This window comes from Butyrivibrio sp. INlla16 (genome assembly GCF_900104155.1).
GTDB lineage: Bacteria > Bacillota > Clostridia > Lachnospirales > Lachnospiraceae > Butyrivibrio.
Map to the genome: position 1 here is coordinate 57672 of NZ_FMYB01000011.1, position 47819 is coordinate 105490.

A 47819-nucleotide genomic window follows, 5' to 3' on the forward strand; every position below is an offset into this window, starting at 1 on the left:
GAAATGTACGCCATAACGTTTGATAAATCACCAAATTCCATCTGGATATCATACTCATCGCGAAGAAGATCGTATACCTCAATTCCGGTAAGGCCCACACCTCTTGTATTTACAACAAGTTTAGTCTCATCGAAGTCATAAATGCTACCACCATTTATAAGCTCATGTCCGTAGGCATAATATCCCGGAATCTCGTTTATCTCTTCCCTCGCATACTTAGCCATTCCTGTTACTTTTTCGAAACTGTCCCGGCCATGAAGCGCCAGATTCCTTCTTGAAATATCAAGGCTTGCAATCAAAAGATAGCTTGCACTGGTAGTCTGAGTCAGATTAACAATTCTGCTTATATATCCTATATTAGCATTTTTTCCACAGAGAAGTATCGAACTTTGCGTAAGACTTCCTCCGGATTTATGCATACTTATTGCTGCCATATCCGCGCCTGCCTTCATGCCGCACAGAGGGAGATTTGGTCCAAAATACAGATGTGTTCCGTGAGCCTCATCCACAAGGGCCTTCATCCCTTTTGCATGCGCAAGGTCAACTATTGCCTGCAAATTAGAACAAATACCATAATACGAAGGATTATTTATTAAAATCGCTTTCGCATCAGGATTATCCCTTACTGCAGCCTCAACATCTGCAAGTTCCATGCCGAGCGGAATTCCAAGCTTGGTATCAACCTTGGGATCAATATATACAGGAACTGCGCCACACAAAATAAGTGCATTTATGGCACTCTTATGCACATTTCTTGGCATAATGATCTTCTCACCATGCTTAACTGAAGACAAAACCATAGCCTGAACAGCACTTGTGGTTCCATTTACCATCAAAAATGCATGTTCGGCTCCAAATGCATCCGCAGTAAGTTCCTCCGCATCCTTTATTACGGAAACAGGATGGCACAAATTATCGAGAGGCTTCATGGAATTAACGTCAATGCCCACGCATTGCTCACCAAGAAAACGCACGAGTTCTGCGTTTCCACGACCTCTCTTATGTCCGGGCACGTCAAAGGGTACCACTCTCTGCTTTCTAAATCTCTCAAGTGCCTCATAAACAGGCGCTTTTCTCTGACGATCCAGATCCAACTTTTCATCCTCCAAATCAACTATATCATGAGAAAAAAAGAGCGGTATGTCTTTTTGACATACAGCCCTCTTTTAAATTGCATTATTCAGGCAAAATCATCTTAACATTAATGAAATCAAAGTCAAGGAATTACCTATATAATTAAGCAACTTTTAAGTTTTATATCGCATGTATAAACAAACCGCTAAGCAGCTTTGGTTCAAACCAGGTTGATTTAGGCGGCATAAGGCGTCCTGCATCTGCTACAGCAAACAACTCATGAATATCTGTAGGATACATGGAAAAAGCAAGAACGCAGTCGTTTTTGCATCTCTTCTCAAGCTCGGATAGTCCTCTGATTCCACCAACAAAATCAATTCTTGGATCATTCTTAGGGTCACTGATATCAAGAAGAGGCGTCAGTACCTGATTTTGAAGCACACTGACATCCAGCCCGTCAACAGCATCAGAGCTCTTTATTTCATCATGAGTATAAAGTCTGTACCACTTTCCTCCAAGAAGCATGCCAACTTCATATTTCCTTGAAGGTTTAACAGCTTCAGCCTCTTCCTTTACATCAAATTTTTCCGATATTTTGGAAAGGAACTCACTCTCGCTCATACCGTTTAAGTCTTTTATTACTCTGTTGTAATCCATGATCATGAGCTCGCTGTCAGGGAAAAGAACCGATAAAAAGAAATCATATTCTTTATTGCCTGTGGGATTCGGATCTGCTTCTCTTCTTTTTTTAGCGACTTTTACCGCGGAAGCACATCTGTGGTGACCGTCAGCAATATATATGCTGTCCATTCCCTCAAAGGCTGTCTTTATGGTGTCTATCTCATTTTCATTATCCACGATAAAGACTCTGCTTTTTATTCCATCAGCGGTAACAAAATCATATACAGGCTTATCTTCTCCTTTTACTCTGTTAATGACACCTCTGATTGCTTCGTTTTCCCTGTAGCACAAAAAGATTGGTCCGGTCTGAGCATCACAGGTATCCACATGGTGAATTCTGTCGGCTTCCTTTTTTGCAAGAGTATTCTCATGCTTTTTAATTATATTATTGTCGTAGTCTCTTACTGAGCTGCAGGCAACAATCCCAGTCTGAACCCTTCCGTTCATAGTCTGCTCGTAGAGGTAATAGCATGGTTTACTCTCGTGAACAAAAGTGCCGTCCTCGATTTCCCCCCACAGCATATCATGAGCCTTCCTGTATACTTCCTCAGAATACATATCGTAATCTTCGGGAAACTGAGTCTCAGGTCTGTCTATCGCAAGAAATGACATGGGCTCCCTGACAACCTCTGCTCTTGCTTCTTCTCTGTTGTACACATCATAGGGAAGAGCCGCAACCCTGTCAGCTATATCTTCTCTTGGTCTGTAAGCCGCAAATGCTCTAATATCTGCCATTTAAATAAAGGTCCTTTCGATTATGTTTCAGACATCTTTTCTGACAACACGAACTCTGATAACGCCTTCGATATTCTTGAGTTTATCAGTAATTTCATCAGAAATGGTGCTCTCTACATCGATGATGGTATAAGCGTAATCACCACGGGATTTATTGGTCATATTTGAAATATTGAATCCATCATTACCAAGAACCTGTGTAAATTTACCGATCATACCTGCAACATTCTTATGAATGATTGCAAATCTGGGACTTGTGCAGATACCCTGCTCACAGCGAGGCATATTTACTGAATTTACAATGTTACCGTTCTCTAGGTAATCTTTCATCTGAAGAACAGCTTTCACTGCGCAGTTATCCTCTGATTCCTCTGTTGAAGCGCCAAGGTGAGGAATAACAATACAGCCATCATGACCTGCGGTAACAGTATTCGGGAAGTCAGTAACATACTTTCTGATTTTTCCTGAATTGATTCCTGAAAGAACATCTGTCTCGTTGCAAAGAATATCTCTTGCGAGGTTGATGAGGATAACACCCTTCTTCATCTTAGCTATAGCTTCGGCGTTAACCATGCCTTTTGTATTTTCAAGTGCAGGAACATGAATTGTTATAATATCGCACTTTGAATAAATATCATCGACGTTAGTAACATGCTTAACATCAGAGGAAAGGCTCCATGCAGCATCAACAGAAAGATACGGATCATAACCATAAACATCCATACCTAAATTTCTGGCAGCATTTGCCACTCTTACACCAATAGCTCCGAGGCCTATAATTCCGAGCTTCTTACCGGCAATCTCAGTACCTGCAAACTTTTTCTTTGTCTTCTCTGTAAGTTTTGCTATTTCAGGGTCACCCGCATTTGCACTTACCCACTGAACTCCACCGATGATATCACGGGAAGCGATGAGCATAGCTGCAATTACCATTTCCTTTACACCGTTAGCATTTGCTCCGGGTGTATTGAATACAACAATGCCTTCCTCAGCGCAGCGATCTACGGGAATATTGTTGACTCCGGCACCTGCTCTTGCGATAGCAAGGAGATTCTCGGAAAACTCCATCTCGTTCATATTGGCACTTCTTACAAGTACACCATCTGCATCATCGATATTATCTACTACTTCATACTGATCTGTGAAATTGTTTAATCCAACCTTTGCAATAGGATTAAGGCACTTATATTTAAACATTTTATTCTCCTTTATCTATGATCCGATCAACCATTATTTTTCTCAAATGCTTCCATGAAGTCTACTAGCTTCTGTACGCCTTCCTTTGGCATAGCATTGTAGATACTTGCGCGCATTCCGCCTACGCTTCTGTGTCCCTTAAGACTTACAAGGCCGTTAGCTGTAGCCTCTGCGATGAATTTTGCATTGAGATCATCAGAATCTGTAACGAAAGGAACATTCATAAGTGATCTGTCTTCAGGCCTTACAGTACCCTTGAACATCTTGCTGTTATCAAGGAAATCATAGAGAATTGCAGCCTTCTCCTCATTTCTCTTCTTCATCTCTACAAGGCCGCCCTGAGACTTAAGCCACTTGAATACCAGTCCGCACATATAAATTGCCCAGCAGTTGGGAGTATTGTAAAGAGAACCGTTGTCTGCCTGTGTCTTCCACTTAAGCATCGTAGGAACGAAATCAGGAACATCATCTCTAATGAGGTCTTCTCTGATAATACTAATTACAAGACCGGCAGGACCTACATTCTTTTGAACACCGCCATAGATAACCCCGTAATCATTTACATTTACAGGCTCAGAAAGGAAGCATGAAGATACATCCGAAACAAGGATATGTCCCTTAGTATTGGGAAGCTTCTTAAACTTTGTGCCGTAAATTGTGTTATTTTCACAGATATATACATAATCTGCATCTTCTGGAATATCCAGATCGGAGCAATCCGGAATGTATGAGAAAGTCTTGTCTGCACTTGATGCAACCTCTACAGCATCGCCGTACTTTTTAGCCTCAGCAAGGGCCTTCTTAGCCCACTGACCAGTAACAATATATGCCGCCTTTTTGTTCTGCATAAGGTTCATCGGAACAGCTGCAAACTGCTGGCTAGCACCTCCCTGGAGGAATAAAACCTTATAGTTGTCCGGAATATTCATAAGATCTCTGATATCCTGTTCAGCTGTCTGAATAACCTGATCAAACGTTTTTGATCTGTGACTCATCTCATTGATGGACATACCGCAACCGTTATAATCAAGCATTTCTGCCGCTGCCTGCTTCAAAACCTCTTCCGGAAGTACTGCCGGACCTGCACTAAAATTGTAAACTCGTGACACTGTTTCTTTCCTCCTGTTTTTTCCAAAAATACAAAAATTTTTTTCACACTTTTACACTTTACTTTTTCAAAGTGTTAATACTATTCTATATAGAAATATTTTTTTGTCAACTATATATTCAATAATTAATGTTATTTAATAATTCTAAAATAAAAAATGATGTCACACGGACATCATTTTTATCTCTTAAAAACAAATCTTCTATTAAACTGATAAGCAATAAAAAAGCGGAATATCTTCGCTGCTTCTTTGCGAATTATTATAAGCTTTAATTCTTTATCAATAATATAAAAGGACCGGCACACCAACATCTACGAGCTCATAAAGTCTTTCCATGAGATCCAGAGGAGAATTGATACATCCGTGTGAGCCTGAATGTTTATATATCTCACCGCCGAATTCGCTTCTCCAGGTAGCATCATGAATTCCAATTCCTTTATTAACTCCAAGCCAATAATTCACGTAGGACGCATAATCCACTCCGCGAAGAATCGTATGATATCTTTTATTATATATATGAAAAAGCCCTACCGGGGTACCACGCCCAAGCGCAGTATTACCGGTAACTATATCATATTGAATGGTTAGTTTTCCGTTCTTATAATATCTTAATCTCTGATTGCCCATATCAACTAGAATATATTCATCCCCGAGCTCTTTTGCATCTATTGCAAAGGATTTGTTCGGAAATGTTATTTCGGTTTCAGCAGGCCCCATGCCCTCCACAGAGTTTACAAAATCCTCGAATTCCTGCTTTTCATCATAAAGTTTTCCGTTCTTGTTACCACTTACATAAATAGTACTTTTCTGGCCTTTCTGGTATCTTTCTATACAATTGTTGGTGTCATATTTCCTTAGCCCCTCGCAAACAAAATCATAGATTTTTGAGCAGCTAAGAAGAAGATTTCCTTCCTTATCGGTTATGAATTCCTCTTCTACCTTGTAGTCCTCATCCGGGAATTCAATCATCTTATCGCCGGCAAGGAAGAATCCTTTTCCGGGATTTTCCTCATCAAAATCTTCGTCCCGGGCCTCTTCAAGTTCATCAATTTTAACAATCCAGTCCGCTAAATCGGATGAATCTGCCTTCATCAAATTTTCGCCGATTTTGATTGAAGCTTTAATATTCTGAACGCTCTCGATCTTATCATAAAGTGCCTTTAATTCTTTATCATTTTCGGTTATTGTTCTTACATCGTACAACTCTTTATTACTACTAAGATCCAATTCATAGACTTTATTGTAAAATCCCTCTTTTACACTTTCGTAGAACTTGTCGAAATTAGGTGTCTTCTGATCACACACTTCAAGATAGAAACCTTCATCATTGCTTTTTAATTCGTAAGAATCCGATCTTTCCACATCAAAAATAGCCCAGGTAGACAATAAGTCCATAAGTTTATTCTCATCAAACGTCGGATTTCCCGGTATTTTTTTACTTCTGGAAGTTAACAGATTGATTCCCCACGCAAAAGGATTCTGGTCATCTAGCATTTTTTTGAGTTCATCGTAATAATCAACCTTGAAATCAATTGCATTTGCATCAATAAAGAATTTCTCACCCTCAGCGGAAGATATAATCATTCCGCTGTAGTATGAGTTATTTATAAGATCGGTATTGGCTTCTTCCGCTGTTTTTCCGGTGCAATAAATATTATTTATCCATGTTCCGTATGCGTAGGTGTCATTATAGTAGAACCCAAGCATCAGATAGACCGCTATCAGCGATAACACGGAAAAAGCCAATAATGTGTATAAGATTCCCCGCTTATTCATACCTTACCCTGAACAGAATTATGCTCTGTCCTTATCCTCTAAGTCTTTCTCATCAAAAGCTTCACTGATAGAACCGCCAGGTGAAACCATAGGAAATACCTTCTCATCAGGGTCAACCGCTATATCGATGAGAACAGGTCCCTTCGCTGCAAGAGCTTTTTTAAGAGCAGCTTCAACTTCATCCTTCTTCTTTACTCTTATAGCCATGCACCCAAGGCCTTCTGCAACCTTACAGTAATCAACCTTATCTGTAAGAACAGTATTTGAATAATGCTGATTGTAATAAAGATTCTGCCATTGTCTTACCATACCAAGAACCTGATTGTTTATAACAACTTCTATTACATGAATATCATATCTGCTTGCTGTCGCAAGTTCGTTCATATTCATTCGAAAACATCCGTCACCGGCTATATTAACAACAGTCTTGTCAGGCATTCCGACCTTAGCACCTATAGCCGCTCCCAGTCCGTAACCCATAGTTCCAAGGCCGCCTGAGGTAAGGAAGGTTCTCGGATGCTTAAACTTGTAAAACTGGGCAGTCCACATCTGGTGCTGACCTACATCGGTTGAAACGATTGCTTCACCATCAGTAAGTTTATCAAGAGTTTCTATAACATAAGGACATGTAAGTCCCTTCTTGTCATAACGAAGAGGAAACTGCTTTTCGTACTCTTTTATATGCGATATCCATTCAGCATGATTTTGCTGAGTAAGCTTATCATTAATTTTACTGAGTACCTCTTTTAAATCACCAACGATGGAGAAGTCTGTCCTGATGTTCTTGTTTATTTCTGCAGCATCAATATCAATCTGAAGTATCTTAGCCTTTTTGGCGAAGGTCTTTGCATTACCGATTACTCTGTCAGAGAATCTTGCTCCCAGGGTAATGAGGAGATCACATTCACTTACACCAAAATTTGAGGTTTTGGTCCCATGCATACCTATCATACCCGTATAAAGGCTATTATGTCCGCTAAAAGCACCTTTTCCCATAAGGGTATCACATACCGGTGCCTGAATCCTTTCAGCCAGAGTAAGAAGCTCTTTATCAGCTCCGGAGATAACCGCACCGCCGCCCACATATATAAAAGGCTTCTTGGCGTGCTCAATCATCTTTACAGCCGTTTTAATATCATCTTCGGTATATTTAAGAGGTTTTTCTTTATGAACAGGCTTTTGGGGCTTATAATCGCATTTATTTGCGGTTACATCCTTTGTAATGTCCACAATAACAGGGCCGGGTCTGCCGCTTCTTGCGATATCAAAAGCCTTTCTTATGGTTTCTGCAAGCTTTTTAACATCTTTTACAATATATCCGTGCTTTGTTATGGGCATTGTAATCCCGGTAATATCAACCTCCTGGAAAGTATCCTTTCCAAGCAGCGGAAGATTTACATTACAGGTAATAGCAACCATTGGAACAGAATCCATGTAAGCGGTAGCAATACCGGTAACAAGATTTGTTGAACCGGGGCCACTGGTTGCAAGACAAACACCGACTTTTCCCGTTGACCTTGCATAACCGTCGGCAGCATGTGATGCTCCCTGCTCATGAGAAGTCAGAATATGTTTTATCTTATCCTGCTGTTTGTAAAGCTCATCATATACATTAAGAATTGTTCCGCCCGGATAGCCGAAAACAGTATCTACTCCCTGTTCCTTAAGGCATTCCAGGACAATTTGTGCTCCCGTAAGCTGCATTATACTTATGCTCCTTTTACTTTATTTCTAAGATAGCGCCTCTGTTACCACTGGTAACCATCTTTTCATAGCGTGAAAGATATCCTGTTGTTACCTTGGGCTGTCTCGGCTTCCACTGTGCCTTTCTCTTTGCAAGTTCCTCATCGGATATTTTAACATCGAGCTTATTATTATTAATATCAATGGAAATAATATCGCCTTCCTGAACAAGCGCTATAGGTCCTCCGACAGCTGCCTCCGGTGAAACATGTCCAATGGAAGCGCCTCTGCTTGCTCCTGAGAATCTTCCATCTGTTATAAGGGCAACGGAAGAGCCAAGTCCCATACCTGCAATTGCGGATGTAGGATTAAGCATTTCTCTCATTCCGGGGCCACCCTTAGGTCCTTCATATCTGATAACAACTACATCTCCAGCTACAATCTTACCACCAAGAATAGCAGCAATTGCATCTTCTTCGCAGTCAAATACTCTTGCAGGTCCTTCATGAGCCATCATCTCCGGAACTACAGCAGATCTCTTTACGATACCGGTATCAGGCGCAAGATTTCCTTTAAGGACTGCTATTCCACCATTTGGCATATAGGGATTCTCAATAGGTCTGATAACCTCCGGATCAAGATTTCTTACATTGGCAATATTTTCTCCTACAGTCTTTCCTGTGCAGGTAATAAGATCGGTGTGAAGAAGGTTCTTCTTGTTAAGCTCAGCCATAACAGCATAAATACCGCCTGCCTCGTTAAGATCCTCCATATATGTAGGACCTGCAGGTGCAAGGTGACAAAGATTGGGAGTGCGATCTGAAATCTCGTTCGCCATCTCCATATCAATATCAATTCCTGCTTCATGCGCAATTGCGGGAATATGAAGCATGGTGTTCGTAGAGCATCCAAGAGCCATATCCATAGCAAGTGCATTTTCAAAAGCTTCCTTGGTCATAATATCTCTTGGACGGATATTGTTTTTAACAAGCTCCATTATCTGGTAGCCTGCCTTCTTAGCAAGTCTGATACGTGCCGAATATACAGCAGGAATTGTTCCATTACCACGAAGCCCCATTCCGATTGCTTCGGTAAGACAATTCATGGAGTTTGCGGTGTACATTCCTGAACAAGATCCGCAGGTAGGGCAAACCTTTTCTTCAAATTCGGAAAGCTCGTCTTCTGTCATATTACCGGCAGAATAGGTTCCGACTGCCTCGAACATGGAACTTAAGGATCTCTTTTTTCCTCCTACCCTTCCTGCCATCATCGGTCCGCCGGAACAGAAAATAGTAGGTATATTCACTCTTGCAGCAGCCATAAGAAGTCCGGGAACGTTCTTGTCACAGTTGGGTATCATTACCATACCATCAAAAGCGTGTGCCATAGCAAGGCACTCGGTGCTGTCCGCAACAAGATCTCTTGTAACAAGTGAGTATTTCATTCCGATATGTCCCATTGCAATACCGTCACATACTGCTATTGCAGGTACAATAACAGGCATTCCGCCGGCTTCCGCAACGCCAAGCTTTACCGCCTGGGCAATTCGGTCAAGTTCCATATGTCCGGGAATAATATCACTCTGAGAACTGACAATACCGATAAGAGGCTTTTTCCTCTCCTCAGCAGTAAAACCAAGTGCATTAAACAGACTTCTGTGAGGTGCCTGTTGAAGTCCTTCCATTACGCGATCACTGTTCATAATAACCTCCTATCTTTTGTAAAGAACAAAGTCTTCATTTTCATAAAAAATAAAATAATTGGCATTTATATAGTCCCAGGGTAAAGATTCATAATTCGCATAAAACTTCCAGCTATCCTCCCCAGTATACCCTTCTGTCATCATATCTCTGTCAACAAGAATATAATCACAGTCTGTAACATCTGAATTTTCACATTCAATATTCCAACCAAACTTAAGCAAGTATTGCTGATCACAATCAAGGACGCAGATATTCTTTTTTTGAGACGGATGAGCTATATACAAAGCATTATAACAATTCGTCTCACGAATGCCATATTGGCTGTGATATTCCGGTTTCAGCATAAGAACCACGCAGAAAACTATCATAGCTATTACCGGCACCCATTTGATCATAGCTCTTAGAGACCCGGCATTCTCGTTTTTTCTTAAAAAATATCTCAGCATTGTGCTCTGATGTTCAAGTACAAACGCATATGCAATTGCAGTAAGAACACCCACATAGGAAAACACCCTGTAATAAGGGAGTTTAGCCTGAATGATCAGTATAATGGGATAGCCCATTATATTAAAAATCATCAAAAGATTAAATATAGTTCTGCTGTTTTCAAAATGTCTGACACACTCGGCAATCAGTATTATCAGTGCACATATTGAAATCAAAAGAGTCACTATGCCGAATCCCGGAAACATAAGTCCGCTTAAGGATTTAGTCCAGCTGGCAAAACTGGTGAAGTATCCGGTTCTGCTCACACTCTGAATATATGGCTGAGAAAGCATATAATTAAGGCCTTCCCGCACCGTAGCAAAAGGATGTGACAATATAAGCTTAGTATGAGACATCCCAAAGAATTGCCCCGCTTCATCCTTTACCAGAAGATTTGAACCGACAGCAAGCCATATTATCAGGTACAGACAAAATACAATTACAGCTGAAATAAGGCCTGTAATAATACAGTTTTTCAGTCTTTTAAAGTATCTTGTCTTCCATATAGAATCACGATAATCATAAGTCCTGTATCCATTTACCAAAAGAAATATTCCGGCAGCAAGGCAGGATGGTATCACCCAGTAAATACTACTCGGTAATGTATATAAACCAAGTATTAATGCAAAACCAAAGACAATGTAATCGGGAAGTTTAAATTCCTCCGATCTGCATATAATCGTAAGTTGTCGCAGAGTAATCAAAAAGCATGTACAGGCCAGAGTATACCCTCTCCCCTGTATTGACAGGTCATTAACCAGCATGCAGGAAAAGAAAAGAAGCATTGCGCCATACGCATAGCAATCTTCCAAAAACCTTCTGCTCAGTCTGTATACAAGATACGGATTAAAAACAGCGCAAAGAAATGATATTCCCCTCAGCCCTATATATGAGTTGCCAAATGTATTGAGCAGTGATGACAGAACAGAATATCCAACATGATTGTTGGGAAGTGGCCAGTGGATAGCGGAATATACCGGCCCTCTGCTTATAAAATAATAATATGTATAGAGCTCATCATACCAGGGGGTTAGATAAGTGGCCCTCCAAATATAGTAAAAAGCCATTGCTATTATAGAGAGAACCACAACCATATCTATCGGTTCCTGGGGCAGATAATCGTATAAAGTTTTATCTTCAGGTTCAGTTGATTCTCGAAGCAATTATATCTCCCATCTTCCTGCATCCGCACTTTTTATCTTCACTTATATTTTCGCCGGCGCGAATAAGATCAGAAGTACGATAGCCCTCTTCAAGAGCTTTTTTTACAGCATTTTCGATGCTGTCCGCTTCTTTCTCAAGTTTAAATGTATATCTAAGCATCATGGCAGCTGAAAGAATGGTTGCAATAGGATTTGCAATATCCATTCCGGCAATATCAGGTGCACTTCCATGACTTGGCTCATATAATCCAAAGCTCGTCTCATTAAGTGAAGCACTTGGTAACATTCCTATGGATCCGGTAACCATGCTGGCTTCATCAGAAAGAATATCTCCAAACATATTCTCTGTAAGTACAACATCAAATTGAGAAGGATCCTTAACCAGCTGCATAGCACAGTTGTCTACAAGCATATGTGAGAGTTCCACTTCCGGATAATCCTTCGCAACCTCCTCGACAACCTTTCTCCAAAGCCTCGAGGAATCAAGAACATTAGCCTTATCAACACTGATTACCTTTTTGGAGCGCAGCATCGCAACATCAAAGGCTTTAATAGCTATTCTTCTAATCTCGCTCTCAGTGTAAACGAGAGTATCGGTTGCAACCATCTCACCATCTACTTCCTTTGTGTATCTTTCACCAAAATACAGTCCGCCAGTAAGTTCGCGCATTATTAAAAGATCAAAGCCTTTTTCAGAAGTCTCTGATTTAAGAGGACATGCATCCTTTAACTCTGGATACAAGAAAGCAGGTCTTAAATTTGCAAAAAGATTCAAGGATTTACGAAGCCTAAGAAGTCCGGCTTCAGGTCTGAGAGATGGCTCAAGCTTATACCAGGGTGAAGTGGAAGTATTTCCACCGATTGAACCCATGAGAACAGCATCAGCCTGTTTACAAGTTTCGATAGTTTCATCTGTAAGTGGTGATCCGTATGCATCAATCGATGCTCCGCCCATCAGAACGTCCGTAAAAACAAACTCATGTCCATAAGCTTCAGCGACTTTATTAAGTACTTTCTTGGCTTCTGCTACGATTTCCGGACCGATTCCGTCACCAGGAATACATGTTATCCCCATTTTCATAATCATTTCTCCCCATATTATAATGATAGCCGGCAAAAATTTTTGTTCCGCCGGCTGCCACTTTATAATGCAGACTTAAAAACAAGTCTTCTTTTTACTTGGATTTTTCTTCTTTTGAATTATCCTTTACAGCATCCTCAGGCTTTTCAACCTCTACAATAGCATCTTTAACCATGGGAATGCGGCAATTCTTGTTGTTACCAAACTCAACGATAACTGTTGATGACTCATCATCAATATCGATAACAGTTCCGATAAATCCTCCTGTAGTACGTACGCTGTCTCCTACAGCGAGCTGTGAAAGGAGCTGTGCTTTCTGCTTCTGTTCCTTTCTCTGAGGACGGTACATAATAAAATACAGAACCGCAAAAATAGCAACATAAACAAGTATGATCAACATACCGCCGGCTCCGCCTGCTGCACCGGTACTTTCGAGAGCCATAGTGTTAACAAAACTCATATCAACCTCCAAATATCCTTTTTACTAGCTTTGTAAGCATATGAATAATCTTACAATTAATACCACTTTAAAACAAGTATACTTTTTAACCCTTTTTCCAACCTTTTGCTATATCATACCTTTCTATTGGTTCATCCTTATCGAATTCCTTCATGGCATCAAGGGTTTCTTCTTTAAACTTTTTATATCTTCCCTCATCAAGGGCACTTCTGATATCCTCCATAAGATGATTATAGAAATACAGATTATGAAGAACACACAGTCTCATTCCCAGCATCTCGCCGGATTTAAGAAGGTGTCTTATATAACTTCTTGAATATCTTCTGCAGGCAGGACAATTACATCCCTCTTCAATCGGTCTGTCATCCAATTCATATTGAGCATTAAGAAGATTAATATGGCCTCTCTTTGTGTAAAGATGTCCATGTCTTCCGTTTCGACTGGGATAAACACAGTCAAAGAAATCAATTCCTCTGTCAACTGCCTCCAGGATATTGGCCGGAGTACCGACTCCCATAAGATATGTAGGCTTATTCTTAGGTAAATGATCTGTTACAATATCAAGAACATGGTACATCTCCTCATGCGTCTCACCTACCGCAAGGCCACCTACAGCATAACCATCGAGCTCCATCTCTGAGATTCTCTTAGCATGTTCAATTCTGAGGTCATCAAATATGGCACCCTGATTTATTCCGAACAAAAGCTGATCCTTATTTATTGTATCCGGAAGAGAATTAAGTCTCTTCATCTCATTCTGACAACGCTTAAGCCATCTGGTGGTTCTGTCCACGGAAAACTTTACATAGTCATGATCAGCACGTGCTGAGGGACACTCATCAAACGCCATCGCAATAGTAGAAGCTATATGTGACTGTATCCTCATACTCTCTTCCGGTCCCATAAAAAGCTTATGTCCGTCAATATGCGATCTGAAGTATACTCCCTCTTCCTTAATTCTTCTGTTCTCAGAAAGAGAAAAAACCTGAAATCCTCCTGAATCGGTCAAGATAGGCTTATTGCAGCTCATAAATTTATGCAGTCCACCCATCTTATAGATAACATCATCACCCGGACGCAGATGAAGATGATAGGTGTTGGACAAAACTACCTGTGTATCAATCTGCTCAAGATCTTCTGTGGATACTGCTCCTTTAATGGCAGCAACGGTCGCAACGTTCATAAAAACCGGCGTTTCGATTTTGCCGTGAACTGTTTCGAAGCTGGCTCTCTTAGCCATTCCTTCCTGTTTTAAAATCTTATACATTCATTACCCTTCCGCTTCATGAAATAACATCTTTTTATATAAAAATGGAAGCTGTTGCATTATATTGCAACAGCCCCAAAAAATCAATCATACAAATACATATCCCAAAATTCTTCCAGACAAAGGTCCTGCTCATGCATTATCGTAGCAGCATCGACACCAACATATCTGAAATGCCATGGCTCGTATTCGATACCTGTAATGTTTTCCTTGCCTTTAAGATATCTTACGATAAAGCCATACTTATAACTGTTATCCGCAAGCCATTTACCTGCAGCAGTATCGCCAAATCCTTCATCCAGACTGTAGTAAGTCCCACAAACAATGTCAAATGCAAGCCCTATCTGGTGCTCAGAGGCTCCGGGTACGGTAACTGCCTGCGATGTTACATTATAAGCATCCTTGTATGAAAGCCCTGCCTCAAGGTAATTATTTATTTTCCTGGAAAACAGCCCCTCCTGACGATCATTGTCTCTGAAAGGAGAACAAATTGCCAGGTTTATTCCTGTATTTGCAGCATCTTTAATCATCGCCATAAGGGGTGAAATAACCCTCTTATCACAATGCATTGATTCATTTATATCACCAAAGGGGAATTCGTAACCCTCCGGTATAGGATGCTGTTTATTTACAAGAATCAATTTCCAGTCTGTTTTGTCAAACGATACTTCCGAAGAATCCTCTGTCTCTTTAAAATCATCCTCAGAATCATCTAAATCATCTATCTGATTAGCAAGTACAAATCCCTGTGCAAGCTCCTGATCCTCGGAGAGTCCGTTATCCTCTTCCTCAATGATCTTATCCTTATCAACAGGCGTATTCGAAGCAAGCTCTGCTTCTGATTCTGAAGAAACAGCCTCGAGTGAATCCAAAGTATAATACTCTTTCTGCTCCGCCTCTTTATCAAAATCCGAAATAAAGCTGACGTTAAGACTAATTGCATCCGGATAAGTAAAACTACTGCTGGCGATAAAGAAAAACAAAATGCTTGCAAGGCATGTATACCTTTTAACATTGTGGCAAAAATGAAGCCCAATGTTATAAAAAAGTAATACTACCATCGCGTAAAACATCCCAAAAAATTTTAATTTCTTGTGCTTTCGGTTAAACGAGCGAACCTGTTCCATTAACTTATCCCGGAACGTCGGTCCCATCTGTAAACTATTTGCACGCATTACATACCAACCTCATAAAAAAATATTCATTTCTATTTTAGCACTTTTGCATAATATTTAAACAAAAAGTTAAGAATATTTTAAGAAATACCACATTTTCATCATAAAATCAAGGTTTTTTGTTTGTTTTGTTTCAAAATATGTGTAAAATAAAGAAAAATAATTTCAAAAAAAGAGAAGAAGGACATAATTTATGAGCGGATCTACATTCGGTAAAAACATTTCAATGACAACCTGGGGGGAATCTCACGGAGCCGCACTGGGTGTCGTTTTAGACGGTTTTCCTGCCGGTCTTGAACTTTCCGAAAGCGATATACAGTCATTTCTTGACAGAAGGAAGCCCGGATCTTCGAAAGTCACTACCCCAAGAAAAGAAAATGATTCAGTAAAAATCCTTTCAGGAATATTTGAAGGAAAAACCACCGGAACACCGATTTCTTTGATGGTTGAGAATACATCACAGATATCTGCGGATTATTCCGAGATTGCCGGATACTACAGACCGGGTCACGCAGATTATGGTTTTGATAAAAAATATGGTTTCAGAGACTACAGAGGTGGCGGCAGAAGTTCGGGACGTGAAACTATCGGCCGTGTTGCTGCAGGGGCAATATGTCATAAGCTACTTTCGCAGTTGGGAATAGATGTATATGCTTATACCAGATCCATCGGTAATGTTGCTATCGATGATTCTAAATTCGACCGAGCTCAAATTTTAAATTCCATAACAGCTATGCCTGATGCCGAAGCTGATAAAAAAGCGACCGATCTTATTGTTAACTGTCGGGAAAAAGGTGATTCCGTAGGCGGAGTAATTGAATGCAAAATCACAGGGATGCCGGCCGGTATCGGTGAGCCCGTCTTTGATAAGCTTGATGCTCTCCTTTCTCAGGCTGTTATGAGCATAGGCGCTGTAAAAGCTGTCGAAATCGGAGATGGTGTACTTGTATCCTCAGCTTTCGGTTCCGGTAATAATGATGTCTTTTGCATGAATGGGGATAAGGTCTCAAAAAAAACTAACCATTCCGGCGGAATACTTGGCGGAATGAGCGATGGGACAGATATTCTCCTCCGTGCACATATAAAACCCACACCCAGTATTTCTTCTACTCAGCAAACTATAAATAAAGAAAATGAAGAAATAGAAATTAATATAAAAGGTCGCCATGACCCTGTTATTGTCCCCCGTGCGGTTGTAGTGGTTGAATGCATGTGTGCCTTTACCATCCTGGATCTTCTCATGTCCAACATGCACTCAAGAGTTTCCTACCTGACCGACTTTTACACGCGCTAAAAAACAGCCGGTATACTATGTATACCGGCTGCTTTTGGATTACAAATAATTAATTATCCCTAACCTTTACTCTCTCCCCAAGTTTATGGAAAACAATACAGTTGGGACGGTCAACTTTCATTTCGGGACCGTTCATAACAAGTGTATTCTTATCAAAATTTATATTGAAGAAAGTCATTGTACTTGATTCCTGATTAAGTGATACCAAATGCTTGTTATCAGGGAACAGACATGCATCCTTTGGATACTCTCCGGAAATAGGAAGTTCGATCTTCTTTGTTAATAGACCGGTTTCCTTATCAACCTTATAAACAATTACATTGTTTTCGCCCGCAACAGAGCTTACAAGATAATTGTAATCATCGGAGAATTTAAGAGCACTGCTGGCAACACCGATTGTATCCTGTTCTTCCGAATTCTGTACTGACTGAATCTCTTCAAAGGAAGGAAGTCCCTTCTCCTCTGTGTACTGATAAACATTGATGCTGCACTGCTGCTCAAATACGACGTAAAGGAATTTACCATCCTGTGAAAACTGCATATGTCTGGGTGATGATTCCTGATCGCAGTGAATAACATCGATATCGGAAATCTTACCGTTTTCAGTATCGAATCTGTATACATTGACACGGTCCATACCAAGATCAGCAGCAAGAAGATATTTATTATCCTTGGTCACTTTTATGCATTGAACATGTGGTGTATGGTTTCTACCTGCTATTGTGCCAAGCCCCTTATGGAATTTCTCATCGGTAATCTTCCCGATACTTCCATCTTCCTTAAGCTCCAGAATAGTAACCTTACCATCATGGTATCCTGCGCATACAAGAAACTTATCATGCTGATCCATATTGATATAACAGCCACGCATACCATTAATTGATGCCTTGTTGAGAATTGTAAGGCTACCGTCATCCTCAATGTGATAAGCCTCAACACCGGCATCTGTAATCGAATATAGTGTCTCTCTGCTGTGTGACAGAACAATGTAAGAAGAATTGGTGATTTTTACCTTCTCCTTCTCTGTCAATCTTCCGTTCTTCATATCTACATCATAGATACGAATACCGTAGTTTTCCTTAGAACCTGAAGTATAACTCGCAACGTAAGCTACGTACGAATCTTTTTTTGTTTCCTTCGCCATAACCTGTCACCTCATAAATTTTTTTGTATATAAATATAATACATGCTATTTTACTGAATTTGCAAGAATACTATAATTCTTTATATAGTTTCTGTTCATCTTTTTACAGTCGAATAAAGATATAAATCTTCCCTCTCCGAATCTTGTTGCACTAATATGAGCAAGGCATCCTTTATCAAGCACAAGAGCCGCAGATTTCGCGTTTTCTTCGGTATCTCCGAGACAATAAGCTCCGTCATTATATGCAAAAACGGCATTAATATTTTTCTTAACCACAAGGGGAGCACCCTCTGCAGTCGGAATTCGGACACTTATTCCAATTATCTGAGCGAAGTCATCAAGAAGGGGTCTCATGTGATTTACTCTTCTTGATATTGTCATAACAGCTTCGGACTTGTTATGGAAAACGTAGTGTACATCAGGCCTTTTGGAATATATTGTCTGATGAATCAGTTTAATTCTCTCAGGAGTATCATTCCTTAGGTAAACTATTTTACCGTCTTCCAGTTTACTGCTAAATCCTTCAATTATTTCATTTGGAATTTCAGTTTTACATATACTGTATATATATTTTTTTGATGCCATTTCAAGCTTTATTGCTTCATTGACAGCGTCTCTGGCGTTATGTCCGAAACATACGGCGCCGTGATTAGCCATTATAATGCTTCTGGTTTCATTATTTTTGATTGCTGCATCCTTAACGTTATCCGCCAGAGTTTTAGTTCCGGGAAGTGCATATTCGGCAACAGGAAAAACAATTTTGCGTTCCTTATGTTCTGCCTTAAGCCTCTTTTTCCCAAGAGCCCCGACACAGGTTGCATATACCTGATGCGTATGAACAATAAATTCCGCATCATTCCTTGAACTGTATATTGCAGTATGTACCAGATATTCACTTGAGGGTTTGTATTCTCCTTCATAAGAACCATCCTCAATTGAAACAACAGGCAGCATCTGCGGTTCCAAATCCTCATATCTTATACCGCTTGGCGTTATGAGATAATGTTTTTCATCAATCCTGGCGCTTATATTTCCCCAGGTTCTTACAATAAGTCCCTGTTCAAGGAGAGAAAGAGACACATCGATTATCTCTTCTCTCAATCTCTGAATTTCTTCTTTTGTCTTCATCCTGCTTTTTCTTTCTGCTTTTATTCTCTGATCTGGCCATCACCTGTAATGGCGTATTTGTAGGAGGTAAGTTCCTTAAGCCCCATAGGCCCTCTGGCATGGAGCTTTTGTGTACTTATTCCGATTTCGGCGCCAAAGCCAAACTGAAATCCGTCGGTAAACCTTGTTGAAGCATTTACATACACACAAGCCGCATCAACACCGTTCAAAAACAACTCGGCGCTTTCCTTATCTTCAGTAATTATGCTCTCGGAATGACCTGTATTATATTTATTTATATGCTCTATGGCTTCCTTGGTACTCTTAACAGTTTTTACGGATAAAATATAATCAAGATACTCAGTGGCAAAATCTTCCTCAGTAGCTTTTTTAGCTCCAGGCAAAAGCTGAATCGAAGCATCATCAGCTCTGAATTCAACATTATGCTCCTGCATAGCGGCATTCAGCCTCGGCAGCAGGTCATTCTTAATATCCTCGTGAACCACAAGTGATTCGGCCGCATTACAAACACCTATTCTCTGAGTTTTAGCATTTATTATTATCGGAATAGCTTTATCAATATCTGCTGTTTTATCAATGTATATATGACAGTTACCGCTGCCGGTTTCTATCACAGGAATCTTACTGTTCTCACACACCATCTTTATCAGGCCTGCACTTCCTCTCGGAATAACGACATCTATATATTCTCTAAGAGAAAGCATTTCACCCACCGCACTCCTATCAGTAAAAGGAATAAGCTGTATGAAATCAGGATTATAACCTTTTGCTTCAATAGCTTTCCTGATGATATCGGTAATTATCATATTGGAGTTTATCGCATCAGATCCCCCCTTTAAAATAACAGCATTTCCTGCTTTAAAAGTAAGACTGAATGCATCAGCGGTTACATTTGGTCTTGATTCATATATAATACCGATAACACCTAGCGGAACACTTACTTTTTTAATCTTCAGTCCATTCTCGAGTTCCCAGCTGTCTATAATATTACCGATAGGATCAGGAAGCTCGGCTACCTGCCTGATTCCCTCGGCCATATCCTCAATTCTGCTTTCAGTTAGGCGAAGTCTGTCAAGGAGTCCCTGATGCATTCCTTTCTCCTCACCGTTTTTTATATCAATACCATTCGCCTTAAGAATATCTTCGGTACTGTCTGTCAGAGCATTTGCTACGCTTAAAAGCACCTCGTTTTTTTCGCTCTCCGTGAGATTTTGAAGCTCAAATTTCGCACTATGAGCCTTTTGTCCCATTGTCTTTATAGTCTCGCTAATGTTATCTTTTTGGATACTCATATACTTATCTTCTCCTTATCGGTGATTACCATTGATGTCTTGAAATCGAAACTACCCATATATTCTGTAAGATCATCAGATACAAGCTGAAAATTATATCCAATTGCTATAGGTTTCATAGTATCATCACTGATCACATTTTTAAAGCGCATTATATATTTGTCGTAGAATCCGCCTCCGTAGCCTATTCTGTTTCCTTTTCTGTCAAATAATAATCCCGGCAGAATAATAAGTGTCTTGCCTTCATGTCCTTTATACAAAACGGAATCATTGTTTATCTGAGGCTCGTTTATTCCAAATTTCCCGGGTATTAAATCACTAAGGGCTTCTATTCTCACAAATTCCATAGCTCTGCCTTTATTATCTGTTATCACGGGGCAGAAAACATTTTTATTATCACTTAAAGCTCTGCAAATTATGCTATGAGTATCAGCTTCACTCCCCATACTGCAATAAACCAGAATGTTATCCGCATCTGTATACTCTTTTGAATCTATTAGTTTCCTGAATATGCTGCTATCTAGCTCAGCTTTTTCTTTTTCAGAAAGCAAATTACGCTTATCGGACATCTGCTTTCTAAGTTCTGCCTTCGGGCTTCTATAATGAATTGCAATCTGCTCTGCAACTCTTATTCCATCCATAGCAGCAGACGTTATTCCGCCGGCATAGCCTGCACCTTCTCCGCAAGGATAAAGCCCTTTGATTCCCAGTGCTTCAAGATTATCATCCCTATTAATTCTGACAGGAGAAGAAGTCCTTGATTCAACACCCGATAAAATTGCATCATCGGAATCAAAGCCTTTTATCATCTTGCCAAATTGTTCCATGCCTTCAGTAATCGAAACATTGATATTATGCGGTAATATCTCATGTACCGGAGCAAATTTCCATAGACCTTTTATTCTTGGGTGGTTTCTTTCAGATTTATGTTCGAATTTTATATCTTCATTATCTAAAACAGCCTTCTTGAAATCATCGAAATACTCTGCCGGAACCTTTCCCTCTCCGATACTAAATGCCTTCTCTTCAAGTCTTCTTTGAAATTCCATACCGGACAGAACATCACTGCCTCCAAAGTCCTTCGGCTCCACAGTTACTACTATTGCGCTGTTCGCATTATCTCCGTCGCGTCCGGAATAACTCATACCATTAACGCAGAGCCTTTTTTCTTCTGATGAAGCGTTGACAACATATCCCCCCGGGCACATGCAAAATGAATAAACACCTCTTCCATCCGAGCTTCTTGCTGTAACTTTATAAGGAGCAGGTGGTAATGATTCGGGGTTTTCTATCCCATACTGGGATTTATTTATCATGGTCTGCGGATGCTCTACTCTAAGGCCTACCGCAAAGGCTTTGGGCTCCATATTTATGCCCATTTCCTTTAATTCCTCAAAGGTGTCTCTTGCACTGTGGCCGATAGCAAGAACGACAATATCCGATCTAAACTCATTACCGTTATCACACTTAACACCTTTTATTTTCCCATCAGAAACATCAAGTTTTGTGACCTGTGTTTCAAAGTAAAATGTGCCTCCAAGCGCTATTATTTCATTTCTGATATTTTTTATGACTTTTCTTAAAACGTCCGTACCAATATGCGGTTTTGATTCGTAAAGAATATCTTCCTTAGCACCGTATTCATGAAAGACAGAAAGGCATTCAAGTGCAAGTCCCTTCTTATCCTTGACCATAGTATTCAGCTTCCCATCGGAAAAGGTACCGGCACCGCCCTCTCCAAATTGCACATTGCCTTTTGGCATCAGCTTCCCGCCGTTCCAAAAGCTTTCAACGGCATCATGCCTTTTATCAATATCCATGCCCCTCTCTAGTACAATCGGGCAATACCCTGCTTTTGCAAGTTCATACGCACAAAAAAGACCGGCGGGCCCGGATCCGATAATAATCGGTCTTGTGACACCTCCGCTGTACTTTCTCTTGATTTCCTCATCTTCTTTTCTGTTTACAGGGAATTTATATTTCTTTTGAGTAACAACAGATGCAGTTTTGCATCTTGACTTTTTTATCACCTCTTCCTCGGAAAAGGCATTGGAAGATAGCCTCAAATCCACTACATAAACATCGTAGATTTCCGCTTTTTTTCTGGCATCTATTGAATGCTTGCGTATTATTATCTCAGAAATGTTTGAAGGATTGATCTTTAAAAGCTTAGCTGCTTTATTTTTGAGATTGTTTTTTATCGCATCAAAAGGTTCGCTACCTTTCAGGTAAGCTTCGAAGCCATTATTTCTTATTTTTACCGAATTTAATCGTATCATAAGGAGCCTGCAGCCTCCCCTGCAATATATCCGCTGGTCCATGCCCACTGAAGATTATAACCACCGCATCTGCCATCGACATCGCATAGCTCGCCGACAACATAGACTCCCGGACACCTTTTTGACGAAAGAGTGTCAGAGAGATCGCCTAAACTTATACCGCCACGGGTAACCTGAGCTTTTTTATAGTCACCGATACCTGTAATATTGATTCTTATATCCCTATATTTATATAAAATGCATGCCAGCATTGACTCGCCTACGTTTTTAACTTTCATGCCCCTGCTGATTTTCATTCTGCGAAGTACCATTTCATTAATATGAGAATTGCAAAAGCCATCCAGAAGATCGCCAAGCTTTCTTTCCTCCGAAAGGCACATCATCCTATCTACAAGAGCGTCAAATTCGCCATCACTGTATCCGGGAAAGAAATCAATTGAACAGGTAACAGGTCTTCCCTTTGAAAGATGTTCTGCAACTGTCCCAGATGCCTGCATAACAGGAATTCCGGAAATACCTTTTGAGGTTATCTGAACCTCACCGTACTCTTTCGCAATCTCCCCGTCGCCAATCATAAATGTCACACGGGCAAGTGCTCTCACCCCACTTTCCGTGGGAAGTGTCTCATCCTCAGAAAGAAGAGAAACCAGTGCCGGAAACGTATCTTTCTTTGTCATTCCTAGCTGTTCACATATATAGTAGCCATCTCCGGTGGAACCTGTTGACTTCGGACCTGCCAGACCTCCTGTTGAAAGAATTACACTGTCGGCTCCATATTCACCCTTGTCGGTTTTTACAGTAAAAGTACCGTCCTCATTTTTGATAATGCGCTTTACCTGCTCATTATACGTGAAATCTACGCCAAGCCTTACACATTCATTTAAAAGTACAGAAACAACAGAGCCAGCTTGCCCTGATATGGGATAAAGATATCCATCTTCTCCTACTATGACCAGGCCAAGAGAAGAAAAAAACTCAGTTACTCTGTCAACGCCAAACTGCTTAAGCCATTTCTTCATTCTTGTCCTTGAGTTGACATTATAATCATCCGGGGACACCTTGAGATTGGCAAGATTACAGCGACCATTTCCGGTCATGGAAAGTTTCTTCCCACAAACATCTGTTTTTTCTATAATTCTCACTACGGCGCCTTTTCTTGCAGCAGCAATTGCAGCGCACATACCTGAGGCACCGCCTCCCGCAATTACAACTTGATTTCTTGATGACACTTTTTTAATTCCTTTCTCCGTTCACCATATCAGAAACAAGAGCAAAATAATCTCCCAGAGGCATTCTCTCTACCTCATAACGATTCACGCTTCTTAAAACAATGAGCAGAAGCATATATATCACAAATGCGACAACAACACATATGAATAATGTCAGTATTTCTCCAATAATATTTACCAGAATTCGGTCTATCAAAAGTGCAATAAGTCCTGAGCCAACAGCTGCAATGAGCGGCATAAGAATATTTCTTACCATTTGCAGATTAACATCAAGCATAACCTTGATTTCCAAAAGCCCAAGAATTCCCTGAACAACAAACATTGCAGCAAAAGCTGCTATTGATGCATGAATTCCAAAACCTCCTATATAGGACATTGCCAGTAGAACAGCAAAATGGATGATTACACCGATTATTAAATTCATAGCCATCACAAACTTATTTTTCAACTGTTTCAATAAAAAGGATTGAAATACAATGATTGCCGCAGGAATCACTACCGGAATTGCAAGTATTACCATATCAACTCCCGCATCATTACTTTTCCCGAAAACAACAGTATTAAAAGTATTAGCCAGAAGCATAATCCAAATAACGGCAGGGAAAATAAGCATTGCTTCAAAATGAACAAGACTCTGCAGTCTGACTCTTGCAGACTTATAATCCTTTTTCATAATGCTTACATGAACACCGTACCAGGATTTTACAAACGGAAGGGCTGTAATGAATACAAAAAATACCACAACCGCAACACATTGACCGATATAAATTCCCCAGTTATCAATATTATCTTCCATTGGATGAAGCTTATGTGCAACATTCAAGTATACACACTCATCAGCAAGAACCAGCAAGCCTGTGGCTGCTGCTATTATGCAATTAGTAATGAGATCATTTACGCACTCGTTCTTATGGTTATCATTCACCGGTATACTATCCTGCGTCTTCTCATTAAGGTCTTTCTTTCTGATAAGAAACATTATAGTCACAAAAAGAAAACTGATCAGTGAGCTGATAGCAATACCAAGGCAGGCACCAATAGCACCATATGCAGGTGCAATATCATCTACATGCATAAGTGCATCTACTTTTTTACCATAGTCAAATACTGCATTTGACAAAACAAAGGTTGAAACAACCGTAATACATGTAAGAATGGCATCTGAAATGATAGAAACGATAGCAAAACCGGATCCGCTTAAATATCCTCTTAAAACACCCTGAATACTCAGGAACAAAAATACGGGCGAAACCAAAAGAAGTACATAAAAACTTCTCGGCGAGTGAAATACCGGATTAGCCAGAACTATTGAAATTCCAGCGCTGAAAAGAGTACAGAAAAGACCAACGCCAAAGCTTATAAACATAAGTTGCCTTACATTTTTCCTTGCTGATAGCATCTGGCTTCTGTGCAACCTGTTTTTAACCATCTCCCGTGTGGTGTTTTCAAAAGCACAAATAAAAACAAGATAAGCTACCATAAATAAAGAAATTGGAGCAGCAAGAAAGCCTACCCCGTCAGCTCCGGCCATATCAAAAAATGCCACCAAAAGAGCCATAATAGCCAATATAAAAATCATTCCGGACGAAAGAACAACGTCCGGTCTTATCCTAAACTTTTTACTCATACCTCTCACCCGTTTCCGCTTAGCCCCTGGTAATTCCCAGTGACCGCAAAACATTTTCCTGTTTTTCTTCCATCACTTTGGCTTCATCCTCTTCCATGTGGTCATATCCACAAAGATGAAGCATGGAATGTGCCACAAGAAAGGCAAATTCTCTAAGCTCGCTATGTCCGAATTCCTCAGCTTGCTGCCTTACACGGTTTTCATTTATAACTATGTCCCCAAAAACTATGAGGCCGCTCTCAGGATCTGTAACATCAATCTTTTGTTCACCCATTGCTGCCGAAAAATCTCCCGGAGTTTCGTAGCTTATATTGGGGAATGAAAGCACATCTGTTGGAGAATCGATTTCGCGAAATTCTGAATTGATCTGCCTTATACCTTCATCATCCGTTATCAGAAGGCTAAGCTGAACATCAAACGGACATCCTTCACTCTTAAGGACTTCTCCCGCAACCTTCTTTGCAGTCTCTTCAATATCAAAAGAAAACTTCGCATCAACTTCATTATCAACGAAGAAAATCATAATATAGTTTCTCCTTTTTCATAAGCTTTTTCATGCGTTCAATTTCATAAAGAGAAATATCATAATTATACAGATCTTTATTTTCTATCTTATGAAGGAAAATCTTATCTATAAGTTCATCGTAATTTATCTTTGTATTCTTATCCTTTTCAAAAAGGTACGTAATAGAAGCAATCAGCGTCTCACACATAAAAATGATAGCCGCTTCCTTTGAGCGGTGTTTTGACTTATCATTTTCAATATATTCTTTAAGATACTGTATAGCCTCATCAGGAAAGTTATTCTCAATATAAAAATGCTTAACCTCGTCCCATGTTTTTGAGTCGTCAATAACACCGATCTTATAATAATAAGACATAGTCTTTACAGCTCTGGCATTCAGTCCAAGATCCATGGCTATTCTCTCAGAAAGGTATGCAATATGAATTGCCCTAAAATAGGCTGCCTTATCCTTCTCTTTGAGCCTGACCAAAAGCGGAAATTCCGTGTCATTAATGTCCATGTATCTGTCATTACTTTTTCTTATGACATAAACCCCGAAGATATTCAAAAGAATAAGCATCAAAATTATTGTCACAATGATATTAACCATCGGAACAATAAGCATAGTAGGGGTAAGTGTCCTATTCTGAAAAAGTATGTCATACGCTACAATAAGTGAAAACAGCAGCGCCATGGAAATGAAAACCGGAAAACCGATTTTTGTCGTTTCATTAAGATCACGTAAGAGGACAAGTACAACTGCTCCGGCAACAAAATAGATAAAGAATTCCGAATAACTCCCCTCTTTTTCAAGAAGAACCGAGAACATTACAAGCATTGAGCCAGAGAACAGACCAATCTCATTTGTGGAAAAAAGACCAAGCAAAAGGAAAATAAAAACATAGGGCCAAACCTCTGCAGTAATAAGCGGAAGTGCCATAGAAATTATCAGCCCAACATAATATGAAAATACATATCTGTTTCGTTTTTGACCGTTGTCGTATGTAAAAAGTCCACGAACACTGGCATCATTTATCATGTATAGCAAAACACCGCCACATAGAAAACCCGTAAAAGTATTCCTTATAACAGCCTCAATGCTTAATTTGTAAAGAATTGAAAATCCTAAAAGCATAAGTCCTGTTACAAAAAATATTGATCCAAAGAAAAATCTTATAGGTCCCTCACCCTTATCAAAAATTGATGTCAAAACAGGGTTATCACCTCTTACCTGATTACTTTCCGTCTGCTTATCGTTTTCTGCTGCTACTCCGTTTACATGTGCCATGATTTAATGTCTTTCCCGCCTCTTAATTGCACGTTTTTTTTCTTCGTTGGTTTTGGATTTTTCAAAATCCTCATATGCCTTAACTATCTGCTGAACCAGTGGATGACGTACAACATCCCTGCTGGTCAGATTACAAAATGCTATATCATCTATTTTCTTTAACACAGCTGATGCAACATCCAAACCGGACTTTGTATCAGCCGGAAGATCCTTCTGCGTCGAATCTCCTGTGATAATGACTTTTGAGCCAAACCCGATTCTTGTCAGGAACATCTTCATTTGAGCAGGCGTTGTGTTCTGCGCCTCATCAAGAATTATAAATGAATTATCGAGAGTTCTTCCCCTCATATATGCAAGAGGAGCAACCTCAATAAGACCTTTTTCCATATTTTTGACAAAATTGTCTGCACCCATTATCTGATACAATGCATCATAAAGCGGCCTCAGATATGGATCAACCTTGCTTTGAAGATCCCCCGGCAAAAATCCGAGCTTTTCTCCTGCTTCAATAGCTGGCCTTGTAAGAATGATTCTCTCAACTTCTCCTTTTTGAAAAGCTGTTATTGCCATCGCCATACCAAGATATGTTTTACCAGTTCCGGCCGGTCCCAACCCGAAAACTATCATGTTGTTTCTAATGGCATCTACATATTTCTTCTGCCCGAGTGTCTTGGGTTTAATTGGCTTACCATTAATTGTATGACAGATAACATCTCCATCAATCTGAGTCAGAACATGCCCTTTTGCCTGGATTTCATCTTCCGTCGGTTCATTACTAATCTGAATGGCATAATTTATGCTCTGTTCCTCAATCTCAGACCCTGTTTCGGAGAGATCTGCCAGTTCAGCAATAATATCTGCAGCCTTTTTTACGGCTTCGCCTGTACCAATAATATGAAGTTCCCCGCCTCTGTCTATTATTTCAACCTTAAGGTTATCCTCAATCTTGCGGATATACTTATCATGCTGCCCGAATATACTTTGCATCTGTTCTATTCCAAGATGCATAGTCTTCTCAGTAATATTACTCATTTATGATATGGTTCTCCATTAATTATTCTATGTGCGCGATATATCTGCTCAAGCAGTATCACGCGCATCATCTGATGAGGAAAAGTCATATCCGAAAAGCTTATTTTTCTTTCGCATGCTTTTAATACCTCATCAGAAAGTCCTAAAGACCCACCGATGATAAACTGTAGCTTGCTCACACCTCTTGTACATTCATCCTGAATGGTATCCGCAAAGGATGTGGAAGAGAATCGTTTTCCGTCAATAGCAAGAGCAAACTTAAGAGCCTTCTGATCTATATGCTTTAAAAGACGTTCTCCTTCTTTTTCCTTTATCTGCTGTTCCAATGCAGGCGGAGCATTATCCGGAGTCTTCTCATCCTGAACTTCAATAATATTTAGCTTACAGTATCTTGTGAGTCTTTTGGAATATTCCGAAATAGCTTCATTCCAATATTTCTCTTTAATCTTTCCGACACAGAGAATATCAATAGCTATCAATTTTCATCTCCGTAAAGTTTGTCATAGTAATTGTCAATAAAAGAATCTACGAGTTCCTCACTGACATTTACATATTTTTTCATTATTTCCTTCTTAATAAACTCCGAACGTTTAAAGAACAGGCTCTCCTTATCGGTAAGCTGTTCATATTCTTCGTCATCATCATACATATGTGTATCTATGTAATCAGAAGTCAGTTCTGCCTCGCTCCAGGCCTTTATCTTCTCAAGAACGGTGTCTTCCTCAGCCGCTTTTCCTTTGAAAATCTTATAGCTTCTGACTGCAAGAATACCCATAACAAAAAACAGTACAAAAAGTGCACCCATGACTCCGCAGGTAAGGTATTTATTAAACATAGGCATATCCAATGGATTTTTTACAAGAAAAAACACATCTCCGATAAGTCCTATTGCACCAACGGTAATTAGCATTATTCCTGATGACTGATTATCTTCTGCTTTTTGAGCACTGCTCTGATATACCATATACATCCCTCATCCGGCGTAAACGCCGCCTTCCCCCAGAGGGGGGAAGGTTTTTTGTTATTTTGAAAGATACTCGTCAATTCCCTTGGCTGCAGCCTTACCTGCACCCATTGCAAGTATAACAGTTGCTGCACCGGTAACTGCGTCACCGCCTGCGAATACACCCTCTTTAGATGTCTTTCCGCTCTCTTCATCAGCAACAATGCATTTTCTTCTGTTGATTTCAAGTCCTTCTGTAGTGCTTGAAATAAGAGGATTGGGGCTTGTACCAAGTGACATGATTACAGCGTCACACTCAATCTCAAATTCAGAGCCCTTAACTTCCACCGGACTTCTTCTGCCGCTCTCATCAGGCTCACCAAGCTCCATTCTAATACACTTGCAACCCTTAACCCATCCATCCTCGTTCTCAAGGATCTCAACAGGGTTGCAGAGAAGATCAAAAATGATACCCTCCTGCTTAGCGTGCTCAACTTCTTCCTTTCTTGCAGGAAGCTCTTCCTCGCCTCTTCTGTAAACGATATGAACCTCTGCTCCAAGGCGAAGTGCTGTACGTGCAGCGTCCATAGCAACGTTACCACCGCCGACAACAACACACTTTTTAGGCTTCATGATAGGAGTGGTACTATCCTCTGAGAAAGCCTTCATAAGATTACTTCTTGTGAGGAACTCATTTGCAGAGAATACACCGAGAGCCTGCTCTCCGGGAATATTCATAAATCTGGGAAGACCTGCACCGGATCCAACAAATACAGCCTCAAAGCCTTCATCCTTCATTAATGAATCTATAGTTACAGATTTTCCGATAACAACGTCTTTCTCAATCTTAACACCGAGAGACTCAACGTTCTCAATTTCTTTCTTAACGACCGCATCCTTGGGAAGACGGAATTCCGGAATACCGTAAACAAGTACTCCGCCAGCTTCGTGAAGCGCTTCAAAAATAGTTACATCGTAACCGATTCTCGCAAGATCACCTGCACAGGTAAGACCTGCAGGGCCGGAACCGATAACTGCAACCTTCTTTCCTTTCTTCTCCTTAGAGCCTTCGGGCTTGATACCCTTTTCTCTTGCAGTATCAGCAACAAATCTCTCAAGCTTACCGATAGAAACTGCATCGCCTTTAACACCGCGAACACATTTACCTTCACACTGGCTCTCCTGAGGGCATACACGACCGCATACAGCGGGAAGTGCACTAGACTCACTGATAGTCTGATATGCTGTAGCAACATCTCCGGCCTTAAGCTCCTGAATGAACTTAGGTATATTAATAGAAACCGGGCATCCCTTTACACACTGGGGATTGGGGCAATTAAGGCATCTCTCAGCCTCAGCAATTGCTTCCTCTTCATTGTATCCCAAACAAACTTCTTCAAAATTGGTAGCGCGAACCTTAGGATCCTGCTCGCGTACCGGAACTCTTGTCCAAACGTCTTGTGCCATCTTTATCTCCATTCCTTAAACGAATCCTTATTCACAGTGTCCACAGCCGCCATGATGAGAATTGCCTTCCTGCTCTTTAAGTGCAAGTCGGCCTTCCTCTGTCTGATACAGTCTCATGCGCTTCATAGCCTGGTCAAAATCAACTTCATGTCCGTCGAATTCAGGACCATCAACACAGGCAAACTTTACCTGACCACCAACAGTAAGACGGCAAGCACCGCACATTCCTGTTCCGTCGACCATAATTGTATTCATGCTGACAATTGTAGGAATGCCAAGCTCTTTTGTAAGCTTGCATACGAATTTCATCATGATCATAGGTCCGATAGCTACGCAGTGATCATAGCGTTTTCCTTCATCATAGAGATCCTGAAGGCACTTTGTAACCATACCTTCTCTTCCGTAAGATCCGTCATCTGTTGTGACATAGAGATTACATACAGTCTTGAATCTCTCTTCAAGAATTACAAGATCCTTGTTCTTAGCGCCAATAATTACGTCGCAATCTATACCATGCTCTTTGAGCCATTTAGCCTGCGGATAAACGGGCGCTGTACCAACACCACCGGCAATAAATACGATTTTCTTTTTCTTCAACTCTTCAATGCTTTCGCTGCAAAGGTCGGACGCATTACCCAAAGGTCCTACTACATCCGCAAGCTGATCGCCTGCCTTTTTACGGCAGATTTTTCTTGATTCTGCACCAAGTGCCTGTACTACAAGCTCGACAGTTCCCTTCTCTCTGTCATAGTCACAGATAGTAAGCGGGATACGCTCACCATCTTCTTCTGCACGAACAATAAGAAATTGTCCGGGCAAACATGTGCCGGCCACGCGGGGAGCTTCTACGATAAGCTGGTGAATATTCGTAGCTAGCTCATTAGCCTCTAAAACTTTAAACATCGCTCTCCTCCTGAATAATAAATAGTTGCAATATTGTAACAATGATAATGGATGCCCCGTCTAATTTCAAGACTTTAAACTGCTAAAGCATCAAATTATTTAACTTAATACAAAAATCCGTAAACAGCTGTCTTATCTATTGGAAATTGTGATAAGAGTGTATTTTCCGCTTGAATCATATCCAAGTCTGTTTACTTTACCGTCATGAGTATTTACCGCATAAAGAAGACCGGTTTCATTTGTATGTCCGTCATTATAGACATGTGTCTCTACAAACTTGTAATACTCACCGGATCCTGTTATTTCAATTTCTCCGTCGTAGACATAATCGTAATAACCTTCTTCGCCTCTTACTTTGCCGGCGGAATCAAGCAAAATATCAAGTTTTACAAGAATCGAAATTATACTCTGCTTCGCCTGATCAACAGAAACCATGGTCGTATAAGTCAAATGATAGTTTTTCTCAACAATTTCACTCATCTTGCCTTCATCATCTATCGTGATAAATTTGAATGTAGATGATCCTATAGGCATGGAAATAGGTGTAAAATACTCTGTTGAATTTTCTGTAGGATCTGATCCGTCTGACGTATATAATATCCGACATCCCGGGTCGCAAACAGCAACAATCATCGTTGCCTGCGAATAATCACCGCTATCCTCCATAATCACGGGCTCAGCAGGTCCAATACTTTCAAGATGAAAAAAGCTCTTTACCACATCACTTTTTATTCCATATTTATTTATGAAAACAGCACGGATATGGTAATCGCCTTCCTCTTCAAGAAATAACTCATCGTCATAATGAATACTCTTCTCATCAGGATCATCACCATTAACAGTATAATAGATATCGCCCTCTGCAGTATCTGTTATTCTGACATTCACGGCTTCATCAAAATCACCGCCATCGGGTGAAATGACCGGTGTTACCGGAATATATTCGGAATACTCGTTTTTTATTCCGGCATTCTTTGTGTTGTTTACCACTTCAACAATGGAATCATAATCCTGCTGTTCTTCATAATATCCTATAAGCTGCTTAGTTGCTGATTCCACAGTTTCGTCATCGAAAATACTACTGTCCGTCAGTGCTTTCAAAGTAACAATCGAATCCTCAATAAGACCTGCTTCTTTTTCATATCCATACTTTTGAAGCATCAGCTCGGATTTTTTTATACTATATTCAGCATCATCTTCCGAAAGGCTTTCTATTGCCTTGTCAATTGTAATAATCGCATCTGACAATTTCCCTTCAACATAATAAGTCTCAGCCTGTTCTTCATAGCTAAGTGAAGTATTTTTGCCGCCGAATGAAAACAGGATAATAATGATAAAGCCTACTATTATACCTATTCCGGTAATTGCAGGTATCACATAAGGCTTTAGTTCAGTCTTATTTGCAATCATACCCGGAATCTTCTTTGTATAAAAAATGCTTTCATCCTTTAGATCATCAGCCACACCGGAAAGCGATTCATTTATTTTGTTTTCAATTTCCGGGTCAAACTCCGGTACGAAGTTAATCTCTTTGCCGCAAATTCCACAATAAAGATTCCCTTCCGGAATTTTATTCCCACAATTTGGACATTTCATAAATTCAGTCACCGGCCTTACGTAATGCTGATTCAAGACAATTGTTCATAAGCATGGCAATAGTCATAGGTCCGACTCCACCCGGAACCGGAGTTATTGCGCTGCATTTATCTGCAACATTTTCATAATCAACATCACCGCAAAGCTTTCCTGTCTCAGTATTTCTGTTTATTCCGACATCAATAACTACAGCACCTTCTTTTATATAGTCCTCAGTTATCATTTTCGCTTTGCCAACGGCTGCTATCAAAATATCCGCGCGTTTGCAGACTTCCTTAAGGTCCTTTGTCCTTGAATGTGCAATTGTAACAGTTGCGTTTTCTCTGAGCATCAAAAGAGCCATTGGCTTACCTACAATGTTACTTCTTCCTACTATTACGCATTCCTTACCGCTAATTTCTACACCTGATCTTTTAAGCAGCTGGATAATTCCGGCTGGAGTACATGATACAAAACCGGGTTCTCCGATACATAGCGCACCCACATTCATTGGATGAAAACCATCCACATCCTTAAGGGGAGATATTGCATCAATAACAGTTTTCTCATCAATATGCTTAGGTACCGGCATCTGAACCAAAATTCCATGTACAGAATCATCTTTATTCAGCTTATCAATAAGCTCTAATAATTCTTCCTGTGTTGTCTCATAAGGAAGTTCATAGGATAAAGATTTAAAACCCACATACTCACATGCTTTTTTCTTATTTCTAACATAAACCTGTGAAGCAGGATCTTCTCCCACCAGGATAACGGCAAGACACACTTCTGTATTTTTTTCTTCACGAAGTTTTTTTGTCTTCTCCTTTACCTCATCCTTAACCTGTGCAGATATTACTTTTCCATCGATGATATTCATTATTCCGGTCTCTCCTTAAATTAATGTGTATTATCAAAACAGTCCGACAATATTTCCTTTTTCATCAACATCAATTCCAAAGGCTGCAGGCTTTTTGGGAAGTCCGGGCATAGTCATGATGTTTCCTGTAAGAGCAACAATAAATCCTGCACCTGCAGATACATATACATCTCTTACATTAATTTCAAAGCCCTGCGGTCTTCCGAGCAGTGAAGGATCATCGGATAACGAATACTGCGTCTTCGCCATGCAGACAGGAAGCTTACCGTAACCCATGTCCACAATCTTCTGAAGCTGTTTCTTTGCAGCCGGTGCATAAATAACGCCATCTGCTCCGTAAATCTTTTTAGCTACAGTTTCAATCTTCTCTTCCGGCGAAAGATCATCAGTATAGATAGGAGCATAATTTGAAAGCTTATTCTCAAGTGTATTTATTACAGCCTTTGCAAGAGCTTCGCCGCCTTTGCCGCCATGTTCCCAAACTTCTGAAATTGCGAAATCACAATTTTTACTCTCACAGAAATCCTTTACAATTGAAATCTCAGCATCAGTATCAGTAAGGAAACCGTTAAGGGTTACTACAACCGGAACCCCATACTGCTGAAGATTCTCTATGTGCTTTTCAAGGTTAACCATGCCCTTCTTAAGAGCATCTGTATTTTCTTCTGAAAGCTTGTCCTTGGGAATTCCTCCGTTATATTTAAGTGCTCTTATAGTCGCAACAAGAACTATGGCATCAGGCTTTAAGCCATGCATTCTGCACTTGATATCAAGAAACTTTTCAGCACCAAGATCTGCACCAAAACCGGCTTCCGTTATCGTGATATCTGACATATGAAGAGCTGCCTCCGTAGCCCTTATTGAATTGCAGCCATGTGCTATATTTGCAAAAGGACCGCCATGAACAATTGTCGGTGTGTGTTCAAGCGTCTGCACGAGATTAGGTTTCATTGCATCCTTTAAAAGCGCAGCCATGGCACCAACTGCATTAAGATCGCCGGCAGTAACCGGATCCCCGTTATAATTATATGCAACAACAATTCTTGAAAGACGATCCTTGAGATCCTGCATATCTCTGGCAAGACAAAGGATTGCCATAACCTCTGTAGCTACTGTAATAACAAAATGGTCTTCTCTGACAACCCCGTCCATTTTGTTTCCAAGTCCTACCACTATATTTCTGAGGACTCTGTCATTCATATCCTCACATCTCTTAAATATTATCTGCCTGGTATCTATCTGCAGTTCGTTACCCTGTTGAATATGATTATCCAGTAGTGCTGCAAGAAGGTTATTGGCAGAAGTAATCGCATGAAAATCACCGGTGAAATGAAGGTTCATGTCATCCATAGGTACAACCTGCGCATATCCGCCGCCGGTAGCACCTCCCTTGATACCAAAACATGGGCCAAGTGAAGGCTCCCTAAGTGCTATAACTGTTTTCTTGCCGAGTCTGGAAAGAGCATCTCCAAGCCCAACGCTAGTTGTAGTTTTACCTTCACCGGCAGGAGTCGGATTAATTGCAGTAACAAGTACAAGTTTACCTGTCTTGTTCTTCTTTATTTTCTGAAGATATTCTTCCGAAAGTTTAGCCTTATACTTTCCGTAAAACTCGAGATCGTCCTCAGAAATACCGATATTTTCGGCAACCTTTTTTATAGGCCACATCTCAGCTTCTCTTGCTATTTCAATATCTAATTTTACTGCCATGCTCTTTTTCCTCCTCAATAAAACCTCGTCAGATGATTACTTTTTATGATGCATTATTTATCATCTCATCAAAAGCTTCTTTTGTCATAAGAATTTTCCTGGGTTTCGTTCCTTCTTCAGGTCCGACAACCCCGGCATCACTCAGTTGGTCCATAATTCTTGCAGCCCTGTTAAAGCCTATCTTATATAATCTCTGCAACATACCGATGGAAGCCTTTTCCTTCTCAATAATAGCCGCACCTGCCTGTGCAAATAAAGGATCCAGATCCGAAGCCGTATCAGCTGAATCCGAAGTTATAGACTGCTGGCTTGATTTCGTGCTTACTTCCATACTTGAAATCTCTTCCGAAACATTTTGTCCATAACCTGTTTCGACACCCTGTGTTTTAACAAAATCCGTTACCGATTGCACTTCGTCATCGGATACAAAACATCCCTGAACTCTTGCAGGCTTATTGTAGCCTCTCGGGAAGAATAGCATGTCGCCCTTTCCGATAAGCTTTTCAGCTCCATAGCTGTCAAGAATTGTCCTTGAATCCACGCCGCTTGAAACCGCAAAAGCAATCCTGCTTGGAATATTTGCTTTAATCAAGCCTGTAATAACGTCAACCGAAGGTCTCTGCGTAGCAATTATCAGATATATTCCGGCTGCTCTTGCAAGCTGAGTCAGTCTGACAATCGAATCCTCAACTTCATTTTTAAACTGCATCATAAGGTCCGCAAGCTCATCTACGATAACGACGATTTCAGGCATCTTCTGCATCTCGGGATCATGCGATTGCTCGCATAAAGCATTGTAACCCTTAAGATCTCTTACCTTTGCATTGGCAAATTTCTTGTATCTTGTTGTCATCTCGGCAACTGCCCAGTTTAATGCAGCAGCAGCCTTCTTGGGATCTGTAACTACCGGTATTAACAAATGCGGTATCCCATTATAAACTGATAATTCGACTATTTTAGGATCTATCATTATAAGTCTTACATCTTCAGGTGAAGCTTTGTAGATGATACTCATAATAATTGTATTTATACATACCGATTTACCCGAACCTGTTGCTCCGGCTATAAGCAGATGTGGCATCTTGGCAATATCCGTTATCACAAGTTTACCGGCGATGTCCTTACCTATAGCAACGGAAAGCTTGGACTTTGACTTCTGAAAATCTTCGCTCTCAATAAGATCTCGCAGTGCAACGGTAGAATTCTCTTTATTAGGAACCTCAATACCTACCGCTGATTTTCCTGGTATCGGCGCCTCAATTCTAATGTCCGTTGCCGCAAGATGCATTTTTATGTCATCCGCAAGGTCAACAATCTTTCTTACTTTAACTCCTGCCTCCGGCTGAAGTTCATATCTTGTAACCGAAGGTCCTTGGCTGATATCCGTTACAGTCGCATTAACATGGAACATTTCAAGAGTCTCCTGAAGTGTTCTGGCTGTATCCTTCAAGTGTTTTGCCGAGTCACCTCTTCCTTTAACACCTTTTTTCAGGAGATTAAACGGAGGGTATTCATATTCCATAACAGGCCTTTTTGTAATAGTCTGTTCCTGTCTCTTCTCAGCAGCCTCTCTGTTTTTGGAGCTCGTAATATAGTCAGTACTGTGAACAGCATATTCACCGTTATAGTCAGGGGCAAGATTCTCTGCGTGAATCGGTATGTCAGTAAAGTCATCCTTTTCTTCCTCGGCTTTAAGACGAGCCACGGGCTTTTGATTTTTTACAGCCATAAGGGCACTTCTTGCCGCACTGTCATCCTCTTCATCAGAATAAGCATCATCCGGAGCAGAAAAATCATCACCTATACTGATAATCCTGTGTTCCTTTTCGGGCTCGCGCGTCTTTACAGCCTTCATGACATATTGTCCGTCCGGCTGAGGTTCGGTAGAAATTGAAGGATTAAACTTTATCTCATGTATATCATCATGAACCTCTTCGTCGGGAATAAATGTCTGATGTTCAGGCTCATCATCATTGTCAAAATCTATTCCATGTATCCTGAATTCCTGTTCCTTTGAAGGCTCTTCCTCGAAATAGTCCTCATCTCCATCGTCTGCAGAGATGGTTGTGTCCATGCTGACACCCGAAACCTTCCTGTCCATCCTGAGAATTTTGGCATCCTCTTTCTGTTCAAGCAGGAGCTGTCTTTCCTCTTCGATGCGGTTTTTCTCTTCCTCTCTATATTTTGCGCGCTCATCCAGGCGTTCTCTGTAAAACTCAGCTTCCTGTCTGGTTCTTTCGATCACATGCCTGCCGCCTTTTTTCACCTTGCCAAGCATAGATTTCTGTGTAAACAGTGAAATCCCGGTAAAGCCTGCCACCATCATTACAATAAGCGTACCCGCAAGAGACAGGTTGTGATAAACAGCATAAGTGATGCTTCCTGCTATCATTCCGCCGCCATTACGAGCGTTTTTGGCTCCGTCAAATATGTCTGCGGCATTGTATGATGTCATACTTTGAACTCTGCCTGTAATAAGTTCAAAAAGCATTGAAATTACAATAAGAACCAAAAGTCCCGATAATATTTTCCTTATCGCAGCAGGGCTTGCTCCGTTGGATAAAAGCAGAGCTCCGGAGGCAAAAAATACTAAGGGCATAATATATGCAGCGATACCGAAAATACCAAACATAATATCACTTAAAGTATTACCGATAGACCCGCATATCTTAAAATTGCATAAAAATAAAAAGACCGCCAGCGCTGCAAAAGCAATTAATAAAATCTCACTCTTTACAGCATAGTCCAGGGTATCCTCCTCATACCTTGCGGAAGGTCTCCTTTCATTGGTTGCCGATCTTTTTCTGGTGTTATTTGTTCTGCTCGCACCCGAGCGTTTTCTTGAATTACTTGTAGCCATACTCACCCATTACTTTTTTCAAAAACTCATCCCAATATGCGTTTTCATAGAAGGCGCATACCACGAAATAGTATACCATTTTTGAAGCCTTTGTGCTATACTTAACACGCTTAGTTAACGCTTTTCTATTTTTGGAGGAAATTGATTATATGGAATTTAAACAGGAACTTGAAACCGGACTGCTTAAACAGATCGGCAACAACGAATCAGAGCTTAAAATCAGAGAAGTTGCTTCCAAATGTCGCCTTTTGAAGACAGAGAATGGCCTTAAGGTAGAACTTTCATATACCGGTCCTAACGCCAGCAAATATCTTCAGTATGTGGAGAAACATCGCGAGGAGCTTACAAACTATCTTCTTCACCCCGATGATGCTGATCTTTTCGAATGGATGGAGGCAAGTCATCAGACAAGTCTTACTCTCAGAAAGCATGAGAAGGAAAAACTTATACTTTATGTAAATTTTGATCCCGAGACCATGGTCATCAAGACAGGTATTGCCGATGAGAACGTAACTATGAAGCTTGGAACTCCGCTTATGAAGGCCAATATCAGTAATATGACCAGAAACGAATTCAAGCTTGCCATTTATGATATGCTTCTTCTTGCTGATGAGATTTCAATAGCAATGGATAATTCGGAACTTAAGAAGATGGCTAACATCGAGATGGTTAAAGTTTATCTCTCCGAGATTTACGACAAATACCATGAAGGTACCCCGGAATTTTAATTTCTGATAATACGACCGGTGATAATTATCACCGGTCTTCTTTTATCAAAAACTCTACTTATTTTTCTTCATTCCACTATTTAGTACAATGAAAATATTCTTCTGCGGAAATTCTCATCATGGTTTCATTGTAATATTCACTTAGCATAGAATTATACAGGTGTTCATTTCTATGATGATATTTTAAACCGCAGCGTTCTATAACATTTCTGGATTTTTCATTTCCGTCAAAAAATCCGCACCAGATGGAATTCAGCCCTATCTCAGTAAAACTATATCTCACCAGCTCCGAAAGCGCCTCTGTGGCATATCCGTATCCCCAGTAATCCTTCCCGAGCCAATAACCGATTTCAGCTTCATCGTCTCTCATGATTCCACGATTTTCGCAGCTTCCAATCCGTACTCCTATACTTCCGATCGGAGTATTTCCATCATCCTTCAGAGCAATCGCATACTCACCGTCATCTGACAATACAGCTCTGATAATTGCTTTGGAATACTCGGCATCTTTATGCGGAAGCCATCCGGCTCCTCTCCCAATCTCAGGATTTTTTGCAAGTCTGTATAAAATATCAGCGTCTTTCTCCTTCCACTTCCGAAGGATCAGACGCTCTGTTTTAATAACATCAACCAAAATCAGTTATTCTCCTTTGCAACAAACAAAGTACCTACATGCTTTTTGTTGATAATGTCATACAAATTATCCGTATTGCTTCCATTCGTAATAAGTACATCAACACCTCTGGCTGTAGCAAACTCAGCTGCCTGAAGTTTTGTCACCATACCTCCTGTGCCTCTGTTGGAGCCACTGCCATCAGCAAGATCATACATAGTATCATCGATCGACTCAACCCGGCTGATAAGTTTTGCATCAGGATACTTTGAAGGATTTTTATCATAAAATCCATCGATATCAGATAAAATAATAAGCTTACATGCGCCGCAGAAAGCTGCCACAAGAGCTGACAGCATATCATTATCCGAAAAAAGCTTCTGATCAGATTCAATTTCTGCATGGCTGACAGAGTCATTTTCATTAACAATCGGTATAATATGGTTCTCAAGAAGTGCGTCAAATGTATTCTTGAGGTTCTCTCTTCTCACCGGATCTTCGATATCATCATTATCAAGAAGAATCTGTCCGCAAAGGCGTCCGTATTCTCCAAAAAGTTTGTCATAAAGATGCATCAGTTCACTCTGACCTACCGCAGCAGCAGCCTGTTTAAGCCGCAGATCCTTGGGCTTTTGTTTAAGACGCATCTTGCCTGCTCCGACGGCAATAGCGCCGGAGCTGACAAGCACAAGATCATATCCAAGATTTTCAATTCCTGAGAGCGCCCTGCATAAAAGATCAATCTGATGAATATTAATGCCGCCATTTTCATTGGTGATAGTCGAAGTTCCTACCTTGACTACTATGCGCTCTTTTCTGATTTTTTTCGGACTCATTACATATATCCTTTATTAATTATCTGAATCTACAATTTTGTTAAGATAGTAATCAACGCAGCCTGTTGTGTTGTTCTTCGTGTATCTGTAGTTTACACGAATAATAGTTGTAGCATACATACTACTCTCGAGAATATCTCTATCCTCTGAAACCTGTTTCTCGCCGCTGAGCTTAATTGTCTTATTGTTAGCACTGGTAGTCCAGTAAAGTGTAGGATGTACCTCTTTGTTTTCGTTTGTTACATTCTTATATCTTCCAACCTGAACAGATTCAAGCGTATAACCTTTTCCCATTTGTACAGCAAACTTACCTTTACTGAGCTCAGTTACATAATTAACTGTACCAAGGCCATATTTTGTTGAAAGATCCTGACCTGCAAAAGTAGCTCTTGCAACCGGTGTTGTAGCATTTATGAAAATTGAATATTCCTGATCATCAACCTTGAATTTAAATTTGTAACGCTTAGCTGTCTTTGTAAAGAATGAAAATCTGTAAGTTACTGAATCGGTCTTATCCTCGTACTCTCTGTAAGTAAGCTTATATCTAAGTTTGCTTGAGCACTTGATATTCTTTATCTTTGCATCCTCATCATTAATTGTTACGGAAAGAACATTCTTAGCATACACGCCAGGTGTAATTGTAACCATGCTGTTTCCTGTTGCCTTATAAACAAGAACACCTCTTTTACTGAGAACCTGTGTTGTCTCATTTACATCAACCTTTGTAGCAGCGTTTACGGTAACTGCAGTTGTCGGTACAGCGCTGATAATAAATGCTGCGGCAAGCGCAGATACGATAAACTTCTTTAAATATTTTACCCCTTTTATCATACTAACCTCCTTTTTATGCCTACATATTTTGTGCATAAAAACATTCTAAACACAAGAACATGTAAATTGCAAGAAAAATCAGACATTGGGCAAGAATTTATAATATCTTTCAATGAAAAAAATCGGCTCAATAGTTATTTACAAACTATTAAACCGATTTGTGTGAATGGATTAGGCGGGAGTCGAACCCGCGTCCAAAAATCCGTCCCCTGTCCTTCTACTGTCATAGCCGGCTATTGTGGCAAAGCCATTTCCCTCTCATAACCGGAAGTCAGCGCCCTAATATGAGAAGTAGCCCCTAATACGACCATAGCTACGGAGCACTCACCATGTCGTTTCCTGCAAAGTTGACGTCAGTTACTGAATGTGCAGGTGCACTCAGGCTGACGCGCCGCATTTAGGCAGCGATTGCTAAATTATCTTCAGCGTTTATATTTAAGTTTGAGGATTAACGCACCATCCTGCGGACAGCTTCTCCAGCTTCAGAATCCCTGTCGAAACCTTTACTAACCCTTGCTTGCCTGATAAGTATATACTGATTATCGTCCAAAATCAACTAAACTTATAGTTTATCTCAGACTCACCTTGTAATCTCTCATTGCCTCTCTCTGCTGATCTCTCTTGGCGGTTGATTCTCTCTTATCATAGAGCTTTTTACCTTTAGCGAGACCAATCTGAACCTTGACCTTACCATGCTTAAAATATATCTCAAGAGGAACAAGCGTATAGCCTTGTGCCTGTGAAGCCTGATCAAGTTTTCTTATTTCAGCCTTATGAAGGAGAAGCTTACGAACGCGAAGCGGATCCTTGTTAAAAATATTACCTTTTTCATAAGGGCTTATGTTCATACCGCAAATATATGCTTCGTCCTTATCTATACTAACCCAGGCTTCCTTTATACTGCATTTCCCCTGCCTTAAGGACTTAACCTCAGTACCTGCAAGAGAAATACCTGCTTCATATTTTTCCTCAATGAAGTAATCGTGAAATGCTTTTTTGTTATTTGCAATTAATTTTATGCTTTCGTCAGCCATGACGATCATACCTCAATTCTTTGTAGTCTTAATATATTATGCCATATTATAGAAAAAAACAATAAACCACGAGTTCACATTATTATTTTTTCTTTCTACGCTTCCCCTGGCTACTCCTTGCCGCTTTCGAAGTTGCGGACTTTTTGTACTTATGTACTTTATATACCTTCCGTCCGCTCTCTGTTTCTGCCTTCTTAGCGCTCTTTTCGCTCTTCTTAGCCTTAAGCTTACTTAATTTCTTAAGTTTTGAAGCCTCTTTAAGGATTTCTTTTTTCTTTTTTTCGCTCAGCTTATCTCTTTTCTTTCCGGAAGCTTTCTTTTCCTTTGCTGTTATAACAGCTTCCTCGGAATCCAGAGATAATTTCGAAATCTTTGCGGCGCGAAGCTTAGCAGGAGTCTTTTTCTCAGGCTTCTTACCTAACTTCTTATCTACTTTCTTACTTGCAGATTTCTTTTTATTTTTCCCTTTAACTAATTTCAGATGACCGTTTTCATCCTCTTCATAGTAATCCTCTTCAAAGCCATTGTCATAGTCAAGGAAATTCAAATTATCGCCGTAATTATCCTCATTCTCATCGACAATCCTGAAATCAATTGTCTTTGCAAGTCTGTCTGTATCATGAACTCTTACAGTGACCATCTGCCCAAGTGCGTATACTTTTCCCGTTCTCTCTCCGACAAGTCTATAGTTATCCTCATCGAAAACGTAAAAATCATCCTCCATAGTGACAGTCGGAACCATACCTTCACAAGTATTGGGAAGCTCAACAAACATTCCCCAGCCGGTAACACCGGAGACAACACCTTCGAACGTTTCTCCAATATGAGATTCCATAAATTGAGCCTTTTTCAGTTTTTCAGTCTCGCGTTCTGCTTCTTCAGCTCTTCTTTCAGTATCAGAAGAATGTTTGGCAACATTTTCAAGGATATCTTTGTAATGATTAAGCTTATCATCATCAATTCTGCCTCTCAGATAATCCTTGATGATCCTATGAATCTGGAGGTCAGGATATCTTCTGATAGGTGAAGTGAAATGACAATAATATTTACAAGCAAGACCGTAATGACCAAGACACTCTGTACTATACTTTGCCTGCATCATACTTCTTAGAGCTATTCTGCTTATAACCGCTTCTTCCTCGGTTCCTTCAATCTTTTCAAGGAGCTTTTGAATCTCGGAAGATCGTATCTCTTCAGCTTTTACATTCAGATACAAGCCAAGTCTTGATATAAAAGCATTGAGATTCGCAATTTTTTCAAGATCCGGCTGCTCATGAACACGATATACAAAAGGAGCCTGCATCCAGAAAAAGTGCTCCGCAACAGTCTCATTTGCCGCAAGCATAAAGCTTTCTATCATTGACGTCGCTGTATTTGCAACTCTTATATTAATCTCAAGAGGATTCCCTTCTTTATCAAGAGTAATCTTTGCTTCCGGAAAATCGAAATTGATCGCTCCCCTTTTTGCGCGCTTCTTCTTCAAAATCTCTGAAAGCTCAGCCATCTGTCGAAACATCGGCACAAGCTCTTCATATCTACTAATTTCATCAGGATCTTCATCCTCTAAAATAGCCGCAACGGAAGTATAGGTCATTCTCTCGTTAACATTTATCACCGTTTCAGCAATCTGATGAGATAAAACCGCACCATTTGAATCAATATCCATAAGACAGCTGAGAGCAAGCCTGTCTTCACCGTGATTAAGAGAGCATATACCGTTACTTAACCTGTGGGGAAGCATAGGAATTACTCTGTCAACAAGATATACGCTCGTCCCGCGCTTAAGAGCCTCCCTGTCTAGAGCTGAGCCCTCCTGCACGTAATTTGTTACATCAGCAATATGTACTCCGAGATGATATATCCCGTTTTCTACCGTCAATGATACAGCATCATCCAGATCTTTCGCGTCTTCGCCATCAATCGTGACCATTGTCACACCCCTAAGGTCAAGGCGTCCCTGATAGTCACCTTCAATAAGATGATCCTTGCACTTTTCAGCCTGGTTCATCACCTTTTCAGGGAAAACACTTGGAATATCATATCCCTCAACTATTGATAATATATCAACTCCGGGATCATTAATATTTCCTATTATATCTGTTATTTTACCCTCAGGCTTCCTTCCCTTCTTTGGATCACCATAATCAGTGATAGCGACCACAACCTTATCTCCGGTAACTGCACCTCTGGTGTGTTCCTTCAATACAAAAATATCCTGTGTGAGCCTTAAGTTGTCAGGAATTACAAAACCATATGTATGTCCATCCTGAAAGGTACCAACAACCTTTTCGACAGCCCTTACAAGGACTCCCACAACTCTTCCCTCGTCGCGCATACCGCCGTTCTTATTTTTGTCAGAAGTTATAACAACCTCTACGGTATCACCCTGAAAAGCTCCGCCGGTATACTCGTCGGGAATAAAGATGTCCTCATCCCTGCCCTCTACTTCAACAAATCCAAAGCCTCTCTGGTTTGAAATAAAAGTACCGACAATATTCTCTTTTTTATTCATAATCTTCTTTTTGCTCATAATGTCTTCCTTTATATTCTTCCAAAAGAGCCTTAAATCAAAATAAATAGAATGCCGCTTGCTTATTTCCCATAAGATAAAAAAGGGCACTCATTTAAGAGTGCCCTTGAGTAAAACGACCTGAATTTAAAATACAGTCATGTTAAGAACTATACTGAGAACTATGAAAAGCACAGAAAGTACAACTGTTACCTTCTTAAGAATACCCTCTCTGGAACGTCCCTTGATCTGACCCCAGTAAGTAGTTTCTGCAAATCCCTGTATAGAACCAAGTCCCTGAGTCTTACCCTCCTGAGCAAGAACCAGTGTTACAAGTGCGACACAATCAATAATAAAAATAATTGCCAAAACAATTTTCAAAGCTGCCACGAAAAAATCCCTCCTAATATTTCACAAATACTTGTCTAAGATAACATAAATAATCGTAAAAATCAACAAGTATTAAATTACAGCTTACTTCTTAATAAGAAGTGATTTTCCTGTCATCTCGGCAGGCTGCTCATAGCCCATGCACTCAATAAGTGTAGGAATGATATCTGCAAGGCATCCACCCTCTCTGAGTGTGTATGCAGGATCATAGTTAACGAGAATGAAAGGAACAGGATTTGTTGTATGAGCTGTGAAAGGCTCGCCTGTCTCATAATCGATCATCATATCAGCGTTACCGTGATCAGCGCAGATAAACATTGTGCCGTTCTTAGCCTTAACAGCTTCAACAATCTTACCAACGCACTCATCTACTGTCTCAACAGCCTTAACTGCTGCATCTATAACACCTGTATGACCTACCATGTCAGGGTTAGCGAAGTTTGTTACAACAACATCGTATTTGTCAGAGTTTATAGCTTCAAGAACTCTGTCACAAACTTCGGGAGCACTCATCTGAGGCTTAAGGTCATATGTAGGAACATCCTTGGGAGAATTAACAAGGATTCTGTCCTCACCTTCATTGGGCTCTTCAACACCGCCATTGAAGAAGAAGGTTACATGTGCATACTTCTCTGTCTCTGCGATACGAGCCTGCTTCATGCCCTTAGCTGCAAGCCACTCACCAAAGGTATTATTAAGAAGAACCTTCTTGAAAGCGATCTCCTTGTTGGGAATAAGCGGATCATAATCTGTGAAGCATACATAAGTAGTCTTAATGCGTGCTCCTCTGTCAAACTTATCAAAATCATCATCGCAGAAGCAATGTGTAATTTCTCTGGCTCTGTCAGGACGGAAGTTGAAGAAAATGATAGAATCATTGTCCTTGATAGTAGCTGTGGGAGCGCCATCCTTCATGATAACTGTAGGGATAACGAACTCATCTGTCTTTCCGTCTTTATAAGTCTGAACCATGCACTCGTGAGCGCTGTCTGCCTTATTGCCCTCACCCTTTGTCATAGCATCATATGCAACCCTGACACGGTCATAGTTGTTATCTCTGTCCATTGCATAGTATCTTCCGGAGATAGTAGCAACTGCGCCTACGCCAAGTTCCTTCATCTTGTCCTCAAGCTGCTGAACAAAATCGATACCTGATTCCGGAGGTGTATCACGTCCATCAAGGAAGCAGTGAACATAAACCTTGGAAAGTCCGTTTCTCTTAGCGAGCTCAAGAAGTCCGTAGATATGAGTAATATGACTGTGAACGCCACCGTCACTTACAAGACCATACATGTGAAGTGAAGAATCATTTTTCTTACAGTTATCAATAGCAGCCATAAGGCCTTCGTTTGTAAAGAAATCACCGTCCTCGATAGACTTTGTAATTCTTGTGAGCTCCTGGTAAACGATACGGCCTGCACCCATATTCATATGGCCTACTTCTGAGTTACCCATCTGCCCGTCCGGAAGTCCAACTGCAAGTCCGCTTGCATTACCTCTTACATAAGGACAGTCCTTCATAAGGCCGTCAAGGACGGGTGTATTTGCCATAGCAATAGCATTTCCCTTCGGATTGTCGTTAATTCCGAATCCGTCCATAATTAATAAAACTGTTGGTTTAGAACCCTGCATATTATTGCCTCCATTGTATAAATATAATGCTTATATATATAGAAAAATAAGCGATTAATCGGTTTCCACAAAGTAGTATACCCGTAAATCGCTTGTTTTTCAAATAAAGTTTTTCTATTAATTCTTTATAGAAGTTATTTTGTTACTATTCACGGTCTAAATACTTTTGGACATGACAAATCAGCGTACTTAATCAGCACGCTGATTCGCTATTAAGTTTCAGTATGATTATTTCTGTGAAGAGAAGATTTCCTCCACAGTATAAGGTTTACCATTGCATAGCCTGGACAGAGCTTCTATTTCATTTATCCCGTTACGACGGCATGTTTCGATATATGTCCTTATAAGGGCGTAATTATCCGCGGTATCAGTAGATGCAAACTGACCTGATACCTTCATTTTGGTTTTGATTCCTCTGAGTGATCTTTCCGACAGATTATTCGTTGTAGGTATTGAAAAATCGTAAATCCATGCGAAAAAGTTTTCTCTGTATTCAATTA

General features: G+C 40.3%; 38 protein-coding genes, 1 other RNA gene and 2 pseudogenes (1 of these 41 only partly in view). 2 read left to right on the forward strand and 39 right to left on the reverse strand.

Annotated features, from left to right (window positions below):
- The 12 genes from BLR42_RS07340 to BLR42_RS07395 all read right to left on the reverse strand — a co-directional run.
- On the reverse strand, window positions 1-1094 hold the 5' portion of the coding sequence (locus BLR42_RS07340) for an aminotransferase class I/II-fold pyridoxal phosphate-dependent enzyme (RefSeq protein ID WP_091867864.1). 355 nt of this gene lie to the left of the window's left edge; the window shows 1094 of its 1449 coding nt (coding positions 1-1094); its start codon is at window positions 1092-1094; the stop codon falls past the left edge of the window.
- 160 nt (window positions 1095-1254) lie between these two features.
- Entirely contained in the window at window positions 1255-2490 is a 1236-nt protein-coding gene (locus tag BLR42_RS07345) for a DUF1015 domain-containing protein (RefSeq protein WP_091867866.1), read from the reverse strand.
- 27 nt (window positions 2491-2517) lie between these two features.
- Window positions 2518-3687 (reverse strand): phosphoglycerate dehydrogenase, encoded by a 1170-nt coding sequence (locus BLR42_RS07350; protein WP_022760029.1) that lies wholly within the window; start codon window positions 3685-3687, stop codon window positions 2518-2520.
- Window positions 3688-3713: 26 nt separating this feature from the next.
- Window positions 3714-4796 (reverse strand): 3-phosphoserine/phosphohydroxythreonine transaminase, encoded by a 1083-nt coding sequence (gene serC, locus BLR42_RS07355; RefSeq protein WP_091867869.1) that lies wholly within the window; start codon window positions 4794-4796, stop codon window positions 3714-3716.
- A gap of 279 nt (window positions 4797-5075) precedes the next feature.
- Window positions 5076-6572: a L,D-transpeptidase gene (locus BLR42_RS07360; protein ID WP_091867871.1), complete on the reverse strand. Its 1497-nt coding sequence runs from the start codon at window positions 6570-6572 to the stop codon at window positions 5076-5078.
- 18 nt (window positions 6573-6590) lie between these two features.
- Window positions 6591-8276 carry a biosynthetic-type acetolactate synthase large subunit gene (gene ilvB, locus BLR42_RS07365; RefSeq protein WP_091867873.1) on the reverse strand — a complete coding sequence of 562 codons (1686 nt, stop codon included), beginning with the start codon at window positions 8274-8276 and terminating at the stop codon, window positions 6591-6593.
- A gap of 16 nt (window positions 8277-8292) precedes the next feature.
- Window positions 8293-9957, reverse strand: coding sequence for a dihydroxy-acid dehydratase (gene ilvD, locus BLR42_RS07370; protein WP_091867875.1), 1665 nt, complete (start codon window positions 9955-9957; stop codon window positions 8293-8295).
- A gap of 9 nt (window positions 9958-9966) precedes the next feature.
- A complete protein-coding gene (locus tag BLR42_RS07375) occupies window positions 9967-11607 on the reverse strand; it encodes a glycosyltransferase family 39 protein (protein ID WP_091867878.1) in 1641 nt (546 codons plus the stop codon).
- Entirely contained in the window at window positions 11588-12688 is a 1101-nt protein-coding gene (gene leuB / locus BLR42_RS07380) for a 3-isopropylmalate dehydrogenase (RefSeq protein WP_091867880.1), read from the reverse strand. Before leuB ends, BLR42_RS07375 begins: the two co-directional genes overlap by 20 nt.
- Before the next feature lie 94 nt (window positions 12689-12782).
- A complete protein-coding gene (yajC, locus tag BLR42_RS07385; protein ID WP_091867882.1) occupies window positions 12783-13148 on the reverse strand; it encodes a preprotein translocase subunit YajC in 366 nt (121 codons plus the stop codon).
- Between the two features lie 85 nt (window positions 13149-13233).
- Entirely contained in the window at window positions 13234-14415 is a 1182-nt protein-coding gene (tgt, locus tag BLR42_RS07390; protein ID WP_091867884.1) for a tRNA guanosine(34) transglycosylase Tgt, read from the reverse strand.
- Between the two features lie 83 nt (window positions 14416-14498).
- Window positions 14499-15476 carry a M15 family metallopeptidase gene (locus tag BLR42_RS07395; RefSeq protein ID WP_170832674.1) on the reverse strand — a complete coding sequence of 326 codons (978 nt, stop codon included), beginning with the start codon at window positions 15474-15476 and terminating at the stop codon, window positions 14499-14501.
- A gap of 307 nt (window positions 15477-15783) precedes the next feature.
- On the opposite strand from BLR42_RS07395, the gene aroC reads away from it, so the two are divergent.
- Window positions 15784-16884: a chorismate synthase gene (gene aroC / locus BLR42_RS07400; protein ID WP_091867888.1), complete on the forward strand. Its 1101-nt coding sequence runs from the start codon at window positions 15784-15786 to the stop codon at window positions 16882-16884.
- 49 nt (window positions 16885-16933) lie between these two features.
- Here the strand turns inward: aroC and BLR42_RS07405 are convergent, their stop codons facing one another.
- The 18 genes and pseudogenes from BLR42_RS07405 to BLR42_RS07485 all read right to left on the reverse strand — a co-directional run bounded on the left by BLR42_RS07405 (window position 16934) and on the right by BLR42_RS07485 (window position 38746).
- Complete coding sequence (locus tag BLR42_RS07405; protein WP_091867890.1) at window positions 16934-18028, reverse strand: lactonase family protein; 1095 nt, start codon at window positions 18026-18028, stop codon at window positions 16934-16936.
- A gap of 45 nt (window positions 18029-18073) precedes the next feature.
- Window positions 18074-19156 (reverse strand): class II aldolase/adducin family protein, encoded by a 1083-nt coding sequence (locus tag BLR42_RS07410; protein WP_091867892.1) that lies wholly within the window; start codon window positions 19154-19156, stop codon window positions 18074-18076.
- 20 nt (window positions 19157-19176) lie between these two features.
- Complete coding sequence (locus BLR42_RS07415) at window positions 19177-20448, reverse strand: glutamate-5-semialdehyde dehydrogenase (RefSeq protein ID WP_091867894.1); 1272 nt, start codon at window positions 20446-20448, stop codon at window positions 19177-19179.
- Window positions 20445-21080: a 5-formyltetrahydrofolate cyclo-ligase gene (locus BLR42_RS24060; RefSeq protein ID WP_334292769.1), complete on the reverse strand. Its 636-nt coding sequence runs from the start codon at window positions 21078-21080 to the stop codon at window positions 20445-20447. Before BLR42_RS24060 ends, BLR42_RS07415 begins: the two co-directional genes overlap by 4 nt.
- Window positions 21057-22727 (reverse strand): annotated as a pseudogene (locus tag BLR42_RS07420) (NAD(P)/FAD-dependent oxidoreductase); the annotation flags it as partial. The gene BLR42_RS24060 and the pseudogene BLR42_RS07420, both read right to left, overlap by 24 nt.
- The gene (locus tag BLR42_RS07425) at window positions 22724-23956 is read right to left on the reverse strand and encodes an aminoacetone oxidase family FAD-binding enzyme (RefSeq protein WP_139165123.1); all 1233 of its coding nucleotides are present in this window, start codon (window positions 23954-23956) and stop codon (window positions 22724-22726) included. The pseudogene BLR42_RS07420 and the gene BLR42_RS07425, both read right to left, overlap by 4 nt.
- A gap of 4 nt (window positions 23957-23960) precedes the next feature.
- Window positions 23961-25583: an MATE family efflux transporter gene (locus tag BLR42_RS07430; RefSeq protein WP_091867903.1), complete on the reverse strand. Its 1623-nt coding sequence runs from the start codon at window positions 25581-25583 to the stop codon at window positions 23961-23963.
- 19 nt (window positions 25584-25602) lie between these two features.
- Complete coding sequence (gene ybeY / locus BLR42_RS07435; RefSeq protein WP_091867905.1) at window positions 25603-26106, reverse strand: rRNA maturation RNase YbeY; 504 nt, start codon at window positions 26104-26106, stop codon at window positions 25603-25605.
- Entirely contained in the window at window positions 26090-27376 is a 1287-nt protein-coding gene (locus BLR42_RS07440) for a hypothetical protein (protein WP_091867907.1), read from the reverse strand. The genes ybeY and BLR42_RS07440 overlap by 17 nt, the downstream gene beginning before the upstream one ends.
- Before the next feature lie 3 nt (window positions 27377-27379).
- Window positions 27380-28408, reverse strand: coding sequence for a PhoH family protein (locus BLR42_RS07445; RefSeq protein WP_022760048.1), 1029 nt, complete (start codon window positions 28406-28408; stop codon window positions 27380-27382).
- On the reverse strand, window positions 28405-28884 hold the full coding sequence (rlmH, locus tag BLR42_RS07450) for a 23S rRNA (pseudouridine(1915)-N(3))-methyltransferase RlmH (RefSeq protein WP_026497461.1): 480 nt from the start codon (window positions 28882-28884) through the stop codon (window positions 28405-28407). The genes BLR42_RS07445 and rlmH overlap by 4 nt, the downstream gene beginning before the upstream one ends.
- A complete protein-coding gene (locus BLR42_RS07455; RefSeq protein ID WP_091867909.1) occupies window positions 28884-29372 on the reverse strand; it encodes a hypothetical protein in 489 nt (162 codons plus the stop codon). The genes rlmH and BLR42_RS07455 overlap by 1 nt, the downstream gene beginning before the upstream one ends.
- Before the next feature lie 57 nt (window positions 29373-29429).
- Entirely contained in the window at window positions 29430-30818 is a 1389-nt protein-coding gene (gene gltA / locus BLR42_RS07460) for an NADPH-dependent glutamate synthase (protein WP_091867911.1), read from the reverse strand.
- Between the two features lie 27 nt (window positions 30819-30845).
- A complete protein-coding gene (locus BLR42_RS07465) occupies window positions 30846-31721 on the reverse strand; it encodes a sulfide/dihydroorotate dehydrogenase-like FAD/NAD-binding protein (RefSeq protein WP_026497459.1) in 876 nt (291 codons plus the stop codon).
- A 132-nt stretch (window positions 31722-31853) separates the two neighbouring features.
- Window positions 31854-33317 carry a chitobiase/beta-hexosaminidase C-terminal domain-containing protein gene (locus tag BLR42_RS07470; RefSeq protein ID WP_091867913.1) on the reverse strand — a complete coding sequence of 488 codons (1464 nt, stop codon included), beginning with the start codon at window positions 33315-33317 and terminating at the stop codon, window positions 31854-31856.
- Between the two features lie 4 nt (window positions 33318-33321).
- On the reverse strand, window positions 33322-34179 hold the full coding sequence (folD, locus tag BLR42_RS07475; RefSeq protein ID WP_026497457.1) for a bifunctional methylenetetrahydrofolate dehydrogenase/methenyltetrahydrofolate cyclohydrolase FolD: 858 nt from the start codon (window positions 34177-34179) through the stop codon (window positions 33322-33324).
- Between the two features lie 30 nt (window positions 34180-34209).
- Window positions 34210-35886, reverse strand: coding sequence for a formate--tetrahydrofolate ligase (locus BLR42_RS07480; RefSeq protein WP_091867915.1), 1677 nt, complete (start codon window positions 35884-35886; stop codon window positions 34210-34212).
- Between the two features lie 43 nt (window positions 35887-35929).
- A complete protein-coding gene (locus BLR42_RS07485; RefSeq protein WP_091867917.1) occupies window positions 35930-38746 on the reverse strand; it encodes an FtsK/SpoIIIE family DNA translocase in 2817 nt (938 codons plus the stop codon).
- Between the two features lie 149 nt (window positions 38747-38895).
- Here BLR42_RS07485 and BLR42_RS07490 point away from each other — a divergent pair, with 149 nt between their 5' ends.
- Window positions 38896-39474, forward strand: a complete 579-nt coding sequence (locus BLR42_RS07490; RefSeq protein WP_022760057.1) for a hypothetical protein — start codon at window positions 38896-38898, stop codon at window positions 39472-39474.
- 76 nt (window positions 39475-39550) lie between these two features.
- Here BLR42_RS07490 and BLR42_RS07495 read toward each other — a convergent pair whose 3' ends face one another.
- The 9 genes and pseudogenes from BLR42_RS07495 to BLR42_RS07535 form a co-directional block, all read right to left on the reverse strand.
- Window positions 39551-40108 carry a GNAT family N-acetyltransferase gene (locus BLR42_RS07495; RefSeq protein ID WP_242879251.1) on the reverse strand — a complete coding sequence of 186 codons (558 nt, stop codon included), beginning with the start codon at window positions 40106-40108 and terminating at the stop codon, window positions 39551-39553.
- Window positions 40109-40110: 2 nt separating this feature from the next.
- Window positions 40111-40923 (reverse strand): glutamate 5-kinase, encoded by an 813-nt coding sequence (proB, locus tag BLR42_RS07500; RefSeq protein ID WP_091867919.1) that lies wholly within the window; start codon window positions 40921-40923, stop codon window positions 40111-40113.
- A 15-nt stretch (window positions 40924-40938) separates the two neighbouring features.
- Entirely contained in the window at window positions 40939-41754 is an 816-nt protein-coding gene (locus BLR42_RS07505) for a hypothetical protein (RefSeq protein WP_091819491.1), read from the reverse strand.
- Window positions 41755-41918: 164 nt separating this feature from the next.
- Window positions 41919-42267, reverse strand: a transfer-messenger RNA (tmRNA) gene (ssrA, locus tag BLR42_RS07510).
- A gap of 56 nt (window positions 42268-42323) precedes the next feature.
- Window positions 42324-42788: an SsrA-binding protein SmpB gene (gene smpB, locus BLR42_RS07515; protein WP_091867921.1), complete on the reverse strand. Its 465-nt coding sequence runs from the start codon at window positions 42786-42788 to the stop codon at window positions 42324-42326.
- 82 nt (window positions 42789-42870) lie between these two features.
- Window positions 42871-45318: a ribonuclease R gene (gene rnr, locus BLR42_RS07520; protein ID WP_091867923.1), complete on the reverse strand. Its 2448-nt coding sequence runs from the start codon at window positions 45316-45318 to the stop codon at window positions 42871-42873.
- Between the two features lie 126 nt (window positions 45319-45444).
- Entirely contained in the window at window positions 45445-45687 is a 243-nt protein-coding gene (secG, locus tag BLR42_RS07525) for a preprotein translocase subunit SecG (RefSeq protein ID WP_022760063.1), read from the reverse strand.
- Window positions 45688-45771: 84 nt separating this feature from the next.
- The gene (gene gpmI / locus BLR42_RS07530; protein WP_091867926.1) at window positions 45772-47319 is read right to left on the reverse strand and encodes a 2,3-bisphosphoglycerate-independent phosphoglycerate mutase; all 1548 of its coding nucleotides are present in this window, start codon (window positions 47317-47319) and stop codon (window positions 45772-45774) included.
- A 228-nt stretch (window positions 47320-47547) separates the two neighbouring features.
- Window positions 47548-47819, reverse strand: a pseudogene (locus BLR42_RS07535) (hypothetical protein); the annotation flags it as partial.

Bases quoted from the DNA above. Each gene is read 5' to 3' on its own strand.
- BLR42_RS07345 (WP_091867866.1), bottom strand. From the start codon at position 2,490: ATGGCAGATATTAGAGCATTTGCGGCTTACAGACCAAGAGAAGATATA.
- BLR42_RS07350 (WP_022760029.1), bottom strand. From the start codon at position 3,687: ATGTTTAAATATAAGTGCCTTAATCCTATTGCAAAGGTTGGATTAAAC.
- BLR42_RS07360 (WP_091867871.1), bottom strand. From the start codon at position 6,572: ATGAATAAGCGGGGAATCTTATACACATTATTGGCTTTTTCCGTGTTA.
- ilvB (WP_091867873.1), bottom strand. From the start codon at position 8,276: ATGCAGCTTACGGGAGCACAAATTGTCCTGGAATGCCTTAAGGAACAG.
- ilvD (WP_091867875.1), bottom strand. From the start codon at position 9,957: ATGAACAGTGATCGCGTAATGGAAGGACTTCAACAGGCACCTCACAGA.
- leuB (WP_091867880.1), bottom strand. From the start codon at position 12,688: ATGAAAATGGGGATAACATGTATTCCTGGTGACGGAATCGGTCCGGAA.
- yajC (WP_091867882.1), bottom strand. From the start codon at position 13,148: ATGAGTTTTGTTAACACTATGGCTCTCGAAAGTACCGGTGCAGCAGGC.
- tgt (WP_091867884.1), bottom strand. From the start codon at position 14,415: ATGTATAAGATTTTAAAACAGGAAGGAATGGCTAAGAGAGCCAGCTTC.
- BLR42_RS07395 (WP_170832674.1), bottom strand. From the start codon at position 15,476: ATGGTAGTATTACTTTTTTATAACATTGGGCTTCATTTTTGCCACAAT.
- aroC (WP_091867888.1), top strand. From the start codon at position 15,784: ATGAGCGGATCTACATTCGGTAAAAACATTTCAATGACAACCTGGGGG.
- BLR42_RS07405 (WP_091867890.1), bottom strand. From the start codon at position 18,028: ATGGCGAAGGAAACAAAAAAAGATTCGTACGTAGCTTACGTTGCGAGT.
- BLR42_RS07410 (WP_091867892.1), bottom strand. From the start codon at position 19,156: ATGAAGACAAAAGAAGAAATTCAGAGATTGAGAGAAGAGATAATCGAT.
- BLR42_RS07415 (WP_091867894.1), bottom strand. From the start codon at position 20,448: ATGAGTATCCAAAAAGATAACATTAGCGAGACTATAAAGACAATGGGA.
- BLR42_RS07430 (WP_091867903.1), bottom strand. From the start codon at position 25,583: ATGAGTAAAAAGTTTAGGATAAGACCGGACGTTGTTCTTTCGTCCGGA.
- ybeY (WP_091867905.1), bottom strand. From the start codon at position 26,106: ATGATTTTCTTCGTTGATAATGAAGTTGATGCGAAGTTTTCTTTTGAT.
- BLR42_RS07440 (WP_091867907.1), bottom strand. From the start codon at position 27,376: ATGGCACATGTAAACGGAGTAGCAGCAGAAAACGATAAGCAGACGGAA.
- BLR42_RS07445 (WP_022760048.1), bottom strand. From the start codon at position 28,408: ATGAGTAATATTACTGAGAAGACTATGCATCTTGGAATAGAACAGATG.
- BLR42_RS07455 (WP_091867909.1), bottom strand. From the start codon at position 29,372: ATGGTATATCAGAGCAGTGCTCAAAAAGCAGAAGATAATCAGTCATCA.
- gltA (WP_091867911.1), bottom strand. From the start codon at position 30,818: ATGGCACAAGACGTTTGGACAAGAGTTCCGGTACGCGAGCAGGATCCT.
- BLR42_RS07465 (WP_026497459.1), bottom strand. From the start codon at position 31,721: ATGTTTAAAGTTTTAGAGGCTAATGAGCTAGCTACGAATATTCACCAG.
- BLR42_RS07470 (WP_091867913.1), bottom strand. From the start codon at position 33,317: ATGAAATGTCCAAATTGTGGGAATAAAATTCCGGAAGGGAATCTTTAT.
- BLR42_RS07480 (WP_091867915.1), bottom strand. From the start codon at position 35,886: ATGGCAGTAAAATTAGATATTGAAATAGCAAGAGAAGCTGAGATGTGG.
- BLR42_RS07485 (WP_091867917.1), bottom strand. From the start codon at position 38,746: ATGGCTACAAGTAATTCAAGAAAACGCTCGGGTGCGAGCAGAACAAAT.
- BLR42_RS07490 (WP_022760057.1), top strand. From the start codon at position 38,896: ATGGAATTTAAACAGGAACTTGAAACCGGACTGCTTAAACAGATCGGC.
- proB (WP_091867919.1), bottom strand. From the start codon at position 40,923: ATGAGTCCGAAAAAAATCAGAAAAGAGCGCATAGTAGTCAAGGTAGGA.
- BLR42_RS07505 (WP_091819491.1), bottom strand. From the start codon at position 41,754: ATGATAAAAGGGGTAAAATATTTAAAGAAGTTTATCGTATCTGCGCTT.
- smpB (WP_091867921.1), bottom strand. From the start codon at position 42,788: ATGGCTGACGAAAGCATAAAATTAATTGCAAATAACAAAAAAGCATTT.
- rnr (WP_091867923.1), bottom strand. From the start codon at position 45,318: ATGAGCAAAAAGAAGATTATGAATAAAAAAGAGAATATTGTCGGTACT.
- gpmI (WP_091867926.1), bottom strand. From the start codon at position 47,319: ATGCAGGGTTCTAAACCAACAGTTTTATTAATTATGGACGGATTCGGA.